At 58.6% G+C, this 57,671-nt stretch carries 49 protein-coding genes, 1 tRNA gene and 3 pseudogenes (2 of these 53 running past the window's edge); 19 read left to right on the top strand and 34 right to left on the bottom strand.

Annotated features, from left to right (window positions below; translation table 11 throughout):
* Positions 1-748 carry the 3' portion of an acyl-CoA carboxylase subunit beta gene (locus tag ACLI1O_RS10935; protein ID WP_239269287.1) on the top strand. It extends 809 nt beyond the left edge of the window, so only the last 748 of its 1,557 coding nucleotides appear in the window; the start codon falls outside the window, past its left edge; its stop codon occupies positions 746-748.
* Positions 749-1,002: 254 nt separating this feature from the next.
* Here the strand turns inward: ACLI1O_RS10935 and ACLI1O_RS10930 are convergent, their stop codons facing one another.
* From ACLI1O_RS10930 to trmB, 6 genes are all read right to left on the bottom strand, one after another.
* Positions 1,003-2,397, bottom strand: coding sequence for a lipase family protein (locus ACLI1O_RS10930; RefSeq protein WP_239269286.1), 1,395 nt, complete (start codon positions 2,395-2,397; stop codon positions 1,003-1,005).
* Between the two features lie 237 nt (positions 2,398-2,634).
* A complete protein-coding gene (locus ACLI1O_RS10925; RefSeq protein ID WP_284772119.1) occupies positions 2,635-2,973 on the bottom strand; it encodes a DUF3054 domain-containing protein in 339 nt (112 codons plus the stop codon).
* Entirely contained in the window at positions 2,970-3,998 is a 1,029-nt protein-coding gene (locus ACLI1O_RS10920; protein WP_284772120.1) for a YbhN family protein, read from the bottom strand. Before ACLI1O_RS10920 ends, ACLI1O_RS10925 begins: the two co-directional genes overlap by 4 nt.
* A complete protein-coding gene (locus ACLI1O_RS10915) occupies positions 3,999-6,152 on the bottom strand; it encodes an MMPL family transporter (protein ID WP_284772121.1) in 2,154 nt (717 codons plus the stop codon).
* Positions 6,153-6,166: 14 nt separating this feature from the next.
* Positions 6,167-6,760 carry an NYN domain-containing protein gene (locus ACLI1O_RS10910; RefSeq protein WP_005285198.1) on the bottom strand — a complete coding sequence of 198 codons (594 nt, stop codon included), beginning with the start codon at positions 6,758-6,760 and terminating at the stop codon, positions 6,167-6,169.
* Positions 6,761-7,537, bottom strand: coding sequence for a tRNA (guanosine(46)-N7)-methyltransferase TrmB (gene trmB, locus ACLI1O_RS10905; protein ID WP_284849691.1), 777 nt, complete (start codon positions 7,535-7,537; stop codon positions 6,761-6,763).
* A gap of 362 nt (positions 7,538-7,899) precedes the next feature.
* On the opposite strand from trmB, the gene ACLI1O_RS10900 reads away from it, so the two are divergent.
* Positions 7,900-9,726 (top strand): phosphoenolpyruvate carboxykinase (GTP), encoded by a 1,827-nt coding sequence (locus tag ACLI1O_RS10900; RefSeq protein ID WP_239269280.1) that lies wholly within the window; start codon positions 7,900-7,902, stop codon positions 9,724-9,726.
* Between the two features lie 456 nt (positions 9,727-10,182).
* On the opposite strand, the pseudogene ACLI1O_RS10895 reads toward ACLI1O_RS10900, so the two are convergent.
* The 3 genes and pseudogenes from ACLI1O_RS10895 to ACLI1O_RS10885 form a co-directional block, all read right to left on the bottom strand.
* Positions 10,183-10,425 (bottom strand): annotated as a pseudogene (locus tag ACLI1O_RS10895) (CopG family transcriptional regulator); the annotation flags it as partial.
* 110 nt (positions 10,426-10,535) lie between these two features.
* Entirely contained in the window at positions 10,536-11,237 is a 702-nt protein-coding gene (locus ACLI1O_RS10890; RefSeq protein WP_239275401.1) for a CPBP family intramembrane glutamic endopeptidase, read from the bottom strand.
* 46 nt (positions 11,238-11,283) lie between these two features.
* Entirely contained in the window at positions 11,284-12,030 is a 747-nt protein-coding gene (locus tag ACLI1O_RS10885) for a class I SAM-dependent methyltransferase (RefSeq protein ID WP_239269278.1), read from the bottom strand.
* Between the two features lie 24 nt (positions 12,031-12,054).
* Between ACLI1O_RS10885 and ACLI1O_RS10880 the strand changes: the two genes are divergently transcribed.
* Positions 12,055-13,164 carry a glycosyltransferase family 4 protein gene (locus tag ACLI1O_RS10880; protein WP_239269277.1) on the top strand — a complete coding sequence of 370 codons (1,110 nt, stop codon included), beginning with the start codon at positions 12,055-12,057 and terminating at the stop codon, positions 13,162-13,164.
* Here the strand turns inward: ACLI1O_RS10880 and ACLI1O_RS10875 are convergent.
* Positions 13,058-14,539, bottom strand: a complete 1,482-nt coding sequence (locus tag ACLI1O_RS10875; RefSeq protein ID WP_239269276.1) for a hypothetical protein — start codon at positions 14,537-14,539, stop codon at positions 13,058-13,060. The two genes, ACLI1O_RS10880 and ACLI1O_RS10875, sit on opposite strands and share 107 nt — an antisense overlap.
* Entirely contained in the window at positions 14,520-15,710 is a 1,191-nt protein-coding gene (locus ACLI1O_RS10870; RefSeq protein WP_239269275.1) for a DUF3068 domain-containing protein, read from the bottom strand. Before ACLI1O_RS10870 ends, ACLI1O_RS10875 begins: the two co-directional genes overlap by 20 nt.
* 50 nt (positions 15,711-15,760) lie before the next feature.
* Here ACLI1O_RS10870 and ACLI1O_RS10865 point away from each other — a divergent pair, with 50 nt between their 5' ends.
* The gene (locus ACLI1O_RS10865; protein ID WP_023024225.1) at positions 15,761-16,906 is read left to right on the top strand and encodes an acyltransferase family protein; all 1,146 of its coding nucleotides are present in this window, start codon (positions 15,761-15,763) and stop codon (positions 16,904-16,906) included.
* Here the strand turns inward: ACLI1O_RS10865 and ACLI1O_RS10860 are convergent.
* The 3 genes from ACLI1O_RS10860 to ACLI1O_RS10850 are packed head-to-tail and all read right to left on the bottom strand — an operon-like array spanning position 16,800 to position 20,717.
* Entirely contained in the window at positions 16,800-19,976 is a 3,177-nt protein-coding gene (locus tag ACLI1O_RS10860) for an alpha-(1->3)-arabinofuranosyltransferase family protein (RefSeq protein ID WP_239269274.1), read from the bottom strand. The genes ACLI1O_RS10865 and ACLI1O_RS10860 overlap by 107 nt on opposite strands.
* Before the next feature lie 14 nt (positions 19,977-19,990).
* A complete protein-coding gene (locus ACLI1O_RS10855) occupies positions 19,991-20,188 on the bottom strand; it encodes a DUF2613 domain-containing protein (RefSeq protein WP_023024221.1) in 198 nt (65 codons plus the stop codon).
* A gap of 22 nt (positions 20,189-20,210) precedes the next feature.
* Positions 20,211-20,717 (bottom strand): universal stress protein, encoded by a 507-nt coding sequence (locus ACLI1O_RS10850; protein WP_239269273.1) that lies wholly within the window; start codon positions 20,715-20,717, stop codon positions 20,211-20,213.
* A 58-nt stretch (positions 20,718-20,775) separates the two neighbouring features.
* Between ACLI1O_RS10850 and ACLI1O_RS10845 the strand changes: the two genes are divergently transcribed.
* From ACLI1O_RS10845 to ACLI1O_RS10830, 4 genes are all read left to right on the top strand, one after another.
* Positions 20,776-21,903 (top strand): glycoside hydrolase family 3 N-terminal domain-containing protein, encoded by a 1,128-nt coding sequence (locus ACLI1O_RS10845; RefSeq protein ID WP_411706854.1) that lies wholly within the window; start codon positions 20,776-20,778, stop codon positions 21,901-21,903.
* 34 nt (positions 21,904-21,937) lie between these two features.
* On the top strand, positions 21,938-23,626 hold the full coding sequence (locus tag ACLI1O_RS10840; protein WP_239269271.1) for a VanW family protein: 1,689 nt from the start codon (positions 21,938-21,940) through the stop codon (positions 23,624-23,626).
* Between the two features lie 1,104 nt (positions 23,627-24,730).
* On the top strand, positions 24,731-25,174 hold the full coding sequence (locus tag ACLI1O_RS10835) for a hypothetical protein (RefSeq protein WP_239269270.1): 444 nt from the start codon (positions 24,731-24,733) through the stop codon (positions 25,172-25,174).
* Positions 25,175-25,537: 363 nt separating this feature from the next.
* Positions 25,538-25,987, top strand: coding sequence for a hypothetical protein (locus ACLI1O_RS10830; RefSeq protein WP_023024210.1), 450 nt, complete (start codon positions 25,538-25,540; stop codon positions 25,985-25,987).
* Positions 25,988-26,577: 590 nt separating this feature from the next.
* On the opposite strand, the gene ACLI1O_RS10825 is transcribed toward ACLI1O_RS10830, so the two are convergent.
* A complete protein-coding gene (locus tag ACLI1O_RS10825; RefSeq protein WP_023024208.1) occupies positions 26,578-27,258 on the bottom strand; it encodes a hypothetical protein in 681 nt (226 codons plus the stop codon).
* 251 nt (positions 27,259-27,509) lie between these two features.
* On the opposite strand from ACLI1O_RS10825, the gene ACLI1O_RS10820 reads away from it, so the two are divergent.
* A protein-coding gene (locus ACLI1O_RS10820; protein WP_411701846.1) for an IS3 family transposase occupies positions 27,510-28,747 on the top strand; the annotation gives its coding sequence in 2 pieces (ribosomal slippage) (positions 27,510-27,837 and positions 27,837-28,747; 1,239 coding nt in all).
* Positions 28,748-28,855: 108 nt separating this feature from the next.
* Here the strand turns inward: ACLI1O_RS10820 and ACLI1O_RS10815 are convergent.
* From ACLI1O_RS10815 to ACLI1O_RS10800, 4 genes and pseudogenes are all read right to left on the bottom strand, one after another.
* The gene (locus ACLI1O_RS10815; RefSeq protein ID WP_349819740.1) at positions 28,856-28,969 is read right to left on the bottom strand and encodes a helix-turn-helix domain-containing protein; all 114 of its coding nucleotides are present in this window, start codon (positions 28,967-28,969) and stop codon (positions 28,856-28,858) included.
* Positions 28,970-29,069: 100 nt separating this feature from the next.
* Positions 29,070-29,432: a primase C-terminal domain-containing protein gene (locus ACLI1O_RS10810; RefSeq protein WP_023024206.1), complete on the bottom strand. Its 363-nt coding sequence runs from the start codon at positions 29,430-29,432 to the stop codon at positions 29,070-29,072.
* A 172-nt stretch (positions 29,433-29,604) separates the two neighbouring features.
* Complete coding sequence (locus ACLI1O_RS10805) at positions 29,605-30,429, bottom strand: IS3 family transposase (RefSeq protein ID WP_349883461.1); 825 nt, start codon at positions 30,427-30,429, stop codon at positions 29,605-29,607.
* Positions 30,430-30,506: 77 nt separating this feature from the next.
* A pseudogene (locus tag ACLI1O_RS10800) lies at positions 30,507-30,864 on the bottom strand (transposase).
* Here ACLI1O_RS10800 and ACLI1O_RS10795 point away from each other — a divergent pair.
* Positions 30,833-31,557, top strand: a pseudogene (locus tag ACLI1O_RS10795) (integrase core domain-containing protein). The pseudogenes ACLI1O_RS10800 and ACLI1O_RS10795 overlap by 32 nt on opposite strands.
* Positions 31,558-31,653: 96 nt before the next feature.
* Here the strand turns inward: ACLI1O_RS10795 and ACLI1O_RS10790 are convergent.
* Positions 31,654-31,727, bottom strand: a tRNA-Gly gene (locus ACLI1O_RS10790).
* A gap of 63 nt (positions 31,728-31,790) precedes the next feature.
* Between ACLI1O_RS10790 and dcd the strand changes: the two genes are divergently transcribed.
* Entirely contained in the window at positions 31,791-32,360 is a 570-nt protein-coding gene (dcd, locus tag ACLI1O_RS10785) for a dCTP deaminase (protein ID WP_023018083.1), read from the top strand.
* Between the two features lie 42 nt (positions 32,361-32,402).
* A complete protein-coding gene (locus ACLI1O_RS10780; protein ID WP_411706853.1) occupies positions 32,403-33,719 on the top strand; it encodes a UDP-glucose dehydrogenase family protein in 1,317 nt (438 codons plus the stop codon).
* On the opposite strand, the gene ACLI1O_RS10775 is transcribed toward ACLI1O_RS10780, so the two are convergent.
* The 9 genes from ACLI1O_RS10775 to ACLI1O_RS10735 form a co-directional block, all read right to left on the bottom strand.
* Positions 33,716-34,843: a YibE/F family protein gene (locus ACLI1O_RS10775; RefSeq protein ID WP_239269341.1), complete on the bottom strand. Its 1,128-nt coding sequence runs from the start codon at positions 34,841-34,843 to the stop codon at positions 33,716-33,718. The two genes, ACLI1O_RS10780 and ACLI1O_RS10775, sit on opposite strands and share 4 nt — an antisense overlap.
* Before the next feature lie 256 nt (positions 34,844-35,099).
* A complete protein-coding gene (locus tag ACLI1O_RS10770; RefSeq protein ID WP_239275407.1) occupies positions 35,100-36,329 on the bottom strand; it encodes a pyridoxal phosphate-dependent aminotransferase in 1,230 nt (409 codons plus the stop codon).
* Between the two features lie 55 nt (positions 36,330-36,384).
* Complete coding sequence (locus tag ACLI1O_RS10765) at positions 36,385-37,035, bottom strand: DUF1707 domain-containing protein (RefSeq protein ID WP_239275409.1); 651 nt, start codon at positions 37,033-37,035, stop codon at positions 36,385-36,387.
* Between the two features lie 75 nt (positions 37,036-37,110).
* The gene (locus tag ACLI1O_RS10760; protein WP_411706851.1) at positions 37,111-38,418 is read right to left on the bottom strand and encodes a cation:proton antiporter; all 1,308 of its coding nucleotides are present in this window, start codon (positions 38,416-38,418) and stop codon (positions 37,111-37,113) included.
* Positions 38,419-38,452: 34 nt separating this feature from the next.
* The gene (locus tag ACLI1O_RS10755) at positions 38,453-41,323 is read right to left on the bottom strand and encodes a (Fe-S)-binding protein (protein ID WP_239269264.1); all 2,871 of its coding nucleotides are present in this window, start codon (positions 41,321-41,323) and stop codon (positions 38,453-38,455) included.
* Positions 41,324-41,429: 106 nt separating this feature from the next.
* Complete coding sequence (locus ACLI1O_RS10750; RefSeq protein WP_239269263.1) at positions 41,430-42,329, bottom strand: oxygenase MpaB family protein; 900 nt, start codon at positions 42,327-42,329, stop codon at positions 41,430-41,432.
* Complete coding sequence (locus tag ACLI1O_RS10745) at positions 42,329-43,135, bottom strand: NAD(P)-binding protein (RefSeq protein WP_239269262.1); 807 nt, start codon at positions 43,133-43,135, stop codon at positions 42,329-42,331. Before ACLI1O_RS10745 ends, ACLI1O_RS10750 begins: the two co-directional genes overlap by 1 nt.
* A 167-nt stretch (positions 43,136-43,302) precedes the next feature.
* Positions 43,303-44,889 (bottom strand): succinic semialdehyde dehydrogenase, encoded by a 1,587-nt coding sequence (locus tag ACLI1O_RS10740; RefSeq protein ID WP_239269261.1) that lies wholly within the window; start codon positions 44,887-44,889, stop codon positions 43,303-43,305.
* Between the two features lie 78 nt (positions 44,890-44,967).
* Positions 44,968-46,044 (bottom strand): oxygenase MpaB family protein, encoded by a 1,077-nt coding sequence (locus tag ACLI1O_RS10735; RefSeq protein ID WP_239269260.1) that lies wholly within the window; start codon positions 46,042-46,044, stop codon positions 44,968-44,970.
* Between the two features lie 410 nt (positions 46,045-46,454).
* Between ACLI1O_RS10735 and ACLI1O_RS10730 the strand changes: the two genes are divergently transcribed.
* The 3 genes from ACLI1O_RS10730 (at position 46,455) to ACLI1O_RS10720 (ending at position 48,416) form a co-directional block, all read left to right on the top strand.
* Complete coding sequence (locus ACLI1O_RS10730; RefSeq protein ID WP_200288567.1) at positions 46,455-47,033, top strand: DUF6230 family protein; 579 nt, start codon at positions 46,455-46,457, stop codon at positions 47,031-47,033.
* Complete coding sequence (locus ACLI1O_RS10725) at positions 47,023-47,790, top strand: DUF6114 domain-containing protein (protein WP_239269258.1); 768 nt, start codon at positions 47,023-47,025, stop codon at positions 47,788-47,790. Before ACLI1O_RS10730 ends, ACLI1O_RS10725 begins: the two co-directional genes overlap by 11 nt.
* Positions 47,791-47,888: 98 nt before the next feature.
* Complete coding sequence (locus ACLI1O_RS10720) at positions 47,889-48,416, top strand: hypothetical protein (RefSeq protein WP_239269257.1); 528 nt, start codon at positions 47,889-47,891, stop codon at positions 48,414-48,416.
* Positions 48,417-48,436: 20 nt separating this feature from the next.
* Here the strand turns inward: ACLI1O_RS10720 and ACLI1O_RS10715 are convergent, their stop codons facing one another.
* From ACLI1O_RS10715 to ACLI1O_RS10705, 3 genes are all read right to left on the bottom strand, one after another.
* A complete protein-coding gene (locus ACLI1O_RS10715; protein ID WP_239269256.1) occupies positions 48,437-50,401 on the bottom strand; it encodes an ABC transporter ATP-binding protein in 1,965 nt (654 codons plus the stop codon).
* A complete protein-coding gene (locus ACLI1O_RS10710) occupies positions 50,401-52,143 on the bottom strand; it encodes an ABC transporter ATP-binding protein (RefSeq protein ID WP_239269255.1) in 1,743 nt (580 codons plus the stop codon). Before ACLI1O_RS10710 ends, ACLI1O_RS10715 begins: the two co-directional genes overlap by 1 nt.
* Positions 52,144-52,253: 110 nt before the next feature.
* Entirely contained in the window at positions 52,254-52,670 is a 417-nt protein-coding gene (locus tag ACLI1O_RS10705) for a methylenetetrahydrofolate--tRNA-(uracil-5-)-methyltransferase (protein ID WP_239269254.1), read from the bottom strand.
* A 173-nt stretch (positions 52,671-52,843) separates the two neighbouring features.
* Here ACLI1O_RS10705 and ACLI1O_RS10700 point away from each other — a divergent pair, with 173 nt between their 5' ends.
* Genes ACLI1O_RS10700 through ACLI1O_RS10690 form a run of 3 tightly spaced genes read left to right on the top strand, consistent with a single transcriptional unit; the run spans position 52,844 to position 55,811 of the window.
* Positions 52,844-53,629 carry a phosphoadenylyl-sulfate reductase gene (locus tag ACLI1O_RS10700; RefSeq protein ID WP_284771655.1) on the top strand — a complete coding sequence of 262 codons (786 nt, stop codon included), beginning with the start codon at positions 52,844-52,846 and terminating at the stop codon, positions 53,627-53,629.
* The gene (gene cysD / locus ACLI1O_RS10695) at positions 53,629-54,528 is read left to right on the top strand and encodes a sulfate adenylyltransferase subunit CysD (protein WP_284771656.1); all 900 of its coding nucleotides are present in this window, start codon (positions 53,629-53,631) and stop codon (positions 54,526-54,528) included. The genes ACLI1O_RS10700 and cysD overlap by 1 nt, the downstream gene beginning before the upstream one ends.
* The gene (locus ACLI1O_RS10690) at positions 54,528-55,811 is read left to right on the top strand and encodes a sulfate adenylyltransferase subunit 1 (protein ID WP_411706849.1); all 1,284 of its coding nucleotides are present in this window, start codon (positions 54,528-54,530) and stop codon (positions 55,809-55,811) included. The genes cysD and ACLI1O_RS10690 overlap by 1 nt, the downstream gene beginning before the upstream one ends.
* 140 nt (positions 55,812-55,951) lie before the next feature.
* Here the strand turns inward: ACLI1O_RS10690 and ACLI1O_RS10685 are convergent, their stop codons facing one another.
* Together ACLI1O_RS10685 and ACLI1O_RS10680 are read right to left on the bottom strand one after the other, a co-directional pair.
* Entirely contained in the window at positions 55,952-56,581 is a 630-nt protein-coding gene (locus ACLI1O_RS10685; RefSeq protein ID WP_284771658.1) for a hypothetical protein, read from the bottom strand.
* A 206-nt stretch (positions 56,582-56,787) separates the two neighbouring features.
* Complete coding sequence (locus ACLI1O_RS10680) at positions 56,788-57,426, bottom strand: hypothetical protein (protein ID WP_284771659.1); 639 nt, start codon at positions 57,424-57,426, stop codon at positions 56,788-56,790.
* Positions 57,427-57,642: 216 nt separating this feature from the next.
* On the opposite strand from ACLI1O_RS10680, the gene ACLI1O_RS10675 reads away from it, so the two are divergent.
* Positions 57,643-57,671 carry the start of a nucleosidase gene (locus tag ACLI1O_RS10675; RefSeq protein WP_411706848.1) on the top strand. The gene runs 562 nt beyond the window's last position, so the window shows 29 of its 591 coding nt (coding positions 1-29); the start codon lies at positions 57,643-57,645; the stop codon falls past the right edge of the window.

Here is a 57,671-nt window from a genome sequence, read left to right as displayed (position 1 = left end):
AGATTCCTTCATGCCGGATGACACCAACGCCGGCTACGACATGATGGATTTGCTCACCCAGCTTGGCGATGACGATGAGCTCATCGAAATCCAAGAAAACTTCGCGCCGAATATGATCACCGCCTTTGGCCGCATCGACGGCAAAACGGTGGGCTTTGTGGCCAATAACCCCATGCACTTGGCCGGCTGCATCGATGCCGATGCCGCCGATAAGGGCGCGCGATTTATCCGCATCTGCGATGCCTATAACGTTCCGCTCGTCTTCGTCGTCGATACGCCTGGCTACCTGCCGGGCGTAGAGCAGGAGAAGGTGGGCCTGATTCACCGCGGTGCGAAGTTTGCCTTCGCGGTCGTGGAGGCGACCGTGCCGAAGGTCTCGCTCATCGTGCGCAAGGCCTACGGCGGCGCCTATGCCGTCATGGGGTCGAAGAACTTAAGCGGCGATATTAACTTGGCGTGGCCTACCGCGCAGATCGCCGTCATGGGCGCGGCCGCCGCCGTGGTCATGATCGCAGGCAAGCAGCTCGAGGCCGCCGAGACCCCAGAGCAGCGCGAGATGACCAAGAAGATGTTCATGGACTTCTACGATGAGACCATGACGGCACCCTACGTTGCGGCGGAACGCGGCTACCTCGATGCCATGATTCAGCCGAATCAATCGCGCATTGCCCTGCGCCAGGCGCTGCGGCAATTGGCTACGAAGTCGGCGCATGACCTGCCCAAAAAGCACAATATTGCGCCGATGTAACGCGGTGCTACGGCGTCGCGATACCTAAATAAGAGTTTCGTGACAGCTGAAGGAGAATCCCTTGTTTAATTTGCTCTACGCTCTCGACCTGATTGGTGAGATCATTGGCTACGCTTACTGGGCGTACAACCAGTTCGCAGCGGGCGTGCCAATCAACGTGCCGTTCTAAGCTGAGAATATTTCGCACATATTTAAGGCTTCGAGGCTTGTTTGCCTCGGAGCCTTTTTACATGGTGTAGGGGGAGAGCAAGTATTTACTGGCTTCCCTTCTCGTGCTGTAGGGTGGCGTCGATCGCTTTTACTGATTCGATGATGTGCGGGATGGTACCGGTCGGGTGAGTGTGGGCGTTATTGGGGATGAAAGTGACATCGGTGCCGCGCTCAGTCCATTCATCGACGAGCTTTTCAGCGGTAGAAAACGGAATAACGTCGTCACCGCGGCCATGCGTGATGACGACTGGAATAGCGGGTGCATCGTAGCCAATATGCTGCTCTGCCAGTATCGATTTGAAAGGCTCGCTGTCAATAAAGTCCTGCACGTTCCTGCCATCGTTGCTGATCCGCTCCACGGTAGTGTCGGCGGTTTTAAGAAGCCCCATGGTGCAGGTATTCGTCGCATCCTGTAGCTTTCGTGTGCCCCTGTCATTGAGATGCGAGTACAGATCCTCGCCATAGGAGTTGCTTAGTCCCAAAAGGGCATACGCCTCGAAGAGGAAATACAATGATCCATCGAGGGCAGAAGGCAACAACGTTAGATCTGTTGGGGCAGCACCAATAGTCGCAAGCTTGATGTTGAGCTCCGGAGCATAGTCGTCATATAGCTCGGCGGCAGCGGCAGCGGCTCCTCCGCCTTGGGAATAGCCATTGATGAATACTGGGTTGGATTCGTTAATGTCCCAGCCATCCAGTTGCTGCGCAGCTCGAATGCTATCGAGGACCGTATGGCCTTGGGATGCACGATCCATGTACGTGTGCATGCCAGGGGTGCCAAGGCCCTCGTAGTCGGTGAGTACTACGGCATAGCCCTTCTTAAGGTACTGATGGAAATAGAACTGCTCGTAGTCTCCTACCCCGTCTGCAATTTTACGAGATGCGGCACAGCGGTCCGCTAAACCTTGGGTTCCCGGCGCAAATGCTACGACAGGGCGTGGGCCTTCTCCGCCCCACTCGGCCTTGGGCTCAATGACCATCCCGCTTACTTGGATCTTTTCTCCAGAACGGTTGGTGGAAGAATAGAGTATGCGGTCTGCCTTATAGGGGCCGACGTTGCTGATGCCAAGTGGATTTTTGGGGTTGCGCACAGATTCTGATCGGAAGAGCTGTCCTGGCTCCGAGGAATCGAGGTCTACCGGATCATGATAGAAAGCAGTGTATTGGTCTCCAATATGGTCACCTGAACCCAACAGCCCTGATGAAAGGGGAGGGAGTTTGGAGGCTTCTTCGGCCATTGATGCCGCCTCTTGTGAATCTTCAGCGGGTCCTGAGCTTTTAAGTGCCTCGTCAATAAAAGAGGATTCTGGAAGCTCTGAATTCTCTTCAATCGGTGGAGCCGATTCGACAGAATCGATAGCGCCGGCGACAGGGGAAGCGGCAGTGATGAGAACCCCTGAGGCCACAAGCGCTAGATAGTTACGGGTTGCAGCTTTCACTACGGGAGCCTTTCAACTTCTTGTAGGGATAATTGAGCGGTATCCGATTTTGAAATTCTGTGTTCGGATACGGGCAATTATTCACTAAAAGCTTTCCCGTACTATTAGGTTGAAATGTTATTTTGAGCCGATCACCCCTACAAGGGGCGAGGTGGACAGCGCAAAGCCAAAAACTGATGATTGAATTTGACTGATGTGTGCCCTAGGGAAAGCGTCTTTCCCATGGGCTGGGCGTATTTATTTACGGGCAAATAGCCGCCAGCCAAAGAAGAACAGGGCGGACATCACGGTCGCAACGATGAGGAAGCTCCAATGTGGCAGGCGGTCATTGACCATGATCCACAGGGCCATGCCGCCGATGATGGCAGACAGCCAGACTACAACGCCCTCTTTCCACTTGCCCTGGACCTTTGTGGCGAGGATGATGGCCCAGCCGATGAGCGCGCCTACCGCCCAAGGCCAGAAGGCATCGACCCAGCTGGAAAAGCTCAATCCGCCGTGGGCGAGGCGGGCGGCGATGGCGAAAATCATCAAGGCGATGATGTCAATGAGCGGAGCGATACGCGTGGAAGTCATACGGTTTCCTTTTCTTTTTCTTTACGGGATAGCGCGGCGTAGGTAATGCCCTTGCGGGCATAGTGCCAGAAGTAAATGACCCAGCCGATAGCGGTGATGAAGGCAAAAGAGATAAGGCGGTAGATGATCGCCGTGCTGGTGGCATCGACTGCGGTCATGCCCGTGGCCACGAGCGTGGCGATGATCGCCGCTTCCACCGTGCCGAGACCCGCCGGAGTGACCTGGGCGGAGCCGGCCAGCTTGGCGGTGAGATAAGCCAGCGCGACGCCGGCGATGGTGGTGGTGTTATCGGCCGAATCGGTCGTTGGCATCTGGCCGGTCACAGCCCAGACGCAGCCCCAGAGCGCGACCATGTCAATGAGCCGGTTGGTCAAGGAGTAGAACGACGCCCAGGCGAATTGCCGGCGGGTGAGGTGCACTTCCTTGAGGCTCTCTACGTGCTCGAGCAGTGCTTCGCGCTTGGAACCCTTTATCAGCCGCTGCTTTTTTACCCAGCGCTCGAGCGTTTCGGGGTGGTTGCTTAGCCAGAAGAGCCCGCCGGAGAGCGCCAGCATCGCTGCCAATGTGCCGATGAGGGACCACAGGGCCATATCGGCATTGAGGAAGAGCACGCCGCCGAGCCCAATAAGCACCAGCCACAGGGTGGAAATGGCCGATGACAGCACGAAGAACCAGCCGCACAGGACCACCGAGGCGCCCCAGGTGCGCTGCACGTGGAAGGTCAAAATGGCAGAAAAGGCGGGGCCTGCGGGCATGGTGGTGGACCACGAATTGGATGCAAAGGTAAGCGCGGCGGTTTCCGTGGCCTCCACCTCCACGCCACCGGCGCGGATGAGCAGGCGCATGACCTCACCCATGGCCACGACGGAGAGGATGGAGGCAACGACCACGAGCGTTACCGGCCCTGGTTCGGCGTGGGAGAGCCGGGAGAAGCCTTCGCTTAAAAAGTCCAGCTCATCGCGGAAGACATAGATGAGGATGGCCAGGATGACGAGCGAGGCGATAACTTGCAGCCAATTTTTCAATTATTTATCTCCTTCAAGGCGCCGCTTTAACTCACTGAAGGGAATGGTCTTCCCACGGCGGGTGGTACTACCAGAAAGCCTAGTGGTCAAGTGGTGCAACCAGCTAGGCGCCCACCAGTTATCCTCGCGCAGCAGGTGCATAACGGCGGGTACGAGGAGCATGCGGACAATGGTGGCATCGATAAGCAGCGCAAAAATCATGCCGTACGCGATGTATTTCATCATCACGATATCGGAGAAGCCGAACGCGCCCGCCACCACGATCATAATCAGGGCCGCCGCTGTGATGATGCCGCCGGTATGCGCGGTGCCTGTGGCGATGGCCTCATCCGTGGAATCGCCGCGCCGCCGCGCCTCCACCATGCGGGAGACCAAAAAGACCTCGTAGTCGGTGGACAGTCCATAAATGATGGCGATGATCAGCACCAGAATGGGGCTCATCAGCGGGCCGGGCGAGAAGTTCAGCGCGCCAGAGCCCACGCCGATGACGAACATGAGCGTGAGGATGCCCAGGGTGGCGCCCAGGGTCAACAGCGTCATGACAATGGCCTTAATCGGCAGCACGAAAGAGCCAAAGACTAATGCCATGAGGATGAAGGTGGCGAGTACGACGTACAGCGCCATCCACGGCAGCTTGTGGAAGAGGGCATCGAGCGACTCGACCTCCATGGCTGGCGTGCCGCCGACATACAGGTTGACGCCCTCGGGCGCTTTGACGTCCTCGAGTTCGTGGACGATTTGTGCGTAGTCCTCGCGGTCCTTAATGCCAGCCGAAAGGACAGTAGTCCCGTCCTTGGTGGCGGTCGATGGACCCATGGGCTCGGTAAGGCCGTCGAGGCCGCGGACTTGCATGACGACATCGACAAGCTGCTCGTTGGTGGCGCCTTCCACCACGAGCTTGACCGGCTCGGTGCGGAAGGCAGGGAACTCGTCGTTGAAGGTATCCTGCGCCACGCGAGTGTCGTGGTTGGGCGGCAGGTAGGTTTCGTTGATGCCGCCGAAGGTGATGCTCATGATCGGCAGTGCGAGCGCAATGAGCAGGCCACAGATGGCCAGGGTCAGGCCCTTGGCGCGGCGCATGGCCCAGCGCGGCAGCTTGTACCACCAGGTGTCCTGAATGGTGCGGGCCGTGCGGGAGGTGCGGCGTACCGACCACAGGTCGATCTTGGGCCCGAGCATGCCAAACAGGGCCGGCAAAACGGTGACGGACAAAAGGGCCGCCAGGCCGACGGCGGAAATCGAGCCATAGGCAACGGACTTCAAGAAGGCCTGGGGGAAGAGGAAGAGCCCAGAGAGCGCGACGGCGACCATCGCCGCGGAAAAGACCACGGTCTGCCCGGCGGTGGCGGTGGTGGTGGCCACGGCATCCTTGGTGGAACTTCCCTTATCCAGTTCCTCACGGAAGCGGGAGACCATAAATAGGCCGTAATCGATGGCCAAGCCCAGCCCCAGCAGCGTGACCACTGCCTGGGCAAAGACGTTGACCTGCAGGAAACCGGCCAGGACGGCCAAAATGCCCAGCGAGCCCAGGATGGATAGGCCACCGACGATAAGCGGCATGAACGCCGCCACTACGGAACCAAAGACCACCAGAAGCAGCAGGCCAACGAGCGGGAGCGCGGCCTTTTCCGCGCGCGCAATATCTTCTGCCATGCCTTCATCGAGGGCGTCCGCCACGGCCGTGGCGCCGGCAACCTTGACCGGCGCGGAGGTATCCGTCAGCGCGCCCTCGATGGCGCGGAAATCCTTCAGGGTTTGTTCATCATCGCCCTTGAGCCCAATGGCAGCAAAGGCCAGCGAGTGATCATCATTGACCAGGTTGGGATTCTTGCTATCGAAATAGCTGGTGACAGAGTCAATCTGGTCCGGGTACTCCTCTTTGAGCTGCGCCAAGTGCTCCTTGGCGGCATCGAAGTTCTCATCGGGCGAGCTAAAGAGCAAAATCACGTCGCCGGAATTATCGCGGCCGAACGTTTCTTGTTCGATTTGCGCCGCGCTTGTCGATGCCGCATTCGGGTCCTCCCAGCCCTCCTGGCTCATGCGTTCCTCGAGCTGGGTTCCAAAGCCTACGAAGAGGGCAAGGATGGCACCGAGGATGACGATGGGAATGACCTTACGGTGCGCGTAGGAAAATCGTCCCCATTTTTCAAACATGTGGGGTAAGCCTCCTAGCTATTATTCAGTAGCGCAGCCAGCGGGCGGAATGGCTGGAGCCATGCACCACCTTCAGGCAGGTTATCCAGGTTGACGCGCGGCAGCGGCTCGCGAAAGACGCCGTCAATATCTTCTAAGTCAACGAACTCGATCTCGGGGTGGCCCACGGCCCAAGAGGCATGTTCGTGGAAACCCAGGACGGTAACAGGCAGGCCCTCATCAATGAGCTCTTCTAACAAGGGCTGAAAGTTCTGACCATCGGCAGAGGCCACCACGACGCCGGCGAGATCATCGCGCAGTTTTTCAATGTGGTCGATCATATCCGGATCCACGTCATCATCCTCGTGGATCTTCGGCTTGGCAAAGACACCAAAGCCCACGTTGCGGATGGCCTCCACCCACGGGCGAATCACATCGGCGCCGCCGGGGGAGACATTGGTAAATACTGCGGCCTGCGGATCCGCATCGACATCCACCGCGCGGTAGACCAGCCACCGGCCGATGGCATCAAAACGCGGGCGGTGCGCCGCGGTGGGGCGCCCGCCGAGCAGCGAGCCGAGCCCCATATCCATATTGGGTGCGTCCCACACCAGTAGATAGGTGCTCATTTACTTCTTCTCCCACAGGTATTCAGTAATGATGTGTTCTTTATCTAGGCCCTTGCCCTCAAACTTGGTGATGATCTGGCGATCCACCAATTGCGGGCAATCCGGCCACGGCCAGCCCTTGTACTCCAGGCTGGGCTCGACGTGTACGAGCTCATCTATCCATTCGGCATAACCGGCGTGATCGGTCGCAACGTGCAGGACGCCACCCTTCTTCAACCGGGAGGCAAAGAGGTTGAGCGTGCCAGATTGGATGATGCGGCGCTTGTGGTGGCGCGCCTTGGGCCAGGGGTCCGGGAAGAAGACGCGGATGCCGTCGAGGGATTCCGGGGCAATCATACGCACCATGACCTCCACGCCATCACCACGGATCATGCGGATATTATCGATGCCCTCGCGCTCCACCTGCCCCATGAGCTTGGCCAAACCGGGCTTATAGAGCTCTACCGCGATGATATTGGTGTCTTGCTCCAGCGGCGCCATGGCCGCGGTGGAGGTACCGGTGCCGGAGCCGATTTCCACGATGGTCTTGGCGCCGGTGCGGCCGAACCACTCATCGACATCGATAAGCTCATCGCTTAAGACGCGGCCCAGCTCGGGCCAGCGTTGCTCAAAAAGCTGGTGCTGGTTATCCGTGAGCTTGCCGCGGCGGAAGGTGACATTGCCCAGGCGCGGGTAGTCCAGGTCATTATCAAAGACCGCATTGAAGTCCGTTTGCGGCGGGCGGCCCGGCGGCATTTCTCCGGCAGGGGTGTTTTGAGAATTATCCGTGCTATTCATTGCGCCCTATTTTTCCCTGTCCAGGCATGGCAAGCAATATGCCGCGCCGGGTATTTTCCCCACCGTATGGGGGAGGGAGGATAACTGGTGGATTCTGCGGGGGTGGTTCTTTGTGGCATAGAATGGGTAAATAGGAAACTTTAATACCCCCGAAATGGTGTGGAGAAAATCACGCTTGATATCACAATTATCCACAGTGTGCTCGGTAAATGTCCGCTCACGGCGGTGGATATAACCGGAGTGGGAAAAATGACACTTAATGTGACCAATATTTTGTCTTTGCCGGTTAATCTGGAGGCGGAAGGCAAAGTTGGGCCGTGATATGCCCCGATTTTCACATCCTATCCAGAGGAGAATTTTTCATGACCGCCACCATTCAGGGCCTCGTTGGAGAGCTGCCTACAGACAATCAAGAACTGATCGATTGGATTAATGAAAGCATTGAGCTTTTCCAGCCGGACGAGGTGGCTTTTGTGGATGGCTCACAGGAAGAGGCTGACCGCCTCGCCGCAGAGCTGGTCGATAAAGGCACCCTCATCAAGCTCAATGAGGAAAAGCGCCCGAATTCCTACTTGGCGCGGTCCAACCCTGCGGACGTTGCCCGCGTGGAATCCCGCACCTTCATCTGCACCTCGAAGGAAAAAGATGCGGGCCCAACCAATAACTGGGCACCGCCAAAGGCCATGAAGGAAGAAATGACGGAGGCCTTCCGTGGATCCATGAAGGGCCGGACCATGTACGTCGTTCCTTTCTGCATGGGCCCGATTAGCGATCCAGAGCCCAAGCTTGGCGTGCAGCTGACCGATTCCGCTTATGTGGTCTTGTCCATGCGCATCATGACCCGCATGGGCGCAGAAGCACTGGACAAGATCGGTACGGACGGCGATTTCGTCCACGCCCTCCACTCCGTCGGCGCCCCGCTGCAGCCAGGCGAAGAGGACGTTGCTTGGCCATGCAACGACAATAAGTACATCACCCAGTTCCCAGAGACCAAGGAGATTTGGTCCTACGGTTCCGGCTACGGCGGCAACGCCATCCTGGCCAAGAAGTGCTACGCGCTGCGCATCGCGTCCGTCATGGCCAAGGAAGAAGGCTGGATGGCTGAGCACATGCTCATCCTGAAGCTGACGAACCCTGAAGGAAAGAACTACCACGTCGCCGCCGCATTCCCATCCCAGTGCGGTAAGACCAACCTGGCCATGATCACCCCCACCATTCCGGGCTGGAAGGCCGAGGTCGTGGGCGATGACATCGCCTGGCTGCACCTGCGCGAGGACGGCCTTTACGCTGTGAACCCGGAAAACGGATTCTTCGGCGTTGCCCCTGGCACCAACTACGACTCCAACCCGATCGCCATGGATACCATGAAGCCGGGCAATACCTTGTTCACCAACGTTGCGCTTACCGATGACGGCGACGTCTGGTGGGAGGATATGACCGAGGAGGCACCAGAACACCTCATCTCTTGGACCGGTGAGGACTGGACGCCGGCATCGTCCACCAAGGCCGCCCACCCGAACTCCCGCTACTGCGTACCGATTTCCCAGTGCCCCACCGCCGCGCCGGAATACGACGACTGGAAGGGCGTCAAAATCGATGCCATCCTCTTCGGCGGCCGCCGCAAGACCACGGTTCCGCTGGTCACCCAGTCCTTCGACTGGAACCACGGCACCATGATCGGTGCACTGCTGTCCTCCGGCCAGACCGCAGCGGCAGAGGGCGAAGTAGGCGCGCTGCGCCACGACCCGATGGCCATGCTGCCGTTCATGGGCTACAACGCCGGTGACTACCTGCAGCACTGGATTGACATGGGTAAAAAGGGCGGCGACCGCATGCCAGAGGTCTTCCTGGTTAACTGGTTCCGCCGCGGCGACGACGGCCGCTTCCTGTGGCCAGGCTTTGGCGAGAACTCCCGCGTTCTTAAGTGGATCATCGACCGCATCGAAGGCAACGTGGAGGCCGAGGACACGGTGGTCGGCCGTACTGCCCGCGCCGAGGACATCGACTTGGAAGGCCTTGACTTCGATATCGACGACGTTCGCGCCGCCCTTGACGTTGACCCGAAGGAATGGCAAGGCGATATGCAAGACAACGCCGAGTACCTGAACTTCTTGGGCTCCCGCGTGCCTGAGGAAGTGTGGAACCAATTCCGCGCCCTGAAGAAGCGCGTGGAGGACGCCGCTTCCTAACGCGTTCATCCGCGGTAAATCCCGCATAAAGCTAACCCCAGCAGCGTAAAGCTCTGGGGTTAGATCTTTGTTGGGGTTAAACAACACATTCTGTGGTTTAGACCTCGGAACGATTCCTGCACTACGAAAGTGGGAATAAATCGTCTCTAGGATTGGTCACGGGTCCAACAGGGCCCCTCGGCGAGTGCCCCAACCGGTGAGGACTGGAACGTCGTTATTCGAGGAGCTTGCTGTAGTGTGGGCGAGCTTTCATTACATGGATTAATAGTTCGTCCCCGTCGGAGGCAACAACGACGACGGTGTCCAGTAGTCGAGCGTGTGTATCAAAACCGAAACGGAGTTCTCGCCATTGGTTAGGGTCATCGTCAAGAGGCTCTATCCACAGTGGATAGGAAGCTGCATGGATTCCGTCGGTTTCTGCGATACCGTGCTTTGTGGCGGATTTGGCTGTTCTCGTGCCGCCGTGAGGGCGTTGATTGCTTGGCGGACAAGCTCAGATCGGGTGAGATTCTTTTCCGTAGCTAGGCGATCTAGGGCGCTAAGTTCATCGGTAGTCAGGCGTACAGCGACGACCTGAGCAGGCTCTGCTCCGCGACCGGGGCGTCCACGTCCGCGCTTTTTCAACATTTCTGGGTCGTAGCCTTCTTCTGCTTCGGAAACCCAATTGTCGAGTTGGTCTTGAGTGATGTTCACAGGCATGAAAATATCGTATAACGAAAATTGTGCGCTGTCGATATGAAGCGTTGTGAGTTTAGGTCCTACCTCGGCTACTGAACTAGCGCTTCTTTCTCCCGCTGCGCAGGGACTCCTTAGCCCGATAGTCCCGCTAGGGCCGTGATTGCTACGACCGTGTTATTTGCAATGTGAATGCACAGGGGAGCGGTAAGTGTCTTGAACCAGAGGCGTGCTAGCACCAAAAAGGTGCCAAAGAATGCGATGTAGAGCATTACTGCGGGGATGCCGTGTGCGAGGGCGAAGACAGCGACGGTGATAAGCGCTGCTGCCCAGGTGGGCATGGAATTTTGCAGCCAATCCAATAGGACGCGGCGAAAGGCCACCTCTTCTACGAGGGGAATGACAAGCGCGGTGCTGAGTACCACCATGATGGTGGCGGCGGGGCTGATCTTTAGTCCGGCGGAAAGGTTATTGCCGGCTGGTTCGCTGCCCAGGAGTGCATTGACGGCACCCGTGGCCGCACCAGAGCCCAGGATGGCGAGGGGAATCCACCACAGCAGGTGCCATAAGGAATGCTCGGCTTTCACAAACCCGGCATCGCGCCACGACCAGCCCAAGCGGCGGGAAAATCCGTACCAGACCGTTCCCAAGCCGAAGAAGGCACCGCCGACGGCGATGCCAAAGGCGACCCAGGAACCGCTCTTTGTAATGAGGCCACAGGCGATGCCAATGAGTGCCGCACCGGCAAATGTGGCGACGACGCTGGCCACGGCCCACCCCAGGTGAGCTGCGCGAACGGTGGGGGAGAGCTGTGAGCGCTGTAGTTGGTCCGGCATGCTGGGCAGTATAGTAGGACAACCTCGGTGCGAGCTGTGGCGCGGCCTAGTCCGGCTGCAGTACCAACGTCAGGTTGGACACGGCGAATTCGCGCAGGCCAGGAACCTTAGTCAGCCACCACGCCCAGCTGGGATGGTAGCGCGGAAAGGCGAGCTTTAGCGCGCCGGTGGACTCGGCCCAGGTGAGGCCTGCGGAGCAGGGGACATTAAATAGTGAGGTGCCAAAGACATTCTTGGGCGGGTGCCCATTGCGGCGGGTATAGCGGTCGCGGGCGAATGCACCGCCGACGTAGTGCTCCCACAGCCCGGTTTCGTGGCCGCCGAAGGGGCCGAGCCAGACGGTATAGCTCATGATGCACAGGCCGCCGGGGCGGGTAACGCGCAACATTTCTTTACCCATATCCCACGGGCAGGGGATATGTTCGGCGACGTTAGAGGAATAGACCACATCGAAGGAATCGTCCGCGAAGGGCAGGCGCGTGCCATCGCCGCGCACGGAATTGCTGAGGTGGATATTGGCCGCCGACATTTCCCCGGCATCGGGCTCAAGGCCAACGTAGGACGCGCCGCGGTCCGCGAAGGCGGCGGCAAAATAGCCGGGGCCGCCGCCTACGTCGAGCACGAGGGCATCGGCAAGCGGCACGCCCAAATCGCGGCCCAAGTTTTCCACCAGCCTGGCCGTATCTTCTGCCAGGCCGCCGTAGAAAATATCGGGGCGGGTTTGCTCGAAGCGGAAAGAGCGCAGCAGCGCCCAGGAGCGGGAGAGCGTGGCCATGTCGCGGGTGTGTTTCATAAACCACTAGGCTAATACCCCACGATGAAAATTCTTTTACTATGCTGGCGCGATTCCACCCACCCGCAGGGCGGTGGCTCCGAGCGTTACCTCGAACGCGTGGGGGAGTACCTAGCGGCGCAGGGCCACGAGGTGGTCTTTCGCACCTCTAAGCACATGAATGCGGCGCGCCGGGAGGTCCGTGATGGCGTGCGCTATAGCCGCGGCGGTGCCAAGTTTGGCGTGTACCCGCGCGCGTGGGCGGCCATCGCGGCCGGGAGATTGGGCTTGGGGGATCTGCGCGGTATTGACGTGGTCATCGATACCCAAAACGGCATTCCCTTCTTCGCGCGGTTGATTTACGGCGCGCCGACGGTGCTTCTTACCCACCATTGCCACCGCGAGCAATGGCCCGTGGCCGGTCCGGTGCTCGGGCGGCTGGGCTGGTTCTTGGAATCGCGCGTGGCACCGCGGGTATATCGGGATTCGACCTACGTCACGGTCTCGCAGGCCTCGCGCGAGGATTTGGAGGCGCTCGGCATTGACGGCGCGCGGATCATCGCCAATGGCCTAGACCCCATTCCGGCGCACGTGCCTTCCCTCGAGCGCGAGGCGGATAAGCACCTGGTGACACTCTCGCGGCTAGTCCCACACAAGCAGATCGAGCACGCCATGGATACGGTGGCGCGCACGCCGGGCGCGGTTTTGGATGTGATTGGCTCGGGCTGGTGGGAGTCGAACCTGCGCGATTATGCCGAAAAGCTCGGCGTGACGGATCGCGTGCGTTTTCGCGGCCAGGTGACGGAAGACTATAAGCACGCCTTGCTCGCGCGTGCCGATGCCCACCTCATGCCCTCCCACAAAGAGGGTTGGGGCCTTGCCGTCATGGAGGCCGCCCAACATGGGGTTCCCACGGTAGGTTATGCGTTTGGCCTGCGCGATAGCGTAATCGATGGCGAGACCGGGATCCTTGTAGAAGAAGAGGGCGATTTCGTGGCGGCCACCCAAGAGTTATTGGAGAACGCAGAGCTGCGCCGGCGCCTAGGGACTAATGCCCGGGAGTTTGCCGCGCGCTTTTCGTGGGACAAGACCGGCGCTGCCTTTGCGCAATTGCTCCAAGGCTTAGTAGCGGGGCGGTCATCCACAGGGCGGTAAGCGCCCACGGCAGCTCGGGGCGCGGGGCGTTGGTCTCTGCGGCGATGGCGCCATCAACCACCACGACGCCCACGCCAAGTTCCGCAAGGCCTGCCATATCTTGGTCCTGCCAGGCGCGCAGCGCCGCGCGGTACTGCGGCGAGGCCTGATCGATGACCTCACCGTCCACGCTGAGCTCGCCGGATTCCACCATGGGCACGGCCTTGGAATAGGGATCGACCGCGACTCCCGGGGTGTCTTCCGTATGCGCACCGCTATTTCCCGTGGGAATCTCCACCAAATTGGGCCGCTCCGGAAAGAATGCCAGGCGGCCGTCGATATCGTGCACCAGCTGCTCATCCACCCCGGTATCGCGGGGAGAAAGCACGGCAAGGCGGGACGGGGCAGGCAGAACCTGAATCGTGGCGGCCACTAGCGCCAGCGCGGCTGGAATCTGTGGCAGCGCACCGATGGAGGCAACGTATAGCGGCAGCGCGAGCATCGTGAGTTTGTGGCTATCGCGCAAGAGTCCCGCCCCCGGAACGTTATCGATGGCCCATTCCAGCATGCTGGGCAGTAGCCAACACGCCAGCGCCCCGCCGAGTCCTAGGGCGGCCAGGATGGTCAAGCGCGCCGGGACGCGGTGCGCACCCGCCAGCGCGAGAACTGCGACGAAGAGCCCGAATACGGCTAAGCCCACGGCCGCTTCGCCATTCCAGATTCCGCCGAGGCGTAAAAGCGCGCCCACCGTGCCCACGTGTTCTTCTGCCCGCGGGGAAAAGGCCGCGACGGCGGCTGCGGCATCGCCGGGCACGCTGGGTTGGAAAAGGCCTGGAACCAGCCACGGCAGCCACAAGAGGCAGCCCGCCAGGGAGACCCGCTTCCGGCAGGTAAAAAGGGCGGTGACCACAGCCAATAGCCCACCGGTGGGGGTAAGGGACGCCCCCCACATGGCGATCAACGCCAGCCAGCTGTGGCGGCGCCCCGCCCAGGCGATGACCGGGAGCAGCCAAGCGACAATGGCCAGGGACCATTGACCTTGTAAGAGGCGTTCGATGACAAAGGGGTTGGCCACCGCGATGGTCATCGCGGCCAGCGCCGCTATCGTGGTGCGAGACCACACCGCCGCGGTGAGCGCGGCGGCCCCGGCGGCGGCAAAGATGAGCACCCGGGCGGCCCACGCGCCGCCGAGTAAGGCTAAAAACCCATCTTGGGGTGCGTTGCGGGCAGGCAGGCTTCCCCCGCCCAGCGCGGATGGGGTAAGCCCTGGATCGTTTAAGAGCACCATATCGCGCCAGAGGAACTCGCCGGGCAGCGCGAAGGGCCAGCACACCGCGGCCACGAGAATAATTCCCCACAGCCCGAGGAGGACGCGCCTAGGCGTGTGCGGCATCATGGGCGTCACGGTGGCGGCGCATGTACTGGTAGGCGGCGAAAATGAGCAGGGAAACACCGATGGCCTTGCCCAGCCAGCCAACGGCCATAAGCCCTCGGATGGCGTAGATTACCGGGCGGACCTCAGCGAGGCGCTCCGCACGGGTATCCTCTGACCACCGGAAATCCGCTGCCAGCACAGAGCGATCCTCTGTGTCATCCTCCGCGATGAGGGTTCCCGCCTGCTGGATATCGGTGGCGAAAAAGACCTTGACGTTTTCCCGGACATCCACGATGGTACCGGTGGTGGGTTCGACCGAAATATCGCGGCCCACGGTATAAAAGGGCTCGACGATGACGGCGGCATCCGCATCCAAGTCCAAAAGCTCGCGCGAGTGGGAGTCATAAAAACGGCTGGCGGGACCCTTCAACTGGAAATCGCCCGTTTTCAGCTCGTCCGTTTGAGTGGTGCTGCCCAAATCCGCGCTGATATTGCTAAAAGTGTTCTTCAGCGGCAGCGGCTGTACGTCCTGGTGATAGGAGTAGATGGGGATGCCATCTACTTTTGAGTCGCCGGTAAAGTCCATCGGCGTGGATTCCTGGGCCAGGAGATCAAAAAATGCGTAGGAGCGCTGCTCCGTGCCGGAGGGGAAGAAATAGGTAAGGCCGTCTCGCTCGAAGTCCTCCCGGGTCAGATCGGCGTTGAACTCGGGCAAGGCGAGGACCCATTTATTGACAGGATCGGCTACCGGGAACGTGGATTCGCGGTTAAGCACGGAGTGCTGATCGATGGTGGCGATTTCCTCTTGGGAGTCCCCAGCTTTTCCAGCAAGCAGGCTGGTGACGGAATCGGTGGTGGCGATGGTGTCATCATCGGCGACCTCGCCGGTGGTAATGGTGCGCTCCAAGGTCAGCGGCCCGTGGTGCTGGTAGCACCACATCGGGGCGGATTTGTCGGCGCAGCGCGGGTCATCGCCGGATGCGGTAGCGGGGGCTTCACCGTCCATGAGGGCGCGCACGTCCATCCATACCGCATCGGTGGGTCCGCTCGAGGTGGAAAAATCTTGATCCAAGCCCAGCGGGCGGGTCCGGTTATTGTAGAGGGTCGGGGCGAGGGTACCAATGAGGAGGAAAATGATTGCGGCAATGACAACCCACGTCCGTGGCGAGCGTGGCCAAAGGTAGCGGCTCATTGCAGTACTATATCCAATCAGTTTCAGGTTTCCGGGGTAAAGGAGCAAGCGTGCGCACGCAGGCATCTGTGAAAAGACTACCCCAGCACCTGCCGGAGCTAGACGGCCTACGCGCGGTTGCAGCACTAGGGATCATTGTCACCCACGTATCCTTCCAAACCGGCACCGGGTGGGGATTTGCCGGGCGTTTCGATTTCTTCGTCGCCGTCTTTTTCGCCCTCAGCGCCTTTTTATTGTGGCGCCGGCGGGGGCTGCACACGGCGCGCGGCTATGCCCACTCCCGCATCGCGCGCTTGGCACCGGCCTATTACGCCTGCGTGGTATCGGTTTTGCTGCTGCTTCCCGATGCCCACTCCATCACCCCCACCCAGATCCTCGCCAACCTGACCTCCACGCAGATCTATGTGGTCGATGGCCTTGCCCCGGGCCTTACCCACCTCTGGTCCCTCTGCGTGGAGTTCTTCTTTTATCTGGTCCTACCGCTTCTGGTGTGGGCCCTTGGCAGCCTGCCGCAGCGCTGGCGCATGGCCGTTATCGCCGGCGGCGCCGTGCTGAGCTGGGGGTGGGGATTTATCCCCTTTGTCGCGGACTACGGCGAGGACCAGGTCAACTCGCAAATCTGGCCGCCGGCTTATGCCTCGTGGTTCGCGGTGGGCATGCTGGCGGCGGAGGTGGAAGAAAGGGGCATCGGCAAGCGCACGGCGCGGATTCTGCGGGTGCGCTGGGCCTGGGTTGTGCTGGCGGGGCTCGTGCTGTGGGTGGCGAGCCGGGATTGGTTTGGGCCGGCCGGGCTGGTGCATCCGGAGCCGGCGGAATTTGCCCGCCGCATCATCGCTGGGGCGGTATTCGCGGCGTGCGTGGTGGTGCCGGTGGCCTTGGTTCCACGTGGAACCTCGTGGCTTACCTCGCCGCTCATGCAGGCGCTGGGCGCGTGGTCCTATTCCATTTTCTTGTGGCACGTGGCGGTGCTCGCCGTGGCCTTCCCGTTAACCGGGGTGGCGCTGTTTAGCGGGAAACCGCTGGATTTTTGGGTGATCCTTGCCGTCACGGTGGTGGGGACCGTTGTGGTTTCTGCGGCGAGCTATACGCTTATCGAGCGCCCGGGCCGCGACCTTCTGATGGGCCGTGGCCGGGTCCGGGGCCGGGGCCGTCGACGGCGAAAAGGCAGGCCAGCCCCGCGGCACATAAGCACATAAGCAGCACGGAATCGCCGGCATAGGCCCCTGAGGTCCATGGAGCTCGGGCAAGGATGGTCCCGGCCGCCGCTACCACGCCGCTGGCAAAATAAGCCCGCGGAATGGTGGTCCAGCGCACGATGAGCCAGGCGGCCATGCCCGCAAGTACTGCCGGCCAGCCCACCAGTGCCAGGCAGGCTAGCGAGTACATCGCAGAGGCCATGCCGCCAGGATCCGGGTGCCAGGTGGGCTGCGGGCTGCGGCGCGCGGCGAAAAGCAGGCAGAACCCCAGCGTGGCCAGGCCGAGTGCGCCGCCAAAGAGCAGGGCGGCGCGGTAGGCAGGCTGCGCCTTAAAGGTCATGCGGAATTCCCCAGTGGTGCCCGCGGGGACGATAAACGCCTGGGTGGCGGCATCGATCTCGTATGGGGTGAGCTCGGTATCGCCGATAAATCCGCGCAGGCCCTTATTGAAGGCGCGCCCGGTAATGAGCAGGCGCTCCTCTTCTGCAGCAGCGATGGAAAAATCGGTGAGGCGATAATCGTCTGGCGGGGACCAGCCCTTTTCCGTCATGGACACCCATGCGCCGGTGGTACGTACGCGGTGGACGCCGGGCTCGAGGGTTAGGGTGCTGCCGGGGGAGTACCGGTGGGAATCGATGAGTACCGGCTTGGTGGAATCCACGGTGACCTCCATGCGGCGCGGCACGGTGACATCGCGGATGAGCACCCCGGTATCGTGCACCATCTGCTGGAAGAAGAATTGGTGCACATCCGGCGAGGTATCTGGCACGGTGACCACGCGCTCGATGGGGTGGCCTTCTACCTCCAGTTCCGCGATGCCGGTGCGGTGGGATAGTTCCACGCGGATTGCCTGGGAATCCCCGCCGGGCACGCGCACCGTCTTGGAGCGGAAGGGCTGGAGATCCACCTCTACTGCAGCACCACCCGAGCGCACCGTGACCGTGGTGGAGCTGGTGGCCATGAGTTTGAGGCGCGGTTGGCTGAAGTCACCGCGCAGCTCGATCCAGCCTTCATCGTCGCCGGGCGCGGGCCACCAGGCGGTGGAATTTTCCCCATCGACGGCGGCGGTGGCGGACTTTTCCGGTTGGGCGCCGCCAAAGGCGGTGGCGTCGGCGGCAGAAGAAGAGACCTCCACATCGCCGCCGTGGGTCTCCACCGTGGTCAGTGGGCCGGCGGAGGGATAGTCGCGCAGGCGGTTATACACGTGGCTGGGATCGTCTGTGGATAGCGGCGCCGAGGCGGCGCCGTGGAGCGTGCCGTAATTGCGATCTACCAGCGTGGGGGTATCGGTGACGATATCGGCATCATCGTCCACCAGCTCGCGGGCGGCGGGGCCATTATGGGCATCGAGGAAGGCCAGCGCCTCGCCGCCACCAGCCACGCGGACGGGATCGGTTGAGGTCAATGCCATGGAATGCTGCTCGAGCATAATCACATCGACCTCGCCAAAAGTATGCACCTCACCGCCAAATTTACTGCTCAAGGTGTCATTATCGGCGCCAAAGAGATCGTGGCGCACTATCACCGCGCCGATGCCCAAGCGCTGCAAGGCGCGCACGCCGCTGGCCGGATCCTCCTTCAGTGCTGCCATCACCCCGTCGAGGCCACGGATGGCCTCCGGTGGGACGAGGGGAATGGCATCGCGGACGGCCCAGGGGACATCAAGAAGCGGCTGCGCCGGCTCATCGCGGGTCCAACCCCACTCTTGGCGGGCGAAGGAGGCCTCGGGATAGATCAAAGTACGAGTATTTTCCGCGTGCTCGTTGATATAATCCGTGGCCTCGTGCCAATAGTCCGGCACCTCGTCGTAGGCGCCTAGGGGCAGCAGCCGCTGCGACCAGGCTGGGGAGAGGGCGCTGATGCACACGAGCAGCACCAGCGCGCCCACGGTCTGCTTCTTGGTGGGGCGCAGGCCAGTGGGCAGCGGCAGGCGCTGGCAGGCGCGGGCAAAGCCCAACAGCAGCGGGATGCGCACCAACGGATCGAATTTGTGCAGGTTGCGCAGGGGTGCTAGCACCCCATCGAGCGCATCGAGGTACCACGCCGCCTGGCAGCCCAAAATCGCCACGCCAGTAATCAGCATGATGGACCACACGCGGGGCAGCCGGCACAGTCCATAAATGCCTATCGCGGCCACGGCCATGGTGATAAGGACAAAGAAGGCAGAGGTCGCGAGCTCGTTGCCGGCGACGCGCTCGGCATCCGCAAAGGGTGACCAGCTCGTTGTTCCGCGCAGGATTTCCGGCAGGTTCAGCCACCGGGTGGTCACGTGGGAGGATTCGATAAATTCCGTAAACGGTGGGGCGTAGCGGCCCAAGATTAAAAGCGGGCCAATCCACCACGCGGATACGCACAGGCAGCCAAGCAGCCAGGCCGCGCCGGGCTTGAAGGCGCGGCGGTAGACCACGATGACAAGCGCCGGGGTGCACGCCGCGAGCGTGGCGGTGGCATTGACCGCGCCCATCAGCGCCACGGGAATCGTGGCGGCGGTAGCATCGCGCCAGGTGAGTTTTTCCCGCAGGAAGGGCAGGATGACCCACGGGGCGAGCATGACGGGCCAGGTTTCAGAAGAAATGGCCGTTAGCGTGGACAGCGAGCGCGGGGAGAGCGCATAGAGCATCGCCGCTACCCAGATCCACCGGCCGCGCAGGCCTATCCGGGTGGCCAGCTTGTAAAAGCCACTAAAGCCCACGCTTAAGACCAGCAGCCACCACAGGCGTTGGGCTATCCAATCCGGCAGGGGCTCGGTTAAAACAAAAAAGGGGCCTTGCGGGAAGAGGTAACCGTAGGCCTGGTTCTGCAGCTGCCCCAGGGTAAAGATATCGGTATAGGCATCGAGCGCGCCGCGCAGGAAGTGGCGCGGGTTCGCGGCCAGATCGTGTTTGGTATCGGCGGCGGTCAGCCCCCACGGTTGTACCGCGAGGATGAGCGCCAAGGCAATAATGCCGAGCGGGTAGGGCCGGGCAAGGCGCGCGCAGCGGTGGCGCAGGGCGCGGGCTAGTGCGCGGTAGCGGTGTACATAGGAACCGCTATGTGGGCCGCGGGGGAGCTGATCGGTCCGGTCATGCACGCCGGTGCGCCCATCTAATTGCGGGAACCGTATTCAGGCCCGCCCAGCACCGCATCATCGGCGGAGACCGCATTGCCTTCCGGCACGGTATCGCTGCCGGAGAACTGGGCGATGCCGATGATGGTGATAATGCCCAGGGCGATGCCCACAACAGCGCTACCCACGGCGGGGCCGAGGGTGCGCTTGTTTAAAGAATCGGATTCCAGAGCCATGGCTAAAGATATTAGCAGCTACTTAGAAGTATTCCGGATCGTCGTCATCCGCGTCTTCGTCGTTTTCTTGCGGGACGATAAAGACGGGCAGGCCCGCGTTGCGCACGATCTGGTCCGCCGTGGAGTTGGTCCACCAGGCGCGAAAGCCGGTGAGCGCGCGGGTGCCGGTGACGATGACATCCACGTCGAGCTCGTGCGCGGCATCCACGATGGCCGAAGAGATGGTGGTGGCGGATTCCACGAGATGCGCGCGGCCGGCCAAACCAAGGCTTTCGGCCAATTGGGTGCCCTGGCGGCAGATCTTCAGCGCTTCTTCGTAAGCCGGATCGTCTTCCACGCTATCGGGGGACACGGTGGACTGGTGCATGCCTGTGCGGCTGACGGCGCGCGCGGTTTGGCGGGCCACCGGCTCCCACGCGGTGAGGATTTCCACCGTGGAGGGGCGCAAAAGCTGGGCGGCGTACTCCAGGGCGCGGTCGGCGCGTTCGGTGCCATCATAGGCAATTAACATTGTTTTGCCGTTACTCATGTCACTAGTCTACCCACCGCCTAGGACAGTTCGCGAGGAATCCTGCACACTGGAAGGCATGACATATTCCCGCATCATTGTCAGTTTGGGCCTCGTGGCGGTGCTGAGCGCCTGCTCTAATTCCGCCTCGGACGAGGACAAGTCGCACGAATCTGCCGCTCCCGCGTCCTCATCACCCGATACCTTCGCGCCCGCCACCGAGGCGGCACCAGCGCCGGCGCCGGAGGATATTCGCGCCACCGCAGCTTCGGTGCTCATGCCGCCGGCAACCAGCTATGAGGACGCCAAGGCCAAGCTGGAGGCCGGGGTGGGAGGCATCTTCATCCCCAGCTGGGCGGATCCTGGTTTGCTAGAAGAAGAGGGCCGCAATATTAACGCCCTGCGCGCGGAACTAGGCCGCGATTTCGAGGTCGCCATCGATTTTGAGGGCGGGCGCGTGCAGCGTTTTTCTGAAATCTTGGGCGAATACCCCTCCGCGCAGCAGATGGCGGCGGACAACTCGCCGGAGCAGGTGGAACAGCTGGCGGGGGACATCGGCAAGCGGCTCATGGACTACGGCATCAACGTGGACTTCGCGCCGGTGCTCGATGTCGATGGCGATGGCCTCGAGGTTGTGGGCGACCGCGCCTTTTCCACCGACCCCGCGCAGGCCGGCGAATACGGCGCCGCCTTCGCCCGCGGGCTGGATGCCGCCGGGGTTAAGGCCGTATTCAAGCACTTCCCGGGCCACGGCCGTGCCTCGGGCGATACCCACCTGGCGGAGGCCATTACCCCGCCGCTAGAAGAGCTTGAGAACCATGAGTTCATTCCCTTTCGGAATGCCATGTCCGCAGCACCGAATGCGGCGCTGATGATGGGCCACCTCGCGGTCCCGGGCCTGGGCGATGGCCAGACTCCTGCCTCCATCCTGCCGGAAGCTTACGGCCTTGCCCGCGAGACCTTACAGTATGACGGCACCATCTATACCGATGACATTGGCGGCATGGCGGCGATTTCGGATTCGCTGCCGCTTGCCGATGCCGTGATTACCTCCCTCGCCGCCGGCGCCGACATGCCCCTGTGGTCCACCGAGGCCGATATTAATGCGGTGATCGATGCCGTCGTGGGCGCCGTGGATGAGGGCAGGCTGGCCTCTGAGCGCCTCGGCGATGCCGCCCGCCACGTACACGATGGGGACAGCGACTAGGAAAAACGCCCCTTTACCCGTTAACCTTTAAGGCGTGAAGAAGGCAGAAGGAAAAAACGGTGCAAAGGGCTGGCTTATCACGCTTGGCGTGATCGTTGGCTTCGTCCTCATTGCGGGCATCGCTTATGCCTGGGATGTCATAGCAAACCAGGACAAGATCCCGCGCAGCGTCTCCGTTGGCGGCGTGGATATCTCCGCCATGGAGCGCACCGCCGCCGTGGCCAAGCTCGAGGACGAGCTCAAGGGCGTTGAGACCCAGCCCGTGACCGTGACCGCAGGAGATCTGCAGTCCGAATTTACCCCTGCCGAATCCGGCCTGGCGCTGGATAACCAGGCCGCCGTCGATGGCATCGAGGAGCCTTCCCTCAACCCCATTACCCGGTTGGTTAGTTTCTTTCGCTCTACAGAAGACATCCCGGTTGAAACCGATGTGGATGATGGCAAGCTGCAGCCCACCCTTGACCGCGTCAAAGACGAGCTTTCTACCGATCCGGTCGATGGCATGCTGGAGCTTAATGATGGTCAGCTCAAGGTCACCGATCCCACGTTGGGGCAGACCGTAGAAGGCACCGAATTGCACGATGCGGTGGCAGCGAATTGGCTCGATAAGGCTGGCGTGCAGGTGGAGCCGGAAGAAATTGAGCCGGCCATTAATGACGAGGCCATTGAAAAGATGCGTACCGGTGACGCCGCCAAGGCCCTGGATAATCCGCTGACCTTGAAGGCGAAAAATAACGTCACCGCAACGCTGAATAAGCCGGAGATTTCCCAGTTCACCAGCATTGAGAAAAAGGATGGTCGGCTGCACCTAGTGGTTGATAGCAACCGCGCGCAGCAATTGCTGCAAGAGCGCACCGATGGCGCCGATGTGCCTGGCGTGAACGCCAAAGTGAAATTCGCTGGTGGCTCCAAGCAGGTCACGCCCTCCCAGGACGGCGAGATTATTGACTGGAAGCCGACCATGGAGGGCTTTGATAAGCGTGTGACTGGCGATGACCGCGAGTGGGACGCAACCTACAAGCCAGACCCAGCCGAGTTCACCACCGAGGACGCCGAAAACGCGACGTTTAACGATACCGTGGGCGAGTTCTCCACCGGTGGATTCTCTTCTGCCTCCGGGCGCAATATTCAGCTGGTGGCCCAAGAGGTCAACGGTGCCGTGGTGAACCCAGGTGAGACCTTCTCCCTCAACGGCTATACCGGCCCCCGCGGCACCGCGCAGGGCTATGTGGAATCCGGCATCATCATCGACGGCCATTCCGGTACCGCCGTGGGCGGTGGCATCTCCCAGTTCGCCACCACGCTGTATAACGCCGCGTACTTCGCGGGCATGCAGGATACCGCGCACACCCCGCACTCGTACTACATTTCCCGCTACCCGGCCGGCCGCGAGGCTACCGTGTACGAGGGCGCCATTGACCTGCAATTTACCAATACTTTCAATACCCCAGTGCAGATCGAGACTAATTTTGGCGGCGGTGAGATCACCGTCCGCTTGAAAGGCACCAAGACGGTAGAGGTGGAATCCATCAATAACGGCCGTTGGGCCAAGACCGAGCCACAACCGAGGTCCGTGCCAGGCAGCGACTGTTCGCCATCATCCGGTGCCCCGGGCTTTACGACGTCCGATACCCGCATCATCAAGGATCTCAGCGGCAAGGAGCTTTCCCGCGAGACCAAGACCACGGTCTACGATCCACAACCCATCGTGCGGTGTGGTTAGCCAGTAAGCAAAGTGCGTTGCCGCTGGCCCAATCTCGGCGGCCATGCAGCGCGCACAACCCAGCGTGAGTACGACAAAGGCTCCCGCAGCGGGTGTAGTGCCATGCTGCGGGAGCCAGACTCGTTAGTCATCCGTCTTGCCTCGCAGGGGGTTGAAGGTCATGTTTTTCGTGGGGGACAACCACATCATGCTCATCTTTCACCGGTGCCACCGTGGGCACTGCGTTAATATGGACGGTCAAGTCCCGTGTAGTGGTGTAGACGTTTATGCCTCCGGCTCGGTATGAAGTTCGGGGTTTGATTAGGATGTTAGCCGGCGCCAAAGAGGCCGTCGTTATCACGGTGAAGAGTACTCCTGTGTTCAACTTGCACGCAGTCGCGACGGTAAGGATCGCTAAAGTCCTCGGGTTGTGGCCTGTGGATTGGCGATAATCATGCGAGACAATAAAAACGATTGACCAGCCCGGTTATTTTATAACGCCGGTGCACATGCATTCGACTAGGAAAAGATCTCGATAGTTATCGATGAATCGGATCATTTCCCACATTTTGGGTCGAGTTATGACGCGAAAAACTCGGGCAGCCTTCAGAAGTTCATTAGTTTCGTGTAGCTGGTGATTTACACGGTCTAGCATTGCGTTTTCGGCAGCCAAATCTTCAGGTTTGGACTCTGGTATGTCCCCGGCACTGCGGGCAGGGTTAAGTCCAAAGACGGGCCGTATGCCATGAAACCCCAACTTTGGGGCTGCTGCCTGGCACGCGGGGTGCATCGACGTATTTTCCGCCGAGATGCGATCTTCCACGAGACGGACCGGACGTTCCTTGGCATCCTGATCAAATTTCCTTGGCATGTTCCAGATTTCCCCATCTACTGAAACGGAACGATACCTGAGAAACTTTACGCTGAGGCGGTCCGTTTACGCTTCAGCAACCTGGTCTTATGCAGAATGGCAGCAACGACTCAACCTCAGTAATGCATCAGCACTCTTGGAATGCGCACGCCCCTAATAATGGTTGGCTAAGATTTAAATCTGAACAACCTCTTGACGGCTCTCAGGCGATCGAATAAGTTTCTGGAAAAGTAAGCTATCAGGGTTGGAGAATAATGTCTTTATTTCTTAGGAAAGTAGCGATAATCACCGCGGGCTTCATTGCTACTTCTACAGCTACCACTGCGACTGCAACTGCTACCGAAACGCCCACTTTCAATCTATCAACCAACCAATTAAAAGTTGCCGAACTAGAACCGGGTCAAAGCGCAAGATTTGCCAAAGGTGAAGTTGCCGAAGTTCTCTTCGCAGGGTCCGAAGTTCGCAGTACCGAAGCTACCCTAACAACTATGGCTGCTGTTCCAGCACCAAATTGCATTGTAGCGCGAGCAGAAAAGGGATTCGTCCAAGTTTATAACAATTGTGGAGGAAGCGACCCACAACGAGTAAAAGTGGTGCTAGCCTTCGGGCTCGACACTCAATGCAAATCAATTCAACCAGGGACACGTACTAATATTGGCGTTGCCACAGGCCGAATCGATGGCGTTTTCCTTTGCTAACTGAGGGCTGCTGAACTATGAAAAGAGTTGTAAAAATCACGCTGGAATCTTATCCATTCTAGTCGCACTGAGTTGTTTAGCTCCCCTAGCATATGGGCTGGGTCCAGACGACCCACGGACTAAGAATAATAGAGGGATGTATACGGTGAAGTGCCAAGTCCATCAGAATACAACAGGTAACCCAGTTGTTGGTTTCGTCATCGGAAACCATAAAAATGATCCAGAAAAGGCTGAAAAAGAAGCAAATAACTTCGTTTCCAGATTCGGTGACAATCATGCTAAGAGACACTGTAAGACAATTGGCCAATACAGGCAAAACGGTGCTTATAGCACTAACTGGACTCCAAGATAATATAGAAATATATGCTAAATAAAAGTTTAAATCCAAGCGTCCACATTTGGTGCTATATAACGAAATTCGTCTGTCCATTCGAATCTCTGCCCAAAGCGAAAGAGAAATATCAGGAAGCAGTAGAACGTGTAAGACAGTCTCATAAGGTTCTTTTAGCATCCGAACAAGCTTACCTCTTAGGCCAGACCGAGCCGATATTTAGTCTCCTTATTGATGAAATTGTCGGATTTGGAGAAGAGTTGTCGGACTCAGAGAAAGAAAATTACTCCGTTTTCATTTTCACGACCATCGTTGAGGTACCAGAAAAAGAGGAAGATGATAAAAAAGACCCAGTAATGCAAATTGCTGCAAAGCTAGAGCTAGATGCCGAAGATGATTTTCCCTCAACTTTTCCTAGTCGTACTCGATTAATCTGGATGAGCGAAAGCGGAAAAGAATCGTCAAACTGCATTATTCAATAGAACCTGTCACCGGGTGGAGAAGTATCATTATAACTCTCTATCGTGCTTGACCCCTGTTTGGTGGGCACTTGGATGCGATCTACGAAGCTAAAGGACTGCTCGACACTGTGTGGGCAGCGGTTGGTGGCCGGAGGGGGCTAAAATCGCACCAGAGAGCTAGTAAATTGGGCGAAAGACAACGAAGCGTGAAGCACCACACCGTCTGGAGTCAGCACATCGGAGACTCCTGCCTTTAATCGTCGGCTGATTCCCGGTATGCATGAGGGCAGGAGAAAAGGTGACGCGAGCACTAGCACGCAGACAGTAAAGTTCAACACCTAAAACTCCGACTCAACAGTGGTGCAGGTCTTGAACGTTCACCACTAGGAGCGGTAACTATATTACCTGTGAAATACAGTTATCACTCAATATCTAAATCCTGGAATTTATTGGAAGAATTCCCCTTGCCAGTAACTTCTCCTTTTATGTCTTTTATGTCTTGCCGTACCCCTTTTATAAAGGACACCGCTTTTATCAGGAATAGTGTCAAGGCCACTAGTAATGCTACGGCAAATATAGAAAATATAATATCATATACCATCATAGTTGCATCAAGATAACGCTTGAGCGCGGCCTCCGGAAACCTCAAGGGTTAGAGATAGCGTCGTTGTCCATAAAACCTTCACTGCAGTTGCCTGGAAAGACATTCTAGCTGAGGCTGGAGATATATTTCGGTTCTGCCATTGTTGGGTTATTTCAAGGGAGGGCGAACTTGTAGTGTGGCCAATGGCTCTATGAATTATCGGGCTATGCATATTCCTAATCGTAGCGTTTACTTTCCCACTCTTTGCCGTTGAATAATCTGCATAGAATGAGTACGAGAAAGCGATGCCGTTGTACACAACTCGGCAGTTATCGTGTCGAACCCAGTTCAAATGATCGTAGCTTCGGCAATTGGAAATCCCGGTTCCTCTAGTAGCGTACCTACTAGGTCCCATTTCTACCGTACTAACGGAACCATCCTGGTATATATTCTTCTTCGTTACTCGACCGTACTCCTCAGTTTCTTCACTGCGTATAGGTTCCGATTCTGGATTATCTGCGTCAATTAATTCACCATTCTCAATTTTCCCAATTAGGCGATCTTGAATTGACTTGTCGGTGATTCCATTCTGAAGAAACACGTTCCTATACTCCCGCTCGATAGACCCATCGATAGGGTTATCCAAGCTTTCCACCTCTTGCTCTTCTGTAATTGCAGGGGGAGAGATAATTGAGGAAATTGCAAGCATGCTAGAGAGAATTAATGAACAACTTTTTTCATGAAATGTCCTTCGTATATTTAGAAAGTAAAATGTCTTTACATTTTACATTAAGTTCAATAGTTTTCATAGGATTGTTTCTAATTTGTTACATTTCTGCGGGCGTGACATGCGCGGAGGGTGTCTCTACTGAAAACCTAGGTGCTTAGGTGGACCTGACCCCCAGATGGTGGACACCTTGAAACCAGCATCTCGCTGGGGAAGTGAGGTACCTTTCCACCATGCCACGCAAGACCTACACTGAGCAGTTCAAGCGCGACGCAGTCTCGTTGTACGAGTCGACCCCCGGAGCAACGCTCAACGCGATCGCCTCCGATCTCGGGGTCAACCGCAACTCCCTGCGCACCTGGCTCGACGCCTTCGGCACCGGCACCAAAACCAACGCCAACGGTGAAAAAGTCGCCAGCCCCATTGCCGCAGCCAACAGCGCACGCACGCCTGCTGAAGGACTCTCCGACGCCGAACGCATCCGCGTGCTGGAACGCGAAAACGCCAAGCTCCGGGAGGAACGAGAGATTCTCCGCAAGGCGGCCAAATATTTCGCGGAAGAGACGAACTGGTGAACCGCTTCCGGTTCGTTGATGACAACCGAGGCCTCTACGAGGTCAAGCGGTTATGTGAGGTTTTGAAGATCAACCGGTCCTCGTATTACAAATGGAAATCAGCTGCTCCTGCCCGCCGGCGACGCGTCCTTGACGACGCGGTGCTGGGAGCGAGGATCAAGGCCGTGTTCACGGCCGAGAACGGTTGTTACGGGGCGAAACGCGTGACGGCGGCCATCAATTCCGATCCAGCCAACGACGACCTTTTCAATCACAAGCGCACCGCCAGGTTGATGCGCCAGATGGGCCTGTTCGGCTACACCAAAAAACGCCGGGTGAAGACCACCGTGTCTGCGAAACGGGCTCCGAAGTTGCCCGACCTGCTGAAACGCCGGTTCACCGCGGAGAAACCGAACACCATCTACGTCGGCGATATCACGTACCTGCCGATCGCGGACGGGTCGAATATGTACCTGGCCACCGTCATCGACTGCTATTCGCGGCAGTTGACCGGTTTCGCGATCGCCGACCACATGCGCACGGAGTTGGTCGAAGAAGCTCTCACGATGGCCCACGGGGTCCGAGGCAACCTTGACGGGGCGATTTTTCACTCCGATCATGGCAGCGTCTATACCTCTGGGCAATACCGGAAGCTGTGTGAACGATTCGGTGTCACCCAGTCGATGGGAGCAATCGGGACGAGCGCGGACAACTCGTTGGCGGAGTCGTTCAACGCCACGCTGAAACGGGAAGTCCTCCAGGACGAGTCCGTTTTCCCAAGTCAGATCGTATGTCGTCGGGACGTGTTCCGGTGGTGCACGCACTACAACACCAAGCGCTTGCACTCGTGGTGCGGCTATCGCTCGCCGAACGCCTTCGAAGCCGCCGGATCAGCTACACTTACTATCGCATCTTGATTAAATCCCCGTGTCCACTTTCCGGGGTTCGGGCCCGGTAGTGAGTCATGCTTGCTTAGCAAGGTGAGCTGCACGTGCCTATTGCATAGACGGAGGCCAGGATGTGGATCATGCACGCGCCTGGTCTTTCATGTGCACATAACGATGCACGGTCCCGACAGAGCAGCCGACTCCTTTAGCGATCGCACGCATAGATAGCCCTTGGTTGTGGAGCACCCGGATTTTATCGCGTTTTTCGTGCGCACGTCCGATAAACGCCTTACGAAGTTCCGATGTCTAGCGGCGAATGGTGTGGGGAGGACGACCGATTTTTAGGGCAGCTTCACGTGCGGTGAGCCTTGGAGATCGTACGCCTAGCCTTCGGGGTGCATCTGGCTTGACCATTCGGTACCTCACTTGCTGTTTCGTTGCGTTGTTGGGACCGTTTTTCGCCTGATTTTCCGCGTGCTGCTCGGATGGCGGACAATTGTTCGGGATTGAATCGTGTCCATACCCAGTGGGCGATGCTGGGGGCGAGGCGGTGGATTTCTTTTTCGGGGAGGGGGTCGCGGTGTTCTTTTTCTAGGTTGAGGTTGGCGGCGATGGCGTGTGCGTGGACAACTTCAACCCAGACGTTGATGCCGTCTGTCCAATTGCGTTTGTTCGCCCTAAAGGCCCAGCGGCGAGTACGGTCGAAGATATCCACATTGCGTCCAAAACCGGAGCTTTCCCGTGGTCGAGGGTCGTTCTAGAGGGGGCAGTGCTCCCAGGCTATCAAGGGGCTTGCGCTAGTTAATGGAGGCTGTAGGTGAGGTCGTGTTCTCCCCATAAGGTGCCGTGGTCGTTCTGAGCGGCCTGAAGTGCCCCGGGTTTTGTTCCTAGGCATTTGCCTTGATTTCTATTATTGCCTGTGGCGGGTTCTGCTTCCAAAACTCGGTTTCGACCTCGACCGGGGTTCGGTATCCCAAGCTTTGGTGGAGCCTTGTCTCGTTCCACCATGACACCCACTCGAACGTCGCGATTTCTACCTCGACAACATCATCCCACCTGCGGGTATGAATCAACTCGTTCTTGTAGGAACCATTAACGTTTTCAGCCAGAGCATTGTCATAGGAATCACCAACAGTCCCGGTGGAAGCGATAATGCCGTGCTGGGCAAGTCGCTCGTTGTAGACCACGCTGACATACTGTGAGCCGTGATCCGAATGGTGAATGAGACCTGTTGTTTCCTCAGCACACACGATCGCCTGGTTAAGAGCTTGCAGTGGCAGTGCTTCGGTCCGCATTGAATCTGATAACGCCCACCCGACGATCCGTCGGGAGTAGACGTCGGTGACAAACGCGGCGTAGACAAAGCCTTTCTTCGTGCGCACATACGTAATGTCGGCCACCCACAGCTTGTTCGGGCCCTGAGCTTTGAACTCACGCTCAACCAAGTCCGGGCGCAGATCAGGCACGTTAGCTTTTCGGGTTGTGATTGGTGATCCGCCTGTGCCTTTGCCAGAAACACCGGCCAGGCGCATCAGTCGGGCGGTTTGTTCACGCCCGATATCGATTCCTTCACGGCGAAGCGCATGCCACATTTTCCGCACACCGTAAGCACCGTAATTATCCCGATGAACAGCACTAATGCGTTCAACTAGAACAGCATCACGAAGGCGACGAGCACTTAACCCCTCGGGCTTTGGACTGGCGATAACCACGCGGGGTGATAAACCCACCAGCCCGGTTATTTTTCAACGTCTTACAAATGAACTCGACAGAGAAATAATTCCGGTATTCATCGATGAACCGGATCATTTCCGACGTTTCGGGTCGAGTCATGAGGCGAAAAAGCTGAGGCAGCCTTCAGCAGCTCATTAGTGTCGCGTAGCTGGTGATTTTCACGGCGCAGCCTCGCGTTTTCGGCGGCCAAATCTTCACACACAGGTTCTGGGATGTTTCCCGAACGGCGGGCCTGCTGGGTCCATTGACGAGCCGTGTGCCATGAAACCCCCAACTTTGGAGCTACTGCCTGGCACGCGGGGTGCATCGACATGTTTTCTGCCAGGATGCGATCCTCCACCAAGCGAACGACGCGGTCCTTGGCATCCTGGTCAAATTTTCTTGGCATGTTCCAGATTTTCCCATCTACTCAAACGGAACAAAACCTGGGACACTTCACAGCACGCGTTTACAGGCACTGCAGTCGCAGAAACGCTCCAACACCTCATCGACACCTACGGGCCACCCGCATCCACACTCACCGACAACGGACTGGTCTTTACGGCACGACTCACAGGTCGAAAAGGAGGCCGCAACGCATTCGAGAAAACCCTCAACCACCACCGCATCCAACAGAAAAATGGTCGTCCAGGCCATCCCCAAACTCAAGGAAAAATCGAGCGCTTCCACCAAACACTCAAAAATCGATCAACGCCCGACCACCCGCTAAAGCCGTCGCTGAACTGCAGACACTCCTCAATGAATTCCGCGACTACTACAACACCACACGCCCCCACAAAGCCCTAGGCCGACGCACCCCACACCAGGCCTACACCACCGGCACCAAAGCCAACCCAGCCCACAACCCGACACAAGAATGGCGCACAAGAAACGACGTCGTCTGGGACAACGGCAAAACCACCGTGCGCTACGCCGGCAAACTCTTCCACCTAGGCATCGGCCGCAAATGGAAGAGAAAGAAAATCCTCATGGTCATCGCCGACAACCACGTCATCACATCACTAGCCGAAACCGGCGAAGTCATCACCGAACACTACATCGACACCAGCCGCAACTACCAAAAGCCCTACTGGAAACAAGGAGACCCACCCCTAGACCCCAAATAACAACAAAACCGGCATCCCAGAACAAAAAGAAACTGAGATGCCGGTTTGTCAACGATGTCGCGACTCACCCGTCAAGCATGTCGCGACTCATGACAGTGGAGCCGACGACGGGAATCGAACCCGCGCCAGCAGCTTGGGAAGCTGCAGTTCTACCATTAAACTACGTCGGCGCTGCGCTAAATGCGCTTTCCCTACTATACACCTTGGGTAGGCGATTGAGTAGAATCGGGTCCGTGCTTCTTTCAGATCGTGATATTCGTTCCGCCATTGATTCCGGAGAGCTGGGCATCGAGCCCTTTGATAGTGAGCTTATCCAGCCTTCTTCCGTTGACGTGCGCTTGGATAAGTACTTCCGCGTATTCAATAACTCCCGCTATACGCACATTGACCCCAAAGAGGAGATGCCGGAGCTTACCACCTTGGTGGAAGTAGAAGAGGATCAATCCTTTATTCTTCACCCCGGCGAGTTTGTTCTTGGTGCCACGTTGGAGAAATTCACCCTCCCGGCTGACCTTGCCGGGCGTTTGGAGGGTAAATCCTCGCTGGGACGGCTGGGCCTTTTAACCCACTCCACCGCGGGCTTTATCGATCCCGGCTTTTCCGGGCATATCACCCTGGAGCTTTCCAATACCGCGAACCTGCCCATTGCGCTATGGCCGGGGATGAAAGTGGGCCAGCTGGCCATCTTTAAGATGACCTCGCCGGCGGAAAGCCCCTATGGCACGGGTGCCTTGGGATCGAAATATCAAGGTCAGCGCGGCCCAACGCCATCAAAGTCTTACCTGAACTTCCGCAGGGATTAATCTGGTATTTACATAAAATCTCTAGGATGAGGTTTTATGCGGATGACTGTTATTGGCACCGGTTACCTGGGTGCTACCCACGCCGCCTGCATGGCGGAATTGGGGCATGAAGTATTAGGCGTCGATGTAGACGAGGATAAAATCTCCGTCTTGCAATCGGGCAAGGTTCCCTTTTTTGAGCCGGGGCTGCCGGAGGTGCTCGAGCGCAATATTGATGCTGGGCGCTTAGGGTTTAGCACGGATTATGACGAGGCCGCGCAGTTTGCCAACGTGCACTTTCTCGGCGTGGGAACCCCGCAGCGCCGCGGTTCTTATGCAGCGGATATGACCTACGTTAAGGCCGTTATCACGGACTTGGTGCCCAAGCTGCGCGGGGAGCACGTCATCTTTGGCAAATCCACCGTTCCGGTAGGTACGGCGGCGGAACTCCAAGAACTTGCGGACGGTTTAGCGCCCGAGGGAACTCGCATGGAAATCGCGTGGAATCCAGAATTTTTGCGCGAAGGTTATGCGGTGCACGACACCATTACCCCGGACCGCATTGTCATTGGCACCCGCGAATCAGAATCCCGCGCGGAAGAGCTTGCCCGCGAGATCTACGCGCAGCCGCTAGCGAAGGACACGCCCTTCATCGCGACCGATCTGCAGACCGCGGAGCTGGTAAAAGTATCCGCCAACGCTTTTTTGGCGACCAAGATTTCTTTCATCAATGCAGTTTCCGAGATTTGTGAGATCGCGGGGGCGGACGTGGTGGCGTTGGCGGATGCCATTGGCATAGACAAGCGCATTGGTCGCAAGTTTCTCGGCGCGGGCCTGGGCTTTGGCGGTGGATGCCTGCCCAAGGATATCCGCGCCTTTATGGCGCGCGCCGGTGAGCTCGGCGCTGATCAAGCGCTGACCTTCCTGCGCGAGGTGGATGCGATTAATATGCGCCGGCGCGACCGCATGGTGGATATGTCTAAAGAAGCCTTCAATGGCTCGCTATTGGGCCACCGCGTCACCGTGCTGGGCTGTGCCTTTAAGCCGAACTCGGATGATGTGCGGGATTCGCCGGCGCTCTCGGTGGCTGGATCCTTGTCCTTGGCGGGTGCGGCGGTCACCGTCTATGACCCAGAGGGCATGGAAAACGCCAAGAAGGTTTTTCCCACCTTGGACTATGCCGCCGACACGGAAACCGCCTTGCGGGAGGCGGAACTTGTCATCCTGGCTACCGAGTGGGAGCAGTTTAAGGAACTGGACCCGAACGAGGCCGGCGAGCTGGTAGATAATAAGCGCATTATCGATGGCCGCAATGTGCTGGACGTTGCGGCCTGGTCCAACGCCGGCTGGAAGATACAGGCGCTGGGGCGCACGCTTTAACGGCGGCGTGACGGGACCGTAAACGCGGCAATCAGCGTGGTAATTGGGACTGCGAGGGTCAGTGCCATGGCGCCGACGCCGGAGCGCAGGAGTTCGGTGGCGACGAGATCGCTGCTAAGTATTTGCCCCGCGGGGCGTTCAGCGGCGGTGATGAGCAGGAGCAGGGGTAATGCGGCGCCGGTATAGGTCAAAATGAGGGTATAGACCATCGAGGCAATGTGGTCGCGGCCGACCCTCATGGCGGATAAGAAAAGCTCTAGCGGTGTGGCAGCGGGGTCGGATTCATGCAGCTCGGTGATGGTGGAGGCTTGGGCGATGGCGACATCGGCAAGGCTGCCCAACGCACCCACGACGAAACCGCACAGCAGCACGCCCAGGATGGAGACATTGGGCATATATAGCAGCAGCTTGAGGTTATCTTCGGAGCTAAAGCCTTGCAGCTGCGAACTATCGATGGCCGCCCAAGCCAAAAACGCGGCGATGGCGAGCGCCGTCAGTGAACCGCCGACCGCAGAAGCGGATTTCCAATTCACGCCGTGGACAAGCGGCACGGCAAGGAGAATGATGGCGGTACAGGCGGCGAGGGCCACCCACAGGGGATTGGTGCCCGCAATGAGCGCTGGGATGAGGAAGCTGAAGACGATACCAAGGCTCAACCCCAAGCCGATGATCGCGCGCACCCCATGCCACGCCGCGAAAGCAATGATGACGATCGCGATGACCACTCCCCAGAGCAGGAGGCTATGGCTGCGCTGATAATCGGCAAAGGCATACGATACTGCCCCGGCAGGATCGGTGGCCTTGGATAGCACGATGTCATCGCCCGGCTGCAATTCTGGGTCGCCCGCGTTGCCGTAGGTGACCAATTGGGTCATCTTTCCCTCGTCCTCGCCGGAGGTGATCTTCACCAGCGCCCGGTCACAGTCCACTTCTTCCTTTTCCGGAATAAGCGGCGGGGTATCAAAGGCCAAGCCGGTCTGCTCCGATTGGCACGCCGAATGATCGGTCTTCTCCACGGTGCCTTCCACCTGCGGGTGGTTCAACGCGTAGGTGGACTCGAACTCCTCCGAGGTATGCTCAGAGGCAGCACTAGTGGGCCAGAGCAGGACGAGGCCGACCAGCATGGCGATAAGGGCCGCACCGATGGCGGTTACTAGCCCAATGCGCCACGGGTGACCGGATACCGAGTGCGCCAACTGACGTGGCTTTAGGCGTTGTAACCTCGACCGGCCCTGCGCGTGCCCGCTGGACTCCGATCGACCCTGCGCTTGCCGATGCCGCGAAGCGGCGCCCGTCGTCGAATTAGAAACCGAGGAATGTCGTCCCATACGATGTATTGTCAACGATTATTACTGCAATTACCAATCGTCTGCTGGGGTGCTATTGGCGGTAGCTTACTAAGAAATTGCCCAAGCGTTCGATGGCGTTTTCTAATTGGGAGGCCCAAGGCAGCGTGACCACGCGGAAGTGATCCGGGTGCGGCCAGTTGAAGCCGGTGCCTTGGACCATGAGGATCTTTTCCGCCTTGAGGATGTCCAACATGAGTTTGGAATCATCGTGAATCTCATAGACATTGGGATCCAGGCGCGGGAAGAGGTACAGCGCGCCCTTGGGCTTTACCGCGGAAACACCCGGAATCTCATTGATCTTGTCGTAGGCGATATCGCGCTGGCGCAGCAATCGTCCCCCAGCCCCGGTGAGCTCGTAGATGGATTGGCGCCCGCCCAGCGCCACCTGGATGGCGTGTTGGGCGGGGACATTCGGGCACAGGCGGGTACCTGCCAGCAATTCGAGGCCCTCGATAAGCCCGTGCGCATTATGCTTCGGGCCCGTAATAACCATCCAGCCTGCGCGGTAACCACAGACGCGGTAGGCCTTGGATAGGCCATTAAAGGTAAAGGTCAAAAGATCGGGGGCCAGCGAGGCGATGGAGATATGCTTCGCATCGTCATAAAGGATGCGGTCATAAATCTCATCGGCCAAAATCAGCAGGTTGTGCTCCCTGGCGATGTCCACGATCTGCTGCAGGACCTCGCGCGAATACACCGCACCCGTTGGGTTATTGGGGTTGATGACCACAATGGCCTTGGTCTTTTCGGTGACCTTGGACCTAATATCCTCGATGGACGGGTTCCACTCGTCTTCCTCATCGCACAGGTAGTGCACCGGGGTGCCACCGGCCAGCGAGGTTGCCGCCGTCCACAGTGGGTAATCGGGCGCCGGGATAAGGATCTCATCGCCATTATTGAGCAGCGCCTGGGTGGTCATGGTGATAAGTTCTGATACGCCATTGCCCAAGAAGACATCGTTGATATCAAAATGCGGGAAGTCCTCGAGCTCATAGCGCGTGACGATGGACCTCCGGGCCGAGGTAATGCCTTTAGAGGTGGAATAGCCCTGGGAGGTGGGCAAGGCGCTGATCATATCGCGCATGATGACATCGGGTGCATCGAAGCCAAAGACGGCGGGGTTGCCGGTATTGAGCTTGAGGATGGTGTGGCCGTCCAGCTCCATTCTCTCCGCTTCCGCTGAGACCTCACCGCGAATATCGTAAGCGATGCCCTTTAATTTTTCGGACTGGTCAAAGATGCGGGGTGTGGGAGAAGTCATGGCCATATTGTGCCATCTTTCACAGCGCTAAGAAGGATTGCAGCGCAACTCAGTGCTATTTTTTATTCCACTTGCTGATTTGCTTCTTCGCCATTTCCATAGCTTGACCAGTAATTTCACCGGCCTGCTGGCGGCGCTCGGCCCACATTTTCTTCTCTAATTCTTTTTGGTGCGCCCGCTCGTGTGCCGTCAGTGCACGGATTTCGCGCTGTTGTTGGCGCTCAATCTGCCGCACCGAGGGGGCATGCCACGATTGCGGGCCCACCTTGGCCACGTACAAGAGGATCCACACGATGGGAATGAGCGCTGCGGCTACGGCACCGCCCGCTAGCAACCAGGGGCTATTCATGGTGGCGCTGAGCATGACAAGAGTAGGCGATGCCGCGAGCAGAACCACCGAGCTGGTCAGCGCGGTAGCGATGCGGGGCTTTTTCGCGGCATTAAAGGCGCGCTCCACATCGCCCTGGGAGTAGATTTTTGCCTCTTGCGATCCGGTCGCAGGGATATCACTGAAAATTGGCGCCAAGTCCTTGTGGGTGACGGCCTGCATGACGCTATCGGAGCGCTCCTCAAACTCGGTCATAGATAAGCGGCCTTCGCCCACTGCGCGGGCTAGATCCGTCAGGGCATCGTTGCGCTCTGAATCAGATAGACGCAGTGTCCGGTCATAGGGGGAGGATCCGTAGCTATTAGTCACAGCCACCATAATAGACAACCTGATTCAAAAAGAATATGCCCTGCCACGGTGGCAGGGCATAGCTTCTAGTGCGGGGTACACAGGCTAGAGCTCTTGCGACTCATCTTCTTTGTCGTCCTCGTTAGAATCCGATTTTTTCTTTGGATCGGATTCATCAACCGTCTTGGAGTTCTTCCTTCCCACCAGGTTGGCCAAGAACGGGAAGATGGCAACGGTCAATGCGCCACCGGCGACGAAGATGGATGCGGTTTCTTGCTTCATCAATTCCGAATTAACGGCCAGCGACGTCACGGCTACGATGATCGGCAGGCCGGTCGCCGTGTACAGGCTGACCTGGAGGCGTTCGCGCACCGTTTCAATTTCGGAGCCGGTGTGGCCCACATTTTCGCGCAGGAATACCGGCAGGCCGCGGGTGACGAGAATAAGCGCCGGGATGCCCAGTACCTTCCCCGGGTTATTAGCGATGGTATCCCAGTTAATCGTCATGCCGGAGACCACGAAGAAGACCGGGATGAGCATGGAGTGAAAGACCACATCGAGGCGGTGTTCTAGCCGTCGATGGAATTCATCCGGAATGATGCGGTTCAAGATGATGCCGGCGGCGAAGGCGCCCAGCACGATGTCGAGCTCAAAGACCGCCGTGACGGCCATGAGGGTGGCAAGGATCAGGATGATAAGGCGCAGAATGGTCTGGTTGGTAGACCCCGCACCGGAGATAAACGCCGCTTTAACCCACGGAATCGTCGTGGCAATGGCCGCCGGCATGATGGCGACGGCCACGGAGATGCCGATGAACGCAAGCATAATTAGCAGCGTGGTCCACGTGGAGCGCGTGCTCAGCAGCAGCGCCATCGCGGTAATGGGGGCGACCTCACCAATAGCGCCGTGAATCATGACCGATTTGCCCACTTTGGTCTCGAGCACACGGTCCTGCTTCAACATGGGTTGCAGCGTTCCCAGTGCCGTGGACGTCAGCGCCGGCGCCACCACGATGGCACCTGGGACGTTATCGACCAAGAAGTACGCACCGATGCCGCAAGCCACGAGGCAGATAAGCCAGGTGGACAGCGCGGTTCCCGCCTCTTTGGTCTTGAGCGTAGAAATCTCGATTTCAAAACCGGCGAGCAAGAAGAGCGCACCAACGCCCAGCTCTTTCAGCATGCTGATGCCGGCATCCTCATGCGCGACATCCAAAAGCGATGGGCCGATGACCATGCCAAAGATGATCAAAAGGGCAACGGCCGGCAGCCGGTTGCCCAACATGAACGACACTATGGGCGCCAACAGCGCCGCTAACATGATCCAGGCAAAGGAAACGAGGCTAGTGGTGTTTTCCGTCGCACCCGCTGCGAGAACAACAGTATCCGCAGCCCATCCCACATCTAAATGCATGGATCACAGCGTACGCACTCATCCCTGCACATGCCTACTCGGTATTCGTGTCCTTCGGCGGCGTGGGTGGCTTCGGCGGTTCCGGTGGCTTGGGGGCCTTGGGAGGCTCTGCGCTTGCCGATGGCGCCGGTGGTGCAGGCGGAGTGGATGGCGCGGACGGCGCGGACGATGCCGGTGGAGCCGGCGGGGCTGGCGGCGCAGCTGCCTCGGGTTTTTTGTCAGCCTGCGGTGGCTTTGGCGCTGCCGGAGCCTGTGGTGCCTTGGCAGCTTGCGGATCCTTTGGCGGTTGTGGAGCTGCAGGTGGTTCCGGCGCAGCTGGTGCTTGCGATGCAGCGGGTGGCTGCGGGGCCCTAGGCGGTTGGGGTGCCGCGGGTGCTTTCGCATTTGGAGCAGCCGGCGGAGTCGGGGCACCTGGAGCTGCCGGGGCACTTGGTGCTGCCGGAGCCTTCGGCGCCGCCGGGACGCTAGGTGCCGAAGAAGAACCCGGAGCCGCAGGGGCCTTAGGAGCCTTTGGCGGCGTGGGAGCACCCGGTGGGGCTGGCGCGCTGGGCGCGGAGGGGGCACTCGGTGCAGAAGGTGGAGTAGGCGCCGACGGTGCATTAGTGGATTGCGGCGCGCTCGGTGAGCTGGGTGCGTTGGGTGCCGAAGGAGCCTTGGGGGCCGCCGGTGCCGAAGGCGCGGCTGGAGCTGCCGATGCCGAAGGAGCAGAAGGCGCGGAGGGTGTAGCAGGTGGAGTGGCAGCGGTGGGGGTATTGCTGGAGGAGGGGGCATCGGCAGGCGTGGGTGCCTTGGGGGATTCAGCGGTGGTGGTAGCTGAGGCCGCACGGTGGCGCACTGGGGTGGCCAAGAACGCCTTGGGGAGAGGCTCTGGAAGGGTGCCCTTGTCATCCAGGGAAATGGAATTGCGCAGCATGGTGGCCACGTCGTTGACCTGGGTGGTGGGGGTGGACTCGGCGGCCAAAGACTTCACGCCGCCGGTCATCATGACATTGCAGAATGGGCAGCCAGTGGCGATTTCCTCGGCGCCGGTCTCTAGTGCCTGCTCCGTGCGGAACTCATTGATGCGAGAACCCAACTTTTCTTCCATGAACATGCGCGCGCCGCCGGCGCCGCAGCAAAAGGCCTCATTGCGGGACTTGTCCATCTCGCGCAGTTCTACGCCGGTGGCCTCGAGAAGCTCGCGCGGGGGATCGAAGACCTTATTGTGCCGGCCCAAGAAGCACGGATCGTGATAGGTGATGGGCTTGCGGTTTTCTGGGGTGCGCGGAACCGGCTGCAGCAGCTTCTCGCGTACTAGTCGGTTGAGTAGCTGCGTGTGGTGGAAGACATCGAAATGCCCGTCGAAGTCCGGGTACTCATTGCGGATGGTATTAAAGCAGTGCGGGCAGGTCGTGATGATTTTCCGCTGGCCTTCCGGCACGCCCTCAAAAGCGTTGTTGAGGGTTTCCACGTTTTGTTGCGCCATCATTTGGAACAAGAACTCATTGCCGGCGCGGCGAGCGGGATCGCCGGTGCAGGTCTCGCCGGTAGAAAGCACACCGAATTTCACGCCGGCGGTGTGGAGAAGATCCACGACGGCGCGGGTGGTGCGGCGACCATTGTCATCATAGGCACCGGCGCAGCCGACCCAGAGGAGGTATTCCATATCGGAGAAATCCGCGGCGTCCTCGCCAATGATGGGTACCTCGATGCCATCGGCACGCGCCTCATCAATCCAAGCGCGGCGCTCGGAATTATTGCGGCCCCAGGGGTTGCCCTTGGTTTCCATGTTCTTAAATAGGCCGGTGAGCTCTGAGGGGAAATCGGATTCCGCCAAGACCTTGAAGCGGCGCAGGTCTGCAATATGGTCGATGTGCTCGATATCAGTGGGGCATTGATCCACGCAGGCCCCGCAGTTGGTGCAGGACCACAGGACGTCATCGTCGATGACACCAGCCATCGAGAGCACATCGAGGCCCTCGTGCGGGCTGTAATTATCTAGCGCACCTTGGCGCAAGTCCATCATGACCTTTTTGGGGCTGAGCGGCTTATCGGTATTCCAAGCCGGGCACAGCTCTTGGCAGCGGCCGCATTCAGTGCACGCGGTTGAATCCAGCAGCAACTTCCAGCTGCCAGGGGTGATGTCTTCTTCCAAGTCCGGGGTGGGCAGGGATTTAAGCGCCTTATCCCCAGAGGTATTGCGCTGGAAAAAGATATTGAAAAACGCCATGAAGCGGTGCCACATGACACCCCACTGGAAATTGCGGGCAATAAAGAAGATGAAGAGGAGCCCGGATAGCAGCTTGACCAAGGCGAAGAAGCTGACCAGTGCCGGGGACTCAGGCAGTGCCTTAGCTAAGTGAACGGTCAAGAAATCCGCGACTGCGGAACCGCCACCAAAGGCCGCGATCTTGGAAGCTTTGACCAAGAGCATGCTGAGGCCCTCGATGAATACAATGGCCTCTACCCACCGGGCCGCCGCCGTTTGGGAGTTGAAAAAGCGGCTGCCGCGCTCGGTATCGCCTAGTTTCAGGCGCACTCCGATGAGGAAGCAGATGCCCAGCAACGTGCCGATGCCGAGTATTTCTTCTACAAAGTGATACACCGGCCAGGTGCTTAAGCCAGGCCACCCTTTATCCGGGGCGAAGGTTTGGATATAGGCCTCAAACCACACCAGGATGCCGAATAAAAAGCCCACCATGACCGCCCAGTGAGCGGCATTGACCAATGGCTTTCCCTTGAAGTGGGTGTGGCCGAAGACCTCTACCAGCACGCGCCCGAGGCGTTTTAGAGGGCTATTGGTGCGCTCTAGTTGGGTTGGTCCGCCCGAGCGGATGAACTTAATGAGCGCGCCTATGCGGGCGAAAAAGTATAGCCACACCGGAATCGATGTGGCTATAGCAATCCAACCGGACACGGTTGTCATTCGTGCTCCTTCACTACTGATGCTCCACGTTGTTATCTACCTTAAAGCCTCAAGGCGTCATCGTGGGAGTCAGTATTCAGTAACTATGAGTGAAGGGATATTGGCCTTAGTAGTGGAAGCCGCCTTCAGCTTCCGCCTTCTCAAAGGCGCGGGTAGCGATAGGAACCATACGTGCCTTACGCGGGAGGACGGAGAAGACTCCACGGACGGCACGGGAGAAGATCTTGAGCTTGCGCTCATCCTTCTTGGTCCACTCCCAGCCAAGCTTGTTGCGCAGCTTGTCCGGAATCATGCCGATAGCAACCCACAACAGCAGACGAGATGCGTAAGGTGCAATGGGCTTCCACAGCCAGTTGGGCACCTTGGGATCTGGGGTGTCGAGGGTAAGGCCGTTGATGATGCGGGAGCGCTCGATGGTTTCGCTGATATCGAGGGTATCGATCATGTTGTCTACGTACTCTTCAAACTCAGCGTACGTCTTTGGCGCATCGTCGGGCTCTGCAACCTCGTAGAAGGTGTACCAGGTACGGGTCTCCTGGAAGAGCTGCTCGCGCTCCTCTGGGGTCAGAGGATCCATGAAGTTGCCGGCCAGCTGGTACGGCATTGCAGCGAAGGTGGCGTGTGCCCAGTAGTACACATCCGGGTTCAGCGGGTGGTAGCGGCTTCCATCTGGGTGGGTGCCCTTGATGTCCTTGTGGAAGTCACGAATCATGACGCCAACTTCAGGGCCTTCATAGATCGTGCGGATGATCGGGAAGGCGGAGCGAACCAAGCGTGCAACCTCGTTATCGAAAACGTTCGAGTGCTGCACCAAGGACCGGCTGACGTCACGCTGGGCAATCTGCAAAAGACCAGCAGACAGTGCGACGAATGCGGAGCGCCAGTCACCAAAGCGTTGCCACAGGATGGAATCTGGACCCAGCTCAGGCAGGTTATCGGTGTTGTTATCTGCAGGTTGGGCGTGCTTGTCGTTTACAGTGCTTTCAGGATTGCTCAGAGTAGTCATTATGCCTCCTTAAGGGCAGTAGCGGACTTTTGTTGATTCTGGCGTTCGGACGAGGCGGACTCAGGGGCGTAGTTGGATGCTCGCTTGAAATCGTGGGCCGGTGCATCGAACCCTGCGAGCACTTCGCGGATTCCGCGTACGGTACCGGGCTGAACCAACCACTTATCGTGCTTGACGGTTAGTTCTCCTGGTCCACGAATCTCTAGCTGGCGGACGTAACGGCGGCAGTGATCGGCGCGGGCTTCGATGACAGCCAGTGGGCGACGCTTGAGGTAAGAGTCGCGCGGGGTAGGGCCGTCAACAAAGAGGGCATTAGGCAGCCCAAATACCTCTACACCGTGGTGCAGGTACATGTCATCGACGCTGGCCTTTGACCGTCCCGGAACGGAAATCCACGGGGATTCCTCGCCGGTGGCGCGAATCAACACATCGAAAGCTTGGGTTTCCTGACCGGAATCACCGAGGTAGGAGATTTCCCATTTGCCTTCTGCGCGGTCGAATTCGGCACCAGTAACGGCGGTGGAACCGCGGAACTCGGCGCCACTGGCAGCAACAGCCTCTTCAAGGTGGCGTACTACAGAAGCTGGCGAGCCGTCAGTTTTCGTGAGGCGGAGGTACGGGGTGCGGAAGTGGTACTTCCGGGAGACCTCGGTGGCATCAGCGGAATTGAAGTGACCGCCGATGTGTGGTTCTTGTTCAAAAAGAACGGTGTCGAATCCAGAGAATGCGCATTCAGAAGCCGCGGCGCATCCGGCTACTCCGGCACCGACGACTGCGACGGTCGGTCGGCGATATGGCTTGAACATACTGTTCCTTTCGAGTTTCACAGGGCACTTACCGGCCGCTGTGTATTGGCAATTTATGTACTCAGAGAGAACACAATTTGTGGATATGTTGTGATAGTACACATATCCCCAACAATTGTGAAGTGGATTACTGGATTTAAAAGCTGGCTGGTTATGCTGCGCAGTGCTTAGGGGAGGAAGCGCAAGGCCTTTCCTAAGCGCAACGCGGAGCTCAGCAGGGTGCCGTAATACTTATTGGGAAGCCAACTTGGCCCGCGCATCGGCATGATCCTTTGCGAGGAAATATTCTTCGCTTCCGTATATTTGGTCAGCCCCTCGTGGCCATGGCGGCGGCCAACGCCGGACTCCTTGACGCCACCCAGCGGGGTGGAAATCGAGGCCCACGTGGAGGCGTAGCCATCATTGATGGTCACGCTGCCAGCATCGATTTTCTCGGCGATGCCCTGCGCGGTTTCGGGTTGGCCGAATACAGAGGAGTTCAGGCCGTAGGGCAATTTATTTGCCTGCTCGATGGCCTCTTCAACATCGCGCACGCGTTGCACGTACACCACGGGGCCAAAGACCTCTTGCTCTGCAAGCTCGGTGCCTTCACCCAAATCAGTGAGAACCGTGGGCTCAAAGTGGTAGGGGCCGATATCCGGGCGGGGCTTGCCGCCGGTAATAACGGTGGCACCCTTTTCTACCGCATCATCGACGAAGTGCTGCACCACATCCAATTGGTTTTGGCCGATGAGTGAACCCATCGTGTAGTCCCAGTTCAAACCGGAACCAAGTTTGATGGATTCGGTTGCCCGGCGGAATGCGGTAATGAATTGATCGAAGATGGCATCGGGCACGTAGATGCGTTCAATCGACACGCACAGCTGGCCTGAATTGGAAAAGCAGGCGGTAGCGATGGTGTCAATATGCTTGTCGATGTCCGCATCCGGCGCGATGATCATTGGGTTCTTGCCGCCCAGTTCTGCGGAGTATCCAACGAGGCGCTCGCCTACGGTGGTGCCCAAAATCTTGCCGGTCTTGGTGGAACCGGTAAACATCAGGTAATCGCAGCGTTCGGAGATGGCGGAGCCGACAACTCGGCCGGAGCCGGTGACGATCTGCAGCAGATCCTTCGGCAGTCCTGCTTCCTTCAAGAGGTAGAGGGAAATCAGGTTAGAAAATGGGGTGGATCCGTCGGGCTTGGCCACAACGCCATTGCCGGCAAGTAGTGCCGCAACGGCATCGGAAATGCCCAATGCTAATGGGTAGTTCCACGGGCTGATTTGCCCCACAACGCCCTTAGGAACTCGCTGCAAGTGAGTTTTGGTGATGAGCGGAAATGCGCCCGGCTGCTTCTGAGTGGCCAGTAGCTTTGGCGCATTATTTGAGTAATAACGCGCGTTATTTAGTACATCGAGTACCTCATCAAAAGCGGCCGTGCGGTCCTTGCCGGTTTCCAGTTGGATGAAATCCGCCAGCAGCTCGCGGTGTTTAGCCACGAGGTGGTGGAAGCGCTTCATTACCTTTACGCGCTGCTTAACGTCGGTGTCGGCCCAGGCCTTTTGGGCCTGACGCGAACGGCGGAAAGCCTCATCTACGTCTTCTTCGGAACCTACTCCAACCCATCCTAATTTTTCTTCGAATAGGGGGGAATGGACCGCTTGGTGCTCGCCTTTATCCAGCGAACCAGTGGAGTAGTTAGTGGTGAGATGTTGTAGCTCAGTCAGTAAATGCTGTGGCAAGGGCCGTTCTTGTAGACGGCGTGGTAAAGACATGTAATGCACGCTCCAGAAAGATCAATGAAAAGGTTCGTGAGCTAAAAAGCTCACGAACAATTGGGAAGCCGGTGTGTTTTAGAACGGGCAGCCGGCAGCACGGCGTGCGGCTACTGCATCATCGGAATCCGGCTTGTCGGTAGATTCCGCGGTGGCAGCAGAGTCCTTAGCCTGAGCGGCGTTGTAGCCTTGGATCTTCTTCGGCTCCTTGTACTTGCCCTCAATCATGCCGTTCTTGATCATCAAGGAACGACCAGGCTCCATGTAGCGCTTGTCCTCTGGGAGGTGGTCCATGATGAAGCGAACGGACTTGGCGATGCGGTCGAAGCGCTTTTGGTCGCGCTTGGTCCACTTCAGATCCAAGATGTCGCGGTACTTCTGCGGCAGGGTAGCCACAGTCAACCAGATGGCGCTGCGCATAATGGGCTTCCAGATAACCTTCCATACGGCCTCTGGAACGCCTTCCGGAGCCTTGACCGGCTCTACGCGTGCGGTGCGCAGTGCGAAGTCAACGGTCTGGTTGCGCTCGAGCACGGTGTCTGCCATGTCATCCATGTACTTGATCAAGTCATCGTAGTTATCAATGACCGGACGCTCAGACATGCCGTACTTGTCCCACCAAGTCACGCCCTCGCGAACGATCTGGTCGCGCTCTTCCTTGGTGAACGGAGTACCGAAGAGATCTTGGGCGTAGATAACGCGGTAGACGAAGGTAGCGTGTGCCCAGTAGTAGGTCTCTGGGTTCAGGGAGTGGTAACGCTCGCCATTTTGCAGCGTGCCCTTAATGGTGACGTGGTAGTCGCGGATACGCTCACCGATGTCCCCATCATCGTAGATGGACTGAATAATCTGCGGCGTAGAGCGCTGCAGACGGGCGAAAGGTTCGTCGAAGAACTTCGAGTGGTCCAAAAGGGACTGACCAATCGCAGGGTGCATATTCTGCAAAATGCCGGTGTAACCGCGCAGCAGCTGCAGGCGGTTATCCGAGCCCCACTTCCACAACAGGGAATCCGGGCCCAAAGGAGCGCGGCGCAGTTCGCGCTTTTCTTCCTTCTTGTCCTGAGCGTTTACTTCTTCTGCTCCGGACTGAGAGGAATCAATGTGGGTATTTTCTTCGTTTGCCTGTGCATTTTCGGGTTTCAGTGAGTTGGACAATTCGACCCTCCTTAGTCGATAAAATCTGATGGTTGTGTAGCGTAACACACACCGGTGCGCACCTATTACATGGCGCACAAATTTGGGGGTGCAACGATGTGCGCTGCGGGTTTAGTGGGGGATCGGAAGTTGACAACGGCAGGGGGTGCGATAATCTTCATTAAACATATGACCTGGGCTACACTGTTGCGGGCGTATTTAATTGCACCCCTATTTGTGTGACGTGTCTCAGGTAGTGTTAACGTGTGTTCAAGCTCATTTAATCAGTGGATTGCGTAGGTCCAATACTCATCGTCGGCTTGTGTACCTCTGGCCGCGGTAAAGAGTGGGCTGAAAATTCACCGTAGACGGGGGATGCCGCTAAAACAGGCTGCTACCCCGCCTTTTCAATTCCACAGAAAGGTTCCTTCATGGGCAGGATTAGTATTCCAAAGTTTGCAACCGCACTGGCTGCCGGGCTTGCGGCTTTTGGTGTAACAGGTTTTGCGGTAGCCCAAGGTGGCTTGACCGCTAATATCGCACTTTCAGGAACCTTCTTTAAGGTGAACATGAGCCACCTAGAGGGCGAAGGATTGTCGATCTTCGTTGATAGGGACAAGATGGGAGAGGAAACCATCCCGGCCGCGCGCTTGAAGTTTGAGCACGCCGTGGCTTCCAACTTGTGCCTGTCTGCCAATCTTCCTGATGTCCCAGGGATTGGCGAGACCACCTTCGCCCTCCGTGCGAATGGTGATGACAGTGTGGAGGTAGAAAACCTCTTGGTTGGTGCTACCGACATTAAGGGTCAGCTCGATCTGACGAACGCCAACGTGGGTGTCGACGCCAGCCAGGTCAATGACAAGGCAGATCCAGGTTCGTGGGGATTGTACGCGCAGAAGGTGACCCTGAGCGCGGATGATATTCGTACGACCTCGGTGGGAGCAGAAAGGCTCGCTGCCTCTGGTGTGAATGTGACGGTGAAGAGGGGAAGCAACAACAATGGCTGCTAAGTCTTCTGATGATGAGACTTTGCGCATGCCTGCGGTGACCGAAACCGATACCGATAACGGCGAAGCTGCACGCAGCGCCCAAGATTCCTCCCAGGAGTCGGCCGGAAATACCGCTGGTGAGGCCGCCGTTGGCACCGATCACGCTAGTGCTGCGGAGACGAAGGCCGAGGACACCGCTGATGCTGGTGCTGAAGCCACGGCCACGGCGGAAAGCGATGGAGAGAACACATCGCAGTCGGTAGCGGATGCGGTCAAAGGTGCTAATGAACCGCAGGATTCCGCAGCGAATAACAAGAATGACAAAGCCGTAACCAGAGTGGCCCCTAAAGAGAGCTGGTGGAAGCGGTTTAAACACTGGCGCAAGCGTCGTCCGTTCGCGGGTGGCTTGTTGCTTATCTTGTCCGGCATCGCCATCGCTGCGCCGGCCTATATTACTGTGCGCATTTCAGATCTTTTGGTCATGATTTCCACGGTGTCTGGCGTTTCGACGCTCCTTATTGGTGCGGCACTTATCATGTTCGGCCTAGGATCTTGGTTTAGGCAGGAGACATCGTCTTACCTGGGTGTTTTAGCCATCTTGGTAGCGATCGTCGCGCTTCCCACCACCAACCTGGGTGGCTTCGTTATAGGCAGCCTTTTGGGCATTATCGGTGGTGCGCTCGCATTTGCTTGGCAGCCACAGGATCGCCAGAAGTCTCCTAAGAAGCGCAAGAAGAAGAAAAAGTCCCAGGCCAAAGAACTGGCGGTTTCAGCATGAAGCTATTCAGGCTGAGCTCGCTACCGCGTCGTCGCTCCGCTCGTGTGGTAAAAGGTAGTGCGCTCGCAGTGCTCTGCGCTTTTACAGCGGTGTGTGCGGTGAACCAACCTGAGGAAACCCGTGCGCAGGAAGGCTTGGCCTTAGCGCAATCTGAACTCAGCACGGTGACTGCTGATAATGTCACCCTGACTGGAAACGTAAGCGCCTCGCTCATCACTGTGCCTACCGCACAAGGTGAACAACGAGCACTGAAACTCGTAGGTGATAAGTTGGCGGCGCGTAACCTCGCGTTGACCCTGCCCGCTGCTATGGGGCAAGGCAAGCTAACCACTGGTGATGTAGAAACCACCGTCACGGACGGGCCGGTCACCGTCCTGACCACTGGACTGCAGACAACGCCTGCAGTGGTGGATCACCCCACCATTCCGGTAAACGTCGATCTATCCAACGGCGATCTCAACGCGGTGCTTGATCAATTGGGCGTTCCTGACCCGCACGTGGTGCCCGATGCTCCTATCCCGAACGTTTTGATGGAGCACATTTCGCTGCAAGATGTCACCATGGAGCTGGTCAACCTGCAGGGCGCTAATTTGCACGCCCCGCAGGTCCAGCTCAACGTGCAGTAACCACGCAGCGGCTCCTTCCCTTAAGCCTCGTTGAACTGCGATTGGTGCAGGCGCCAATAAGCGCCTTGGGCGCGCAGCAGTTCTTCGTGCGAACCTTGCTCGACGATGCCCCCGTTTTCCATCACCAAGATCAGATCAGCATCCCGGATGGTGGATAGGCGGTGGGCGATGACGAAGGAGGTGCGCTCGGCGCGCAGGGCATTCATGGCCTCCTGGACAAGCACCTCGGTGCGGGTATCCACGGACGAGGTCGCCTCATCCAAGATGAGCAGCGCAGGCTGGGCCAAAAAGGCGCGAGCAATGGTAATCAACTGGCGCTCACCGGCGGAGATGGCGCCGCCATCTTGGTCGATAACGGTGTCATAGCCCTCCGGTAGGGAGTGCACGAAGCGATCGACGTAGGTGGCCTTGGCCGCGGCGATAACCTCATCGTCCGTGGCATCGAGCCGGCCGTAGCGGATATTGTCCATGATGGTGCCCTCAAAGAGGACGGCATCTTGTAGCACCATGCCCACCTGGGAGCGCAGGGCGGTGCGGGGCATGTGGGCGGTTTCGTGGCCATCGATAAGAATGCGGCCTGAATCGATGTCATAAAAGCGCATGAGCAGGTTGACCATGGTGGTCTTGCCCGCGCCGGTGGGCCCCACGATCGCCGCGGTTTGCCCCGGCTCCACGCGTAGGTTGAGCCCGGTAATAAGTTCCTTCTCCGGCGAATAGGAAAAGCCAACGTCCTGAAACTCTACGCGGCCGCGGGCGCGGCCTACTAGCTCATCGCTGGTAGCCTCCAGCGATTGCTCTTCCGCATCGAGGAATTCGAAGACGCGCTCCGCAGAGGCCACGCCGGATTGCACCTGTTGCATCATGCCGCCCAATTGGCCCAGCGGCTGGTTAAATTCGCGGGAGTACTGGATAAAGGCGGTGGCCTGGCCCAGGGTCATCTGCCCGTTGGCCACGCGCAGGCCGCCAAGCACAGCGATGGCCACATAAGACAGGTAGGACACGAACTGCATGATGGGCATCATGATGCCGGAGAGGAATTGCGCCAGTGCAGAGGAGCGGAAGAGCTTGTCATTGCGCTCATCAAATTGGCGCGTCATATCCTCCGTGCGGCCAAAGACGATGCCCAGATCGTGGCCGGAGAAGGACTCTTCCACTTGGCCATTGAGCTGGCCGGTAGCGCGCCACTGGGTTTTAAATTGGCGCTGCGAGCGCCCGCCAATGACCCCGATGATCAGCGCGGTTAGCGGCAGCGCCAAGAGTGCCACCAGGGCAAGTTGCCAAGAGATGCTAAACATCATCACGGTGATGCCCAGGATCATCAGGATGTTATAGAACAGCTGGGAAAGTGCCTGCTGGAGGGCCTGTTGCACATTGTCGATGTCATTGGTGGTGCGCGAGAGGATATCGCCGCGCTGGTGGGAATCGAAGTAATTTAACGGCAGGGCATGCACCTTGGCCTCCACGCGCTTGCGCAGCTCGTAGACCGTGTCGATGGTCAGGCGGTTTAAGATGAGCCCCTGCCAGAGTTCGAAGGCGGCAGAGACGATGTACATCGCGATCACCGCGATGATAAGCGTACCCAAGCGGGTAAAGTCGATGCCCTCGCCGGGAGTGAAATCCATGCCGGAGGCCATATCGGCCACCTGATCCTGGCCCTGGGCGCGCATACCGTCGATGGCCTGCTGCGCCGAGATGCCAGATGACAGCTCGCGGGAGATGACGCCAGAAAAGATGACGTCCATGGCATCGCCCAAGATTTTAGGGGCAAAGACCGCGAGGAAAACACAGACTACGTCCATCGCCGCCACTACCGCTAGCATGCGCTTATAGGGCATGAGTAGCAGCAGTAAGCGCTTGGCAGAAGGCCAAAAATTCTTGGCCTGACGCGGTGCGGAACCGGACCATTCATCGGCGGCGACCTTGGCCTCAAGCTCCTGGAGCTCGGCGTCCTCAGCGGAGGAGTTGTGTGTGGTGTCCTTGGCCATTAGTGCTCTCCTCCAGCTACTCCAGCGGTTTCTTGGGATTCAACGATTTCCTGGTACACCTCTGAGGATTTCAGTAGCTCAGTGTGGGTGCCGCGGGCGACGATGCGCCCTTTATCGATGACCAAAATCTGATCGGCATCCTGGATGGAGGCCACGCGCTGGGCCACGATGATGGTGGTGACGGCCTCGCCGCGCTGAGTAAAGGACTGGTGCATGGCGGCGCGCACATTGGCATCCGTGACCACATCCAGCGCGGAGAAGGAATCATCAAAGAGGTAAATGCGCGGCTGGGCCACGAGCATGCGGGCAATGGATAGGCGCTGGCGCTGCCCGCCCGATACATTGGTGCCGCCCTGTGCAATGGGCATGTCCAGGTCATCGACGAAGTCCGCCTGCGCCACGCGCAGCGCCTCCCATAATTGATCGTCGGTGGCCTCGGGGCGGCCCAAGCGCAGGTTGGAGGCCACCGTGCCGCTAAACAAGTAGGCCTTTTGCGGCACCAGCGAGACACGGCTGACGATGTCCGGGCGGGAGAGGGAGGTGGTAGGGGTGGCATCGATAAGCACCTCGCCCTCGCTCGGGACGTAGAGGCGCGGGATGAGGGACAGCAGCGTGGTCTTGCCCGCGCCGGTAGAACCGATGATCGCGGTGGTGGTGCCGGGAGTGGCGGTAAAGGAAACATCCTCTAGCACCGGGGCATCCGCGCCGGCATAGGAGAAGCTGACATTGCGAAACTCTACGGTGCCGGACATGGTTTCCGGGGTGACGGTATCTTTCGGCGGGGTAATGGACGGCTCGTGGCTTAAAACCCCGGTGATGCGGCGGGCACACACAAGGGCGCGCGGGAGCATCATCGCCATAAACGTGCCCATCATGACGGCGGCGAGGATTTGCAGCAGGTATTGCAGGAAGGCGGTGAGCCCGCCGACATCGACAAGCCCGGCATCCACGCGTTGGCCGCCAAACCACAGCACTGCGCCCGTGGCCACGTTCAAGATGACGGTGATAAGCGGGAACATGAGAACAAAAAGCTGGCCGATTTTCAGCGAAAGCTGGGTAATGTCCTTATTGGCCTTGGTAAAACGCTCAGTTTCATAGGCCTCGCGCACAAAGGCGCGCACGACGCGGATGCCGGTGATTTGCTCGCGCAGGGTGCCGTTGATGGTGTCCAGCTTGTCCTGCATGGAACGAAAAAGCGGCATGAGCCGCGCGATGAGGACGGAGATGGTGCCGAGCAGCACCGCGACAGAAACCCACACCAACCAGGACAGTCCGGCGTCCTCGCGAATGGCCATGATGATGCCGCCGATGGACATAATGGGCGCTGTGACCATGAAGTTCAGCATCATCATGTAGACCATCTGCACCTGCTGCACGTCATTGGTGCCGCGGGTAATAAGGGTGGGCGTGCCGAACTCGCTCATATCTTCCGCGGAAAACGTGGTGACCTTGCGGAAGACCTCGCTGCGCAGGTCCCGGCCCACGCCCATGGCCGTGCGGCTGCCGCACCACACCGCGCCGATGGCGGTAATGACCTGGACAAAGGCTACGATGAGCATGATTGCGCCGGTGTCCCAGATATAGTCGATATCGCCCTTGGACACGCCCTCATCGATGATCTTGGCGTTCAAGGACGGCAGATACAGGGTGGCCGCGGTGGACAGCGCCTGCAGGATAAGTACCGCTAGGACATAGGGCGTATAGGGTGCCGAGCGGGTAAAGAGGATTCGGACCAGATCCATAAACCTGCGCTTCTTTCGAGGGAGAATAGGGATTAACCTGCAAGCATATCTGGTCGGCGCAGATGGGGCGAACGGTATTTATATTTAGGCACCTGACCTCGTAGCCGAACCTAGACCAAGACGTGCGCCAATTGTGCCCTGGCGATGACGCTGGCCCAGTCCTCAAAATCCGTAATTGGCGTGCACAGCCCCTCCCACGTGGTAACGGGAATGCCGCGGGCCTTTAATTCCATGACGATGAGCTCGCGGTCCCCGTGGGTGGCCAGCTGGTGGACCTCGTTATGGGTGATATCGCCGTCTACTCCCACGCGTACGTTTCCCAGTAGGCGCAGCCGCGGGGTCGTACCCGGTGCACACTCGTGCGGCACGGCCTCATCGACCACGCCGGCAAGCCCCGCGAAGCGGCGAAGTAGACCGAACGGTGCAGTTTTTTCTGAGATGAGGTCTACGCACATGCCGGCGCTTAGGAGTCTTTCCACGGTGGATAGGGCGGCAGGACCTTTTCCAATGATGGCGACACGCTGCATAAAAGTTCCTCCTCGGGCAAGTCTGGTCGGCCCGCAATAGACTACATTGTCTATAAAGTTAGGTCGGCTTGGTCTAGAAATAAAACATTTTATTCTCCCTTTCTGCCAAGCTCAGCGCCGTTTCCAGAAAAACGTGCTGCGTGAGCTACCGGGGTTGCCTAGTGTGTGAGCTCATGAACCCAACGACGAACCTGCTGGATGGTGGACACTCCTTCCGCGATCCCCATATCTCGCCCGAAGGCACGCGCGATACCGCGCCGCTTTCCACCGAGGTGGCCGCGCGCAATGAACAGCTAGTGGACACGTGGGCGGACAAGCTCTACGCCGAATCCGCAGACAACATCACCGAGTGGGCCGCCGAGCATGCCCCTGGCCAGCTTGCCGTCACCATGTCCATGGAAAATACCGTGCTGGCAGAGCTCTCCCATCGCGCCGGGCTCGCTGCTGACCTGCTTTTTATCGATACCGGCTGGCACTTCCCGGAGACCCTCCAGGTGGCCGAAGAGGTGGACAAGCGATACCCGGATCTCCCCCTAGTCCGCGTGCTGCCGCTGCTTAGCCCGGAAGAACAAGACGAGGTGTACGGCCCTCGCCTGTACGCGCGCGATACCGCCGCCTATAACCGCATGCGCAAGGTCGAGCCACTGAACATGGCCATGGATCCTTATGCAGGGTGGGTCACGGGCCTGCGCCGGGCCGATTCTGAGCACCGCGCCCACGCCCCAGCGCTCAGCCTGGACCGCACCGGGCGGTTAAAGATTTCGCCGATCATTACCTGGGACTTGGACGATACCGATAAATACATCGCAGATAATGACCTCATCATCCACCCGCTGACCCTGCAGGGATACCGGTCCATCGGCGATGCGCCGTTGACCTTCCCAGTCGGCGACGGTGAGGACGCCCGCTCCGGGCGAGTATTTGCAGATGGCAAGACAGAATGCGGGTTACACGAATAATGAGCACACTTTCCCCACACCTACAAGATTTAGAAAATGAATCCATCCACATCCTGCGCGAGGTGGCCGGGCAATTCGACAAGGTAGGCATCCTCTTTTCCGGTGGCAAGGACTCCGTCGTCGTCTTCGAGCTAGCCCGCCGCGCCTTCGCCCCGGCCACGGTGCCTTTTGAATTGCTCCACGTGGATACCGGCCATAACTTTCCCGAGGTCATCAAATTCCGCGATGACCTGGTCGCGGAATCCGGTGCCCGCCTCCACGTCGCTCACGTCCAAGACTGGATCGATAGCGGCGAGCTGCAGGAACGGCCCGATGGAACGCGCAACCCGCTGCAGTCGGTGCCGCTGGTAGAGACCATCGCCAAGCGCGAGTACGACGCCGTGCTGGGCGGGGCCCGCCGCGATGAGGAACGCGCCCGAGCCAAGGAACGCATCTTTTCCATCCGCGACTCCTTTGGCGGGTGGGACCCTCGCCGCCAGCGCCCCGAGCTATGGGATCTATACAACGGCGGCAAGATGGCCGGCGAAAACGTCCGCGTCTTTCCCATCTCCAACTGGACCGAATCCGATATTTGGGAATACATCGGCGCGCGCGATTTAAAGCTGCCTCCCATTTATTATTCCCACCAGCGCGAGGTATTCAAGCGCAATGGCATGTGGCTAGCGCCTGGTGAATGGGGCGGCCCCGCAGAGGGGGAGGAGCTGGAAACCCGCACCGTGCGCTACCGCACTGTGGGCGATATGTCCTGTACCGGCGCCGTGGAATCTACCGCATCGACCCCGGACGAGGTGCTCGCGGAGATCTCCATTTCCACCCTTTCCGAGCGCGGCGCCACCCGCGCCGATGACAAACTTTCCGAGTCCGCCATGGAGGACCGCAAGAAGGAAGGCTACTTCTGATGACCACGACCCTCGCGCCGAATGTCGGCGCCCTCAAACAGCGCGATACCCTGCGCTTATGCACCGCCGGCTCCGTTGATGACGGCAAATCCACCTTCGTCGGCCGCCTGCTCTATGACACCAAGTCCGTGCTCGCGGACCAGGTCGAGTCCATGGAGCGTTCCTCCTCCGATCGCGGCTTCGACGGCATGGACCTATCCCTGCTTGTCGATGGCCTGCGTGCCGAGCGCGAGCAAGGTATTACCATCGACGTGGCCTACCGCTACTTCGTCACCGATAAGCGCACCTTCATCCTCGCCGATACCCCCGGCCACGTGCAGTACACCCGCAATACGGTCACCGGCATGTCCACCTCGCAGGTGGTGGTGCTGCTTATCGATGCCCGGCACGGCGTCGTCGAACAAACCCGCCGCCACCTCAACGTGGCCGCGCTCTTGGGCGTGCGCCACGTCGTCCTCGTGGTCAACAAGATCGACCTCGTGGACTACGACGAGCAGGTCTTCCGCGATATCGAAGCCGAATTCCATAAGATTGCGCAGCGCCTGGACATTACCGATACCACCGTCGTGCCCATTTCCGCGCTCAAGGGCGATAACGTGGTCGAGCGCTCTACCACCATGGACTGGTACACCGGCCCCACCGTCCTTGAGGTGCTCGAGACCATCCCCGTCGCCACCGGCCGCGCCGATGAGCTGGACTTTCGCTTTCCCATCCAGTACGTCATTCGCGAGCACGCTACCGATTACCGCGGCTACGCCGGCCGCGTGAAGGCTGGGTCCATCTCCGTGGGCGATACGGTGCACCTGCCCGAAGGCCGCACCAGCACCGTCACCCAGATCGACACTGCCGATGGCCCCGCCGACACCGCCGCTACCGGTGACTCCGTCACGCTCCTGCTTGCCGACGATGTCGATCTCGCCCGCGGCGATCTCCTCGCCGGACCCCAACGCCCCGCGGCCACCCGCGAATTCGACGCCATCGTTGTGGGCCTGACCGAAAAGGACATTAAGCCCGGCCAGATGCTTAAGCTGCGCTACGGCTCTTCCCTGATTAAGGCCCGCGTCTCCGCCGTCACCCGCACCCTGGATCTCGATGGCGTTTCCGATGTGGAAGATCCCGAGTCCGTCGCCATGAACGATATCGCCCACACCACCATCCAGACCCAGGCCGAACTGCCCGTGGAGGACTACGCCGCCCGCGGCGCCGTGGGAAACTTCCTGCTCATTGATCAATCCTCCGGCAATACCCTGGCCGCCGGCTTCGTAGGTCACCGTTTGCGCTAAGGCTCGTGTACCAAGCGCACAAACGTCTACAGCAACCGCGATTCGCTCGATGCTAGGGTGATTCCGAGAAGAACGCGGTAGCTGTAGACATTTGTAGTGCGCACTTCATGAAGGCATCGCCGAAAAGGCAGAAGCCCCTTTTAACAGGGATCGCTGAAGTCTGCGTTGTTATTTAGGGATCGGGCGTTGCCGCCGTACGTCGCCTTGAGCTCGCAGACTTTGTCCACGCTGTGGCCGGCGTCGAAGTAGATCGCATATGCTGTGCCGCCGTCGACTTGGCCGCGGAGAGAACTACAGGCATTACCGGAAAGAATCTTAGAACCCGGGTATTTGTTTTGTACGCGTTGCGTCTCTGCTGACGGATCTTCGCCCAACGGAATGATGGCAGACTCGACGATCATGATGTAGCGGCCATCGCATTGATCATTCCCAGTGGATTGATCGGAGCGGATCTGAGTTTCCGTTGTCGTCTTTGTCGCAGGTCCAGGTTTCTCTGCCGCCGCGTCCTCATCCTCGTTTTCTTCTTGAGACGTGGTGACAGGGACAAAGGCGTCGAGGTCAGTGGAATCAGCCGAATCGCTGTTATTCGTGAGCGCCCACGTGACACCGGCAGTGATTGCGATGATGGCAATGATGGCGAGGACGATCATCGCCAAGCGTGCGGCCTTGCCACTTTTCCCAGCATTACCTGTCGAATCTCCGGTGGGGGAAGAGGAATTCCACGATTGGTGCTGAGAGGGATCCGGCTGACTCAAAGAATTATTAGCCAACGAAGGAGCTCCTTTGCATGCTTTGGTTGGAGGATGAAGTAGAAAACTTGATGAGAATTAATTAAGTCGCGCCATACTATATCCATCTGCTGTGCATGAATTCATCTTGGTCGAAGAGGTGCAGCGCGATTTTCAGTGCCTTAGGGCCAACTAAGAAGTTGGACTTTTGTACGGTGGGTGTGTCCTAGTAACTAGGCAGGTTGTCACTAGCATGGCTCGATTTTCTCGATAAGATCTTCTGGCACATTTTCTTCCTCCAAAGTGCTGCGGGTATAGCATGCAATTTCCGCTGGATGGATCATGCCATCCGGGCGCAGCCTATCCCAGCCGTTGCCACTCCACTGGAAGAGCGAGAAATGCGAGGTGCCAGATTCGGCCACATAAAGCCAGCTGTCATCGCAATGTAACTGGATGGGCCGATGGAGTTGGCCAATTGCTTCCCCGTAGTAACTGCCACATTTTTCTTCCGTGGATATGTTCTTTTCTTTCGATTCTTCCTTCGTGGAAGCCCCCTCTTCCTGCTTTTGAGGCGCTGGGTCGTCCGCGGTGGCGGTGGATTCATCTTCCTCCGGACCGGGCGCATTCTTAGCGGAAGATTCTTGTAAATCAGAAAATGCAGGCTCCGCAGCCTCATTGGTAGAGCTTGCCGGTCTATTAAAGGAAAAGGTCACTCCCGCCACCAAGGCAATAACAGCGATGATAGCGATGGTGATCATCACGATTCGCTTGCCTTTACTTTTTTCGGTGCCTTCCTGGGCCTTGGCGCGCGGCCCAGCGTCCGGCGACGAGCCTGCTTTTGCGGCGGGGGATGATTCTGGTTCCTGCGAAGGGTTGTTCTTGCTCACGAGAGGTTCCTTAGACTAAAGCGCAGCTTCAAGCTAGAGATATGAATGGGTGTACGGAAAAGACTGTCCTTAAACCATAGCTGGGACATTGGGGGCTTGTCGCTCGAATTCTAGAACTCGGGCGCAGCCGAAAACAGTGCTGCCAACGGTGCGGAAGGAAAAGCATCTGTGCAGGCGAGTCCATCGACCACGTGGGGTGCAGGTATTGTCGCAGGCATGGAAAATTTATCTGGACGAACACTATT

Origin of the sequence: Corynebacterium sp. LaCa78, from assembly GCF_046717505.1 — a bacterium.
Lineage (GTDB): Bacteria > Actinomycetota > Actinomycetes > Mycobacteriales > Mycobacteriaceae > Corynebacterium.
Note: the sequence above shows the minus strand (reverse complement) of the source record. Positions and strands in the feature narration are given on the sequence as shown.

Excerpts from the sequence above, each read along its gene's own strand:
- ACLI1O_RS10925 (WP_284772119.1), bottom strand. The coding sequence starts at position 2,973 with ATGACTTCCACGCGTATCGCTCCGCTCATTGACATCATCGCCTTGATG.
- ACLI1O_RS10915 (WP_284772121.1), bottom strand. The coding sequence starts at position 6,152 with ATGTTTGAAAAATGGGGACGATTTTCCTACGCGCACCGTAAGGTCATT.
- ACLI1O_RS10910 (WP_005285198.1), bottom strand. The coding sequence starts at position 6,760 with ATGAGCACCTATCTACTGGTGTGGGACGCACCCAATATGGATATGGGG.
- trmB (WP_284849691.1), bottom strand. The coding sequence starts at position 7,537 with ATGAATAGCACGGATAATTCTCAAAACACCCCTGCCGGAGAAATGCCG.
- ACLI1O_RS10900 (WP_239269280.1), top strand. The coding sequence starts at position 7,900 with ATGACCGCCACCATTCAGGGCCTCGTTGGAGAGCTGCCTACAGACAAT.
- ACLI1O_RS10890 (WP_239275401.1), bottom strand. The coding sequence starts at position 11,237 with ATGCCGGACCAACTACAGCGCTCACAGCTCTCCCCCACCGTTCGCGCA.
- ACLI1O_RS10885 (WP_239269278.1), bottom strand. The coding sequence starts at position 12,030 with ATGAAACACACCCGCGACATGGCCACGCTCTCCCGCTCCTGGGCGCTG.
- ACLI1O_RS10880 (WP_239269277.1), top strand. The coding sequence starts at position 12,055 with ATGAAAATTCTTTTACTATGCTGGCGCGATTCCACCCACCCGCAGGGC.
- ACLI1O_RS10875 (WP_239269276.1), bottom strand. The coding sequence starts at position 14,539 with ATGATGCCGCACACGCCTAGGCGCGTCCTCCTCGGGCTGTGGGGAATT.
- ACLI1O_RS10870 (WP_239269275.1), bottom strand. The coding sequence starts at position 15,710 with ATGAGCCGCTACCTTTGGCCACGCTCGCCACGGACGTGGGTTGTCATT.
- ACLI1O_RS10855 (WP_023024221.1), bottom strand. The coding sequence starts at position 20,188 with ATGGCTCTGGAATCCGATTCTTTAAACAAGCGCACCCTCGGCCCCGCC.
- ACLI1O_RS10850 (WP_239269273.1), bottom strand. The coding sequence starts at position 20,717 with ATGAGTAACGGCAAAACAATGTTAATTGCCTATGATGGCACCGAACGC.
- ACLI1O_RS10845 (WP_411706854.1), top strand. The coding sequence starts at position 20,776 with ATGACATATTCCCGCATCATTGTCAGTTTGGGCCTCGTGGCGGTGCTG.
- ACLI1O_RS10835 (WP_239269270.1), top strand. The coding sequence starts at position 24,731 with ATGTCTTTATTTCTTAGGAAAGTAGCGATAATCACCGCGGGCTTCATT.
- ACLI1O_RS10830 (WP_023024210.1), top strand. The coding sequence starts at position 25,538 with ATGCTAAATAAAAGTTTAAATCCAAGCGTCCACATTTGGTGCTATATA.
- ACLI1O_RS10825 (WP_023024208.1), bottom strand. The coding sequence starts at position 27,258 with ATGCTTGCAATTTCCTCAATTATCTCTCCCCCTGCAATTACAGAAGAG.
- ACLI1O_RS10780 (WP_411706853.1), top strand. The coding sequence starts at position 32,403 with ATGACTGTTATTGGCACCGGTTACCTGGGTGCTACCCACGCCGCCTGC.
- ACLI1O_RS10775 (WP_239269341.1), bottom strand. The coding sequence starts at position 34,843 with ATGCTGGTCGGCCTCGTCCTGCTCTGGCCCACTAGTGCTGCCTCTGAG.
- ACLI1O_RS10770 (WP_239275407.1), bottom strand. The coding sequence starts at position 36,329 with ATGACTTCTCCCACACCCCGCATCTTTGACCAGTCCGAAAAATTAAAG.
- ACLI1O_RS10765 (WP_239275409.1), bottom strand. The coding sequence starts at position 37,035 with ATGGTGGCTGTGACTAATAGCTACGGATCCTCCCCCTATGACCGGACA.
- ACLI1O_RS10760 (WP_411706851.1), bottom strand. The coding sequence starts at position 38,418 with ATGCATTTAGATGTGGGATGGGCTGCGGATACTGTTGTTCTCGCAGCG.
- ACLI1O_RS10755 (WP_239269264.1), bottom strand. The coding sequence starts at position 41,323 with ATGACAACCGTGTCCGGTTGGATTGCTATAGCCACATCGATTCCGGTG.
- ACLI1O_RS10750 (WP_239269263.1), bottom strand. The coding sequence starts at position 42,329 with ATGACTACTCTGAGCAATCCTGAAAGCACTGTAAACGACAAGCACGCC.
- ACLI1O_RS10745 (WP_239269262.1), bottom strand. The coding sequence starts at position 43,135 with ATGTTCAAGCCATATCGCCGACCGACCGTCGCAGTCGTCGGTGCCGGA.
- ACLI1O_RS10740 (WP_239269261.1), bottom strand. The coding sequence starts at position 44,889 with ATGTCTTTACCACGCCGTCTACAAGAACGGCCCTTGCCACAGCATTTA.
- ACLI1O_RS10730 (WP_200288567.1), top strand. The coding sequence starts at position 46,455 with ATGGGCAGGATTAGTATTCCAAAGTTTGCAACCGCACTGGCTGCCGGG.
- ACLI1O_RS10725 (WP_239269258.1), top strand. The coding sequence starts at position 47,023 with ATGGCTGCTAAGTCTTCTGATGATGAGACTTTGCGCATGCCTGCGGTG.
- ACLI1O_RS10715 (WP_239269256.1), bottom strand. The coding sequence starts at position 50,401 with ATGGCCAAGGACACCACACACAACTCCTCCGCTGAGGACGCCGAGCTC.
- ACLI1O_RS10710 (WP_239269255.1), bottom strand. The coding sequence starts at position 52,143 with ATGGATCTGGTCCGAATCCTCTTTACCCGCTCGGCACCCTATACGCCC.
- ACLI1O_RS10705 (WP_239269254.1), bottom strand. The coding sequence starts at position 52,670 with ATGCAGCGTGTCGCCATCATTGGAAAAGGTCCTGCCGCCCTATCCACC.
- ACLI1O_RS10700 (WP_284771655.1), top strand. The coding sequence starts at position 52,844 with ATGAACCCAACGACGAACCTGCTGGATGGTGGACACTCCTTCCGCGAT.
- cysD (WP_284771656.1), top strand. The coding sequence starts at position 53,629 with ATGAGCACACTTTCCCCACACCTACAAGATTTAGAAAATGAATCCATC.
- ACLI1O_RS10690 (WP_411706849.1), top strand. The coding sequence starts at position 54,528 with ATGACCACGACCCTCGCGCCGAATGTCGGCGCCCTCAAACAGCGCGAT.